We start from the raw sequence: 57,186 nt of genomic DNA, 5'->3' as shown, positions 1-57,186 counted from the left end.
GCTATGCGCAGGTGCGGTCGGGCCACGACAGCAATGAAGGGTCCGGCCACGGCATCATCGAACTGAAGGATTTCTATTTCTTCCTGGATGCCGTGCGCCTGATTGAGCGAACAGGAGTGCTCGGCGACGAGGAACGCGAGGCGTTCAGAGCCTGGCTTGGTTCCTACCGCGAATGGCTGGACACCGCACCGGCAGCTGCGACCGCCTTCTACAGCAGCAGCAACCAAGGGACGTTCTACGATTTGCAGCGGGCATCGATCGCCACGTTTCTTGGCGACAGCGCCACGCTGGCCAAGGTCAGCCTTTATGCTCGGGAGAGATTCGCGGCCCAGGTCGCGGCCGACGGTTCATTGCCCAGGGAACTGTTGCGCACCCGGCCCAGGCACTACGCCATGTTCACCCTGCAAGGCTGGACGTCACTGGCCCGTGTCCTGTCTTCGGTCGGCGACAATCTCTGGCAGCACCGGACCGCCGAGGGACTGGGGCTGGTTCAGGCGCTGCGCTGGCTTGTTGCCCACGAGAACAAGCCACACACCATGTCGGCCGAAACCATCGATCCGGATCGGCTTGGGCCGCTGCTTCTCGACCTGGCGGACCATGATCCCACGGGGATCCCACCTGCCGACCTGGAAAGGTCGACCAAGCCCATTTTCCATCCAGATGAGGCGATCGCGCCCTTTTGGCCGTGGCGAAGGCGCTAGAGCAATTCCAGAAAAAGTGTGAAACGGTTTTCCGTCCGGAATTGCGTTAAAACAAGGGGTTAGAGCGGCTCGCCGTTTCCGTGAAACGGTGAATTGCTCTAGAGACGGGACGTCCGGCCATCCTGGCCCGTCACCTCAGTGATGAGAACCAATTTCCCGAGATCAAACGCCCGCGACAGTGCAAAGACTCTTCATCCTGGCAACCGCCAGTTCCGGATCGGCCAGCAATCCGGCCTGATCGGCAAGCCGGAAGACATCGGCATAGTGACGGATGCCGCGCGCCGACTGCATGCCGCCGACCATCGCAAAATGGTCCTGATGGCCGTTCAGCCAGGCCATGAAGACGATGCCAGCCTTGTAGTATTCGGTCGGTGCCTCGAAGATTTTTCGCGATAGCGGCACGGTTGGCGCCATCAAGGCGTCATAGCCGGCGCGGTCCCCCTCGGCCAGTTTCGCCAGCGCTGCGTTGGCGACCGGCGCGGTGGCGTCGAAAATGCCGAGCAGTGCATGCGAATGTCTTTTCTCGTCGCCGGCGATCAGTTCGGGATAGTTGAAGTCGTCGCCGGTAAACATGACGATGCCGTCCGGCAACCGGTCTCTAAGTGCGACCTCCTTGCCGGCATCGAGCAGCGAGATTTTTATGCCCTCGACCTTGCCGGCGTGGCGTTCGATGATGGCAACCACTGTGTCAAGCGCGGCCTCGAAGTCGCTGCTGCCCCAATAGCCCCTGAGCGCCGGATCGAACATGTCGCCCAGCCAGTGCAGGATCACCTTGCCGGAGGCCTGGCTCAGAATACGGTCATAGACGCTGATATAGTCGTCCGGACCTTTGGCCACCGCTGCCAGCGCCCGGCTGGCCATCATGATCGTCTTGCCGCCGAGCCCTTCGATGAAAGCAAACTGCTCTTCATAGGCCTTGATGACGTCGTCGACTGTTCTGGCGGCGCTCGGCGCCAGATGGTCTGTCCCGGCGCCCGAAGCGAGATCGGCGCCATCGACGGTGCGCGCTTCCGCGATCGAGCGGCGGATCAATTCCTGTGCATTTGCCCAGTCGAAACCCATGCCGCGCTGGGAGGTGTCCATCGCCTCGGCGATGCGGAAGCCGAGTCGCCACAGATGGTGCCGGAACGCCATTGTCCTGTCCCAGTCGACCACCGGCCTGGACCACGGATCGGTCATCGCAAGCGGATCGGCAACGACGTGCGCGGCGGCATAGGCGATGCGCGAAAACCGCGCGCCGATCACCGGCCGCACCGGCTGGCCGGCAAGCGCGTAGCGGGCGCTGCGGCCATCCTCACTAGGCAAGGAAATGTCCATCGATCTCTCCCTTTGTCGCGCCTATAAATGGAACGTTCCAATAAATCAAGAACCTTTAAGATTCAGAGCTCATTCACGGGCAAATGCTGCATCGCAACAGGGAAAGCCTTGCATCTTATGCCATTTGAGTACGGGCAATCGATCTTTCAGGCCGAGGAAAAAATCCTGGTTGACTCGACGTCGAACCGGTGATTAGAACGTTCCAATAGATTTTGATCATGAAGTCGAGAGGATGCATAGGGATGGCCAGCCGGGCCAAGGCGACGATATTCGACATCGCCCGCGAAGCAGGCGTGTCCAAATCGACGGTATCGCTCGTGCTCCAGGGCAGCGGGCGGATCCGGCCTGAGACGACAAGCAAGGTTCGCAAGGCGATCGAGGATGTCGGTTACGTCTACAACCGCGGCGCCGCCAATCTGCGCAAGGCTCACTCCAACGTCATCGGCATGGTCATCAACGATCTCACCAATCCCTTTTTCGCGGAACTGGCGGTCGGCATGGAACGCGTCTTCCAGTCGGCCGGCATCGTGCCGTTCATCGCCAACACCGCGGAAAATCCGGTGCGCCAGGAAGAAGTGCTGAAATCGCTGATGGAGCAAGGCGTCGCCGGCCTCATCGTGTCGCCGGCACGCGGTACGACGCCGGGCGCCTTCCGGCGGATCGAGACGGCGGGCGTGCCGGTCGTCTTCGCCATGCGGCGGCTGCCGGAAAGCCGTATCCCGGTGATCGCGCCCGACAATCATCGCGGCGCCTATCTTGCCGCCGCCCATCTCATCGGCAAGGGGCATCGCCGGCTGGCCTTCTTCGGCGGCTCGTCCGATCTCGTCGTCTATCACGAGCGGCTGGGTGGCTTTCGTGAGGCCTGCGAGACGCTTGGCGTCGCCGCCCGCGACATACTGATCGTCGAGGGCGAGACCAGCCGCAAAGGCGGCATTTCGTGCCTGGAAACCGCTCTCGCGATGGCTGAACCGCCGACCGCGGCTCTGTGCTTCAACGACGCGGTCGCGTTTGGCGCCATGCTGGCGCTGCGCAAGCGCGGGCTTGAGCCGGGAGCTGATTTTGCCGTCGTCGGCTTCGACGATGTGGTGGAGGCCGAGCACTACATGCCGGCTCTGACCAGCGTCGCGGTGGACTCGGCGGGCCTCGGCGAACGCGCCGCGCATGTCATGCTGAAAATGATCCAGTCGCGCACCACGCGGGCCGAGGACCATATCGGCGCGGTCAATCTCGTGGTCAGGGAAAGCTGTGGCCCGGATCGCCGCACCCGAAACAGGCCCGCAGGTTCGGGGAACACGGCATGAGCATCAGATGGGGCTTGATCGGCGCCAGCACGATCGCCAGACAGTTCATGATCAGCGCCATCCGCGCGCATGGCGATGGCGAGATCGCGGCGGTGATGAGTTCCAGCCCGGAGCGCGCCATGGCCTATGCCGGGGAGAACGATATTCCGCTTGCCGTCTCGACGCTTGATGCCCTGCTCGGCGCCGACATCGACGCCGTCTACATCTCGACCACCAACGAATTGCATCTCGATCAGGCGCTCGCTGCCGCCAAGGCGGGAAAGCACGTGCTGTGCGAAAAGCCGCTGGCGCTGACCAGCGCCGATGCCCGCAAGATGGTCACCGCCGCCAGGGCAGCCGGCATCGTGCTCGGCACCAACCACCATCTGCGCAACGCCGGCGCCCATCGTTCCATGCGCGAGGCGATAGCCGCCGGCCGCATCGGCAAGCCGATCGCCGCGCGCGTCTTCCATTCCGTCTATCTGCCTGAAAACCTGCAGGGCTGGCGCATCACCAAGCCGGAAGCCGGCGGCGGTGTCGTGCTCGACATCACCGTGCACGATGTCGACACGCTGCGCTTCGTGCTCGACGACGACCCCGTAGAGGTGTCCTGCTTCACGCAGTCGGTCGGAATGGCCGGCAGCGGCCTGGAGGATGGCGCCATGTGCATCTGGCGCTTCAAATCGGGCATCATCGCCCAGTCGCATGAGGGCTTCACCACCAAGTTCGCCGGCACCGGCTTCGAGGTGCACGGTTCGGAAGGCTCGCTGATCGCCAGTAATGTGATGACCCAAAAGCCCGACGGTTCGGTGCTGTTGCGCACTGCCGAGGGCGAGGAGCAACTGAGCTTCGACCGCGATGATCTCTACACAAGATCCGTGCATCAGTTCCACGCCGCGATCGGCGGCGAGGGCCACCCTGCCGCCACCGGAGAGGACGGCGTCTGGTCGCTGGCATCAGCCGAGGCGGCGCTTCAATCGGGCAGCTCCGGCAAGGCCGTCAAGATCGACCCGAGACTCGGGAGCATGAATTGAGCAAGGTTGTTTCGGCAGCGCGGGCAGCGAGCCTGATCAAGGACGGCATGGTCGTATCCGTGTCGTCGTCGAGCGGCCTCGGCTGCCCGGACGCCGTGCTGGCCGCGATCGGCGAACGCTTCGACGCAGAAGGCCATCCGAAGAACATCACCACGCTGCATCCGATCGCCGCCGGCGACATGTATGGCATCAGGGGTATCGACCATCTGGCCAAGCCTGGCCTGCTGAGGCGCACTTTGTGCGGCTCCTATCCGTCCGGCCCCTCCTCTTCCGAACCGCCGCAGATCTGGAAGATGATCGGCGACAATTCGGTCGCGGCCTACAACGTGCCGTCCGGCATCCTGTTCGACATGCATCGCGAGGCCGCGGCCAAGCGGCCGGGCGTACTGACCAAGGTCGGCCTCGACACCTTCGCCGACCCACGCCACCAGGGCTGCGCCATGAACGCAGCCGCCAGCGAGCCGATCGTTTCGGTGCAGCAGTTCGACGGCGAGGAATGGCTCTATTTCCGCTCCATCGTGCCGCACGTCTCGATCATCCGCGCCACGTCGGCTGACGAGCGCGGCAACCTCACCTATGAGCATGAGGGCGCCTATCTCGGTGGCCTCGAACAGGCGCTCGCCGCCCGCAACAATGGCGGTGTCGTCATCGCTCAGGTCAAGCGCGTCGTCGAAAACGGCACGCTGAAACCGCATGACGTGCGCGTGCCCGGCGTCCTGGTCGACCACATCGTCGTTGCACCCGACCAGTTGCAGACGACGCTGACACCCTATGACCCGGCGATCTCCGGAGAAATCTTCCGGCCGCTGTCGAGCTTCCGCAACGCCGAGATGAACGTCCAGAAGGTGATCGCGCGCCGCGTCGCCATGGAGTTGCGCGACGGCATGGCCGTAAACATCGGCTTCGGCATCTCGGCCAATGTTCCGCGCATCCTTCTCGAGGAAGGCCAGCACGGCAAGGTCACCTGGGTGATCGAACAGGGCGCGGTCGGCGGCGTGCCGCTGCTCGACTTCAAGTTCGGCTGTTCGTCGAACGCCGACGCCTTCATGCCATCGCCGCACCAGTTCATCTATTTCCAGGCCGGCGGCTTCGACGCTTCGCTGTTGTCCTTCCTGCAGATCGACCGCCACGGCTCGGTCAACGTCTCGAAGCTTTCGGCGCGTCCGCATGTCACCGCTGGCGCCGGCGGCTTTGTCGACATCACCGCGCGGGCAAAGAAGATCGTCTTCTCCGGCTTCTTCAACGCCGGGGCAAAACTTTCATTGGCCGATGGCGGCATCCGCATCGACCAGGAGGGCAAGGTCAAGAAGGTGGTCGCGGAGGTCGAGCACATCTCGTTTTCGGGCAAGCGGGCGGTCGCGCAGGGACAGGACATCACCTATGTCACCGAGCGCTGCGTGATGAAGCTGACGCCGGAGGGCCTGGTCGTCACAGAACTCGCACCCGGCATTGACCTGCAGCGCGACGTGCTGGCGCAGTCGGAAATTCCGTTGGGCGTTGCCAAGGACCTCAAGACGACACCGGAAGCTCTCTATCTGGACCAGCCTATCGGCCTGTCGCTAAATGGCGGCGCCTCGCTCGGAGGCGCGCATGGTTGAGCCTCTCGTCACCTGCGAGCAGGATGGCGCCATCGGCATCGTCACGCTGCGCCGGCCGGAGAAATTCAACGCGCTCGACATCCCCATGCTGCGCGCGCTGGAGGCAGCGCTTGACGCGGCCGAAGACGCGGACGGCGTGCGCGTCGTGCTGCTGCGCGGCGAAGGTAAGGGCTTTTGCGCCGGCGGCGATGTCGAGGCCTGGGCGCAGATGAGTGCCGCCGATTTCCAGGTGCAGTGGGTGCGCTACGGCCACCGCGTCTTCGACCGGCTGGCGCGGCTCAAGCAGCCGACCATCGCCGTTTTGTCCGGCCACGCCTTGGGCGGCGGCCTGGAACTGGCCGTGGCTTGTGATTTCCGCGTGGCGGAAACACAAGTGAAATTGGGCTTCCCCGAGACCTCGATCGGCGTCGTTCCCGGCTGGTCCGGCACGCAGCGCGCCGTGCGCCGTTTCGGCGCGCAGACAGTGCGGCGCATGGCGCTGGGTGGCGAGATCTTTCTCGCGGCTGAAGCGCTAGCCTTGGGCGTGGTCGACCGGGTGGTCGAGACCGGCAAGGCACACGACGAAGCCAAGGCCTGGGCCGAAAAGATCTCCGAGCGCGGGCCGCTGGCAACGGAGGCCGCCAAGCTGATGATCGCTGTCGCCGAAGGCGAGGAAAGTGCCGCCGCTACTGAAGCGCTCGCCAGCGGCTTCATCGCCATGACCGGCGACCTCAAGGCCGGCGTCGGTGCTTTCAGGGCCAAGCAGAAGCCGGCCTTTTCGAGATTCTAGAGGATAAACATGAACGCACTACTCAAGATTTCCATGCCCGCCGAGGCGTCCGCTGCGCCAAAGGCGTACAAGCTGCTGATCGACGGCAAGCATGTCGATGCCCGTGACGGCCGCACGCTTGCGCGCAAGAGCCCCGGTCACGGCTTCACCGTCTCGCACTATGCACAGGCCGGCGAGGCCGAAGTGGAAGCGGCAATGCAGGCCGCCCACAGGGCTTTCGAGACGGGTCCATGGCCGCGCATGAAGGCGGCCGAGCGCGCCGCGCTCCTGCTCAAGGCGGCTGACCTGATCGAGGCGCGGCTGGAAGACATCGCTCGGCTCGACGCGCTGGAATCAGGCAAGCCGATCGCCCAGGCACGCGGCGAGATCGGCGGCGCGGTCGACATCTGGCGCTATGCCGCCTCGCTTGCCCGCACGCTGCATGGCGAATCCTACGCCAATCTCGGCGATGCCATGCTGGGTGTCGTGCTGCGCGAACCGATCGGCGTCGTCTCGATCATCACGCCGTGGAATTTCCCGTTCCTGATCGTCAGCCAGAAACTGCCCTTCGCGCTCGCCGCCGGCTGCACGGCCGTCGTCAAGCCGAGCGAAATGACTTCGGCCTCGACCTTCGTGCTCGGCGATATCCTGATGCAGGCCGGCCTGCCCGCCGGCGTCGTCAACATCCTTGCAGGTCTCGGCGCCGACGTCGGTGCGCCGATGGTCAGCCACCCCCTGGTCGAGATGGTGTCGTTCACAGGCTCCACCCGCGTCGGCAAGATGACGATGGCCTCGGCCGCGCAAACGCTGAAGAAAGTCTCGATGGAGCTCGGCGGCAAGAACGGCCAGATCGTCTTCCCCGACGCCGACCTCGAGGCGGCCGCCGACGCGGCGGTATTCGGCGGCTTCTTCAATGCCGGCGAGTGCTGCAACGCCGGCAGCCGGCTGATCGTGCACGAGGCGATCGCCGACGAGTTTCTCAGCGCCGTCAAGGCGCTCACCGCCAGGGTGACAGTCGGCGATCCGCTCGATGACCGTACCAAGGTTGGGGCGATGATCTCGTCAGACCACTTGGCCAAGGTGACAGGTTACGTTGCGGCGGCCGCGACCCAAGGCAGCAGCGTCTACAGCGGCGGCGAGCAGCTTGCCTCCAGTGCCGGCCAATACCTCGATCCCACCATCATCCGCGGCGTCACCGAGGATATGGCCATAGCGCGCGAGGAAGTATTCGGCCCTGTGCTCTCGGTGTTGACTTTTGAATCGATTGAAAAGGCGTTGCACATCGCCAACAACACGCCCTATGGTTTGTCGGCGGGCGTGTGGAGCGCCAGCATCGACACTTGCATGTCGGTGGCGCGTGGGGTGCGGTCGGGGACCGTCTGGGTGAACACATTCATGGAAGGTTATCCCGAGCTGCCTTTCGGAGGCTACAAGCAGTCCGGCCTCGGACGTGAGCTCGGCAAGCGTGCCGTCGAGGATTATACCGAGGAAAAGACAATCCAGTTTCATCGCGGCCAGCGCACCGGATGGTGGGTCGGCTGAGTTGGGAAGAACCCGGTGGGCTTCCACCGGTCGTGTAATGCAACAAGGGAGGAAGTACATGTTGCGCAAACTGCTTATCGGAACGGCGCTCGCATCGGGCCTGGCTTTCGCGGCCCATGCCGAGGACGTCAAGGAAGTCCAGATGCTGCATTGGTGGACGTCGGGCGGCGAAGCGGCTGCTCTGAACGTCCTCAAGGGTGACCTGGCCAAGGAAGGCTATGCCTGGAAGGACGTGCCGGTGGCCGGCGGCGGCGGCGATGCTGCCATGACCGCGCTGAAGGCAATGGTTGCCGCCGGCAACTATCCGACCGCCTCGCAGATGCTCGGCTATACCGTGCTCGACTATGCCGCTGCCGGCGTCATGGGCGACCTGACCGAAACGGCGAAGAAGGAAGGCTGGGACAAGTCCGTTCCGGCAGCCCTGCAGAAGTTCTCGGTCTATGAGGGCAAGTGGGTCGCGGCTCCGGTCAACGTCCACTCGGTCAACTGGCTGTGGATCAACAAGGCCGTCATGGACAAGATCGGCGGCACCGAGCCGAAGACCTTCGACGACTTCGTTGCCCTGCTCGACAAGGCCAAGGCGGCAGGCGTGATCCCGCTCGCTCTCGGTGGCCAGAACTGGCAGGAAGCCACCATGTTCGACTCGGTCGTGCTGTCGACCGGCGGACCTGAGTTCTACAAGAAGGCCTTCAACGACCTCGACGACGCTTCGCTCAAATCCGACACGATGAAGAAGTCGTTCGACAACCTGGCCAAGCTCGTCACCTATGTCGACCCGAACTTCTCGGGCCGCGACTGGAACCTTGCCACCGCCATGGTCATCAAGGGCGATGCGCTGGTTCAGGTCATGGGCGACTGGGCCAAGGGTGAGTTCCACGCCGCTAAGAAGACCCCGGGCACGGACTTCCTGTGCTATCGCTTCCCGGGCACCGACGGTTCGGTGATCTACAACTCCGACATGTTCGGCATGTTCAACGTTCCGGACGACCGCAAGGCAGCCCAGGTTGCGTTGGCCACCGCCACCCTGTCGAAGAGCTTCCAGTCGGCCTTTAACGTCGTCAAGGGTTCGGTTCCGGCCCGTACCGACGTTCCGGACACCGACTTCGACGCTTGCGGCAAGAAGGGCATCGCCGACCTGAAAGCAGCCAATGACGGCGGCACGCTGTTCGGCTCGCTGGCCCAGGGTTATGGTGCGCCTCCGGCGGTCGCCAATGCCTACAAGGATGTCGTCTCCAAGTTCGTCCATGGTCAGATCAAGACCTCGGACGAGGCCGTGACCGAGCTGGTCAAGGCCATCGACGACGCCAAGTAAGCGCCACACACCCAAAACGCCTTCCCCGCTCCGGCGGGGAAGGCCCAAATCCGCGAACTAAGATCCGCGAACCTGGTTGGCCTCGCGTCGACGGGAGGAGCCCCATGAGCACCGTAGCGACAAGCCAGATCAAGCTGACGCCGGAGCGGCACCGCGCCTCGGTGCGCTCGCGGCTGCAGGACGCCTTGCCGAAGATCGTTCTGGCGCCGAGCTTCGCCATCACCATCGTCTTCGTCTACGGCTTCATCCTGTGGACGATCTATCTGTCCTTCACCAATTCCAAGACCTTCCCGTCCTATGTCATCACCGGCTCGCGCGCCTATCAGCGGCTGTGGGGCTGGACCTTCGACACCGACCCGCCATCGAGCTGGTACACGTCGATCACCAATATGGGCATTTTCGGCTTTCTCTATATCGCCATCTGCCTGGCTCTCGGCCTGTTCCTGGCCATCCTGCTCGACCAGAAGATCCGCGGCGAAGGCGTGCTGCGGCCGATCTACCTCTACCCGATGGCGCTGTCCTTCATCGTCACCGGCGTCGCCTGGAAATGGTTCCTCGATCCCGGTCTCGGCCTCGAGCAGACCTTGCATCAATGGGGCTGGACGAGCTTCCATTTCGACTGGATCAAGAACAAGGATTTCGTCATCTACACGGTGGTCATTGCCGGCGTCTGGCAGGCCTCCGGCTTCATCATGGCGATGTTCCTGGCCGGCCTGCGCGGCATCGACGGCGAGATCATGAAGGCTGCGCAGATCGACGGCGCCACCACCTTCCAGCTCTACCGCCGCATCGTCATCCCGCTGCTGCGGCCGATCTTCCTGTCGGCCTTCATCGTGCTCGCGCATCTCGCCATCAAATCCTACGATCTGGTCGTGGCGCTGACCAGCGGCGGGCCCGGCGGCTCGGCCTGGCTGCCCTCCAATTTCATGTATGAGTACACGTTCAAGCGCAACGAAATGGCCGTCGGCTCGGCCAGCGCCGTGATCATGCTGATGACCATCGTCGCCATCATCGTGCCCTATCTCTATTCGGAACTGAGGGAGAAGCCGCGATGAGCGCTGTCACCACTCCCGCCCGCCAGGCTTCCGGCGGCGTCAACGTCAAGATCATCAACCGCATCGTCATCTACGGGCTGCTGGCGCTCTTTGCGCTGTTTTACCTGATGCCGCTGTTCGTCATGCTGGTGACCTCGTTCAAGACCATGGACGAGATCCAGAACGGCAACATGCTGGCACCGCCCAGGGTGCCGACCTTCGACCCATGGGTGAAGGCCTGGGGCGAAACCTGCGTCGGCCTGACCTGCGCCGGCATCAAGGGCTATTTCTGGAACTCCATCAAGATGGTGGTTCCGGCCGTGCTGATCTCGACGATGCTCGGGGCGCTGAACGGCTACGTGCTGACCAAATGGCGCTTCCGCGGCGCAACGCTGGTGTTCGGACTGATGCTGTTCGCCTGCTTCATTCCGTTCCAGTCGGTGCTGTTGCCGATGGCAACCATCCTCGGCAGCCTCGGTCGCTTCGGCGTCACGCTGCAGAACTCGGTCGGAACGAGCTTCGGCCTCGGCAACCCGACGGTCAACCTCGTCTTCGTCCACGTCGTCTACGGCATCGGCTTCACCACGCTGTTCTTCCGCAATTACTACGAGGCGTTCCCGACCGAACTGGTCAAGGCGGCACAGGTCGACGGCGCCTCCTTCTTCCAGATCTTCCGCCGCATCATGCTGCCGAATTCGATGCCGATCTTCGTCGTCACCGTGATCTATCAGTTCACCAACATCTGGAACGACTTCCTGTTCGCCTCGGCTTACGCCGGCACCGGCGACGCGATGCCGATGACGGTGGCGCTCAACAACGTCGTCAACACTTCGACCGGCGTCGTCGAATACAACGTCAACATGGCCGCCGCGATGATCGCGGCACTGCCTACCCTTCTCATCTATGTGCTCGCCGGCCGCTACTTCGTGCGCGGTCTCATGGCTGGCGCCGTCAAAGGATAATCTGATGGCTTTTCTGGAAATTGATGGTCTGAGAAAGCGCTTCGGCCAGGTCGAGATCCTCAAGGGGATCGATGTCGAGCTGGAGAAAGGCGGCTTCCTGGTGCTGGTCGGCCCATCGGGCTGCGGCAAGTCGACTTTGCTCAACACCATTGCCGGACTGGAGACGATCACCTCGGGCGAAATCCGCGTCGATGGACGCACCATCAACGATCTGCATCCCTCGAAGCGCGACATCGCGATGGTGTTCCAGAGCTATGCTCTGTATCCGAACATGACGGTGGCCGGAAACATCTCGTTCGGCATGGAGATGCGTGGCGTGCCGGCGGCGGAGCGCCAGAAGGCAATCGACAAGGTGGCCAAGGTGCTGCAGATCGGCCACCTGCTGCAGCGCAAGCCGGGCCAGCTTTCCGGCGGGCAGCGCCAGCGCGTCGCCATGGGCCGGGCGCTGGTGCGTGATCCCAAACTGTTCCTGTTCGACGAGCCCTTGTCCAACCTCGACGCCAAGCTGCGCGTCGACATGCGCATCGAGATCAAGCGCCTGCATGCCACCACCGGCACCACCATCGTCTACGTCACCCATGACCAGATCGAGGCTATGACGCTGGCGACCAAGATCGCCGTCATGCGCGATGGCGAGGTGCAGCAGTTCGGCACCCCGGCCGAGATCTACAACAACCCGACCAATCTCTTCGTCGCCGATTTCATGGGCTCGCCGGCGATGAACCTGATCCCGGCGACGATCGGCACGTCAGGCAACGCGCTGTCCGTTGTGCTGCAACGTGAGGCGCGCGAGCCGATCTCGCTACCGATGGCCAATGCGCCTGCCGGCCTGTCGGCATTCCAGGGCAAGCCGATCATCTTCGGCGTCCGCCCTGAAGCCCTGACTGATCCGGAAGGTGCCGAGCGCAACGCGTCGAACATCGCCACCGCCGACTGCCATATCGAGGTCGTCGAACCGGCCGGCTCGGACACCTTCGCCGTCACCAATCTCGGCGGCAAGGGCGTGGTGGCGCGGCTGCGCGCCGACGCCAACATCCAGCCGGGCACCAACACGCCGCTCGCCTTCAACCTGACCAAGGCGGTGTTCTTCGATCCGGCGACCGAGAACCGCATTCGCTGACGGCCATGACAAATCCGGACATCGTCATCATCGGCTCCGGCATAGGTGGCGCCACGATCGCCTCCGGCCTTGCCGGCAGCGGCGCCTCGATCCTGATGCTGGAGCGTGGCGAGCCGTTGCCGGCGACGCCGCACGCACGCGACACGCGCTCGATCTTCATCGATGGCCATTACCGGCCGAAGGAGATGTGGCGCGAGGCCGGCGGCGCCGCCTTCAACCCCGGCAATTACTACTATGTCGGCGGCAATTCGAAATTCTATGGCGCAGTGCTGATCCGCTACCGCAAAGAGGACTTTGCGGTCATGGAGCATTTCGGCGGCGTCTCGCCGGCATGGCCGTTTTCCTATGACGAGTTCGAGCCCTGGTATTCGAAGGCCGAACAGCTGTTTCGCGTGCGTGGCACGCTGGGCGAGGACCCGACCGAGCCGTTCCATTCGGTCCCCTACGCCTTCAGGCCGGTGTCCGACGAAGCCCCCATCGCCCGCGCCCGCGCCGAACTCAAGGGCCTTGGACTGCATCCCGCCTCGCTGCCGCTCGGCGTCGACATCGACACCTGGCTGAAAGAGGGCAAAACCGGCTGGGATGCTTTCCCGAACACCGGCCAGGGCAAGATCGACGCACAAACGGGACCGCTGACGGCAGCCCTGACTGACCAGAACATCACGCTCGAAACCAGCGCCTACGTCGAATATCTCGAGGCGTCGGCCGACGGCAAGACCATCGCCGCGATTCACTATCGTCAGAATGGCGAATTGAAGAAAGTGTCGCCGAAGCTGGTCATCCTCTCGGCTGGCGCGGTCAATTCCGCCGTCATACTGCTGCGCTCACCCTCGCCCAACAACGGCAAGGGAGGTGGCAAGGGCCTCGCCAACCGCTCCGACCAGGTCGGCCGCAATTTCATGAACCACAATTCCAGCGCCATGCTGGCGATCGACCCGCGCCGCAGGAACGATGCCGTCTACCAGAAGACGCTGATGCTGAACGACTATTATCTGTCCGACGGCAAGGGCGGCAAGCCGCTCGGCAATGTCCAGCTGCTCGGCAAGATCGACGGCAACATGCTGAAAGCCAATGTGAAGTACACGCCGAAATTCGCGCTTGATTTTATCGCCGGCCACGCCGTCGACTGGTATCTGATGTGCGAGGACCTGCCCGATCCGGAAAGCCGCATCATGGTCGACGGCAAGGACATCGTCATGCAGTGGCGGCGCTCCAACATGCAGTCGCTCGACGGACTGACCAAGGTGATGCGCGAGAACTTCCGCGCCTGCGGTTATCCCCTAGTGCTGTCGCGGCCCTTCGACAAACGCACACCGTCGCACCAGTGCGGCACGGTGAAGATGGGTGACGACCCGGCCACCGCGCCGCTTGATCCCTTCTGCCGCTCATTCGACCACCGGAACCTGTTCGTCGTCGATGGCAGCTTCCTGCCCAACTCGGCCGCCGTCAATCCGGCGCTGTCGATCGCCGCCCAGGCGCTGCGCGTCGCGGACCATATCCGCAAGACGGAGCTCGCTGCATGACCCGCCCGGCGGCCATCGTCACCGGCGGCGCGCGCGGCATTGGGCTGGCCTGCGCCGAAGCGCTGGCCGATGCAGGCTTCGACATTCTGATCGCCGATCTTGCTGACCAACCTCCGGACGAACTTGCCGCCGACATCACCGCGCGCGGCTCAAAGTTCGCCTATGTGCGTTGTGACATCGCCAACCTCGACGACCATCCGGCCCTCGTCGCCGCCGCCACGCGCGCCTTCGGCCGCATCGACTGTCTCGTCAACAATGCCGGCGTTGGCGCCGTGGTGCGCGGTGATCTGCTGGACCTCCAGCCGGAACATTTCGACCGCACGCTCAGCATCAATCTGCGCGGCACCGTTTTCCTCAGCCAGGCCGTCGCCAGGGCGATGCTGGCCGTACCCGGGGGCCATCCGAAATCGATCATCACCATCACCTCGGTCAGCGCCGAAATGGCGTCGCCCGAACGGCCGGACTACTGCATCTCGAAAGCCGGGCTTTCGATGTGGGTGAAGAACCTGGCGCTGCGGCTTGCGCCTGAGAACATCGGCGTTTTCGAGGTGCGGCCAGGCATCATCCGCACCGACATGACGGCAGGCGTGACCGCCAAATACGACGCCCTCATCGACGATGGACTGGTGCCGGCAAAGCGCTGGGGCGAAGCGTCGGATATCGGTGCAGTGGTGGCGACGCTCGCCGGCGGCAAGCTCGGCTTTTCGACCGGCTCGATCATCAATGTCGACGGCGCGCTCTCCGTGCCGCGACTGTAAGTGGACAGTGTCATGACCGACTACATCATCGTGGGCGCCGGTCCGGCCGGCTGCGTTCTGGCCAACCGGTTGAGCGAGGATCCGGCAAATTCGGTCCTGCTGCTGGAGGCCGGCGGCAAGGACTGGCATCCCTACATCCACATGCCGGCGGGCTTTGCCAAGATGACCAAGGGTATCGCCTCGTGGGGTTGGTCGACTGTGCCGCAGAAGCACATGAAGGACCGCATCTTCTGGTACACGCAGGCCAAGGTGGTCGGCGGCGGCTCCTCCATCAACGCCCAGATCTACACGCGCGGCAATGCCCGCGACTACGACGCCTGGGAGAAGGAAGAAGGCCTTGCCGGCTGGGGCTATCGCGACGTGCTGCCTTACTTCAAACGCGCCGAGAACAACCAGCGCTACGCCAACGATTTCCACGGCGACCAGGGCCCCCTCGGCGTGTCGAACCCGATTTCGCCGCTGCCGATCTGCGAGGCCTATTTTCGTGCCGGCCAGGAGATGGGCATCCCCTTCAATCCGGACTTCAACGGCGCCAGCCAGGAAGGCGTCGGCTATTACCAGTTGACCCAGAGGGACGCCCGCCGTTCCTCCGCTTCGGTGGCCTATCTCAGGCCGATCCGCGCCCGCAAGAACCTGACCGTCCGAACCGATGTGCTGGTCACCCGCATCGTCGTCGAGAAGGGCCGCGCCATCGGCGTCGAGGTGGTCGACAGGCCAGGCGGCAAGAAGAAAATCCTGCGTGCCGAGCGCGAGGTGATCGTCTCGTCAGGCGCCATCGGCTCCCCGAAGCTCTTGATGCAGTCGGGCATCGGCCCGGCCGATCACCTGAAGGCGGTCGGCGTCACACCGGTGCATGATCTGCCCGGCGTCGGCTCCAACATGCAGGACCATCTCGACCTGTTCGTCATCGCCGAATGCACAGGCGATCACACCTACGACAACTACGCCAAGCTGCACCGCACGGCCTGGGCCGGCCTGCAATATATGCTGCTGAAGAAAGGGCCGGTGGCCTCCAGCCTGTTCGAGACCGGCGGCTTCTGGTACGCCGACCCGACCGCCGCCTCGCCCGACATCCAGTTCCATCTCGGTCTGGGCTCCGGCATCGAGGCCGGCGTCGAGAAGCTGAAGAACCCTGGCGTCACCCTGAACTCGGCCTTCCTGCGGCCGCGCTCGCGCGGCACGGTGCGGCTGAAGAGTGCCGACCCGGCCGACCACCCGCTGATCGATCCGAACTACTGGTCCGATCCCTATGACCGCGCCATGTCGATCAAGGGGCTGCGGCTGGCGCGCGAGATCATGCGGCAGAAGGCGCTTGCCCCTTACGTGCTGCGCGAGGTGCTGCCCGGCCCGTCACTCGCCAGCGACGACGAACTGTTCGACTATGCCTGCCGCAGTTCCAAGACCGACCACCACCCGGTCGGCACTTGCCGCATGGGCCATGACGACATGGCTGTCGTGACGCCGGACCTGCGGCTGCGCGGCATTGAGGGCCTGCGGGTCTGCGACGCCTCGGTGATGCCGCGCGTGCCCTCCTCCAACACCAATGCGCCGACCATCATGGTCGGTGAAAAGGGCGCCGACCTGGTGCTCGGCCGCGAGCCGCTGCCACCGGCGGTGTTTTCCGGAAACCGGGCGGCTTAGGCATTCAGGAGCAAGAAATGATCAGGCACTGTGTTTTCGTCAAATTCCGCAATGATGTCGGCGACGGCGAACGCAAGGCGATCCACGCCGACCTCGAGGCGCTGCGACAGGTAGTCGACGGCATGGACACGGTCCAGTTCAGCGCCAATGTCAGTCCGGAGCCGTTCGCACGCGGCTTCAGCCACGGCTTCACCATCGATTTCCGCGATGCCGCCGCGCGCGACGCCTATCTGGTGCACGAGGCGCATCAGCGTGCTGGCGCGCGGCTGGTTGCGGCTCTCGAAGGCGGCACGGACGGACTGATGGTGTTCGATCTCGACCTTACGAAAAAGTGACCGCTGGAGCCGGCTGAGAGCTGTTCTCTTTAGCCAACCGGGCGACATATCGTTGCCCGGGGGATGGCAAAGGAGGAAGGTCTTGAACCTCAATTCGCAGCAGAAGAAGACCGTCCTGGCCTCGTTCCTGGGCTGGACGCTGGACGCATTTGATTTCTTCCTTCTGACATTCCTGCTCACCGATATCGCGACCGAATTCCACGCTGACGTGCCCGCAGTCTCCAAGGCACTGTTCCTGACCTTGGCTACACGCTTCATCGGCGCGTTCTTCTTCGGCATGCTTGCCGACAAATATGGGCGCAAGCCCATCCTGATGCTCAACATCGTCAGCTACTCGGTGATCGGCGCGCTGGCCGCCTTCTCACCCAATCTCGGTATCTTTCTTGCGCTGCGCGCTCTGTTCGGCATCGCCATGGGCGGCGAATGGGGGCTTGGCAGTTCGCTGGCCATGGAATCCATCCCGCCCAGCGCGCGCGGTGTGGTTTCGGGTATCCTGCAGTGCGGCTATCCGGCCGGTTATCTGCTGGCGGCGGTGGTCTACGGCCTGCTCTATCAGCAGACGATCGGCGGCTACACGATCGGCTGGCGTGCAATGTTCCTGCTCAGCTTCGTGCCTGCCCTGATTGTCCTGTTCATCCGCTCGCACGTGCCGGAATCGCCGGCCTTCGTCGAAGCGCAGAAACAGGCCCGACCCGGCATGTGGGAAACGCTGCAGAAACACTGGGGCGTCGCACTCTATGCCGTCGTGCTGATGATGTTCTTCAATTTCTTCAGCCATGGCACGCAGGACCTCTACCCGACCTTCCTGAAGAAGCAACACGGCTTCGATCCGCATACGGTGAGCTGGATCACGATCGTTGCCAACATCGGCGCCATCGTCGGTGGCCTGGCATTCGGCGCGCTGTCCGAGAAGATCGGCCGCGTCAACGCCATCACACTGGCGTGCCTGATCGCCCTGCCGTCTATTCCGCTGTGGGCCTACTCGACCACGCCGTTCATGCTCGCCGTCGGCGCCTTCATCATGCAGGTCGCGGTCCAGGGCGCATGGGGTGTCATCCCGGTGCACCTCAACGAGCTTTCGCCCGGCGCGGTGCGGGCAACCTTGCCCGGCTTCATCTATCAGGCCGGCAATCTCGCGGCATCCTATGGCGGCCCCTATCAGGCAGGAATCGCAGAAAGCGCCGGAGGCAGCTATAGCTATGCGCTGGCGCTGTTTGCCGGCGTGGTCGCCGTCTGCATCATCGTCGTCATCCGCTTCAGTCCGGAACGACGTGGCCAACTGATGACGGTGCTCAATTAGAGCAATTCCAGGAAAAGTGTGAAACGGTTTTCCCGGGAAAAGCGCATAGCGCTTTCCCTTGGGAATTGCGTCAAAACAAAGAGTTAGGCCCAGGTCAGCCGAGTCTGAGCGCGACGACACCCGCAACGATGCTGAGCGCGGCGGCACCGCGCCAGCCCGTCATCTTCTCGCCGAGCGCGAACACCGAGATCATCATGGCAAACAGGATCGAGGTTTCGCGCAGCGACGCCACCGAGGCGATCGGCGCCTTGGTCATCGCCCACATCACGATCCAGTAGGCCGCACCGCTGAGCACGCCGGTGAACAGCCCGGCCTTCCAGTCGCGCGCCAGAACGGGAAGCGCCTTGGGTCCGCGGAAGATGAGGCACAGCGCCAGCGCGCCAAAGGCGTCGCAGATGAACAGCCAGGCAGCATAGCTCTGCGCCGTTGCCGCCAGCCGCGCACCGCTGCCGTCGGACAGCGTGTAGCTGGCGATGAAGATCGAGGTGCCCAGCGCAAAGCCGACCGCACGCAGATTGAGTTTCTCCAGATGCGCGCCACCGCGAAATGACATCACCAGTGTCCCGGCCGACAACAAAAAGATGCCGAGAATGGCGAATGGGCCGGGAATCTCGGCAACGACGAACATGCCGCCAAAGGCCGCCAGCAGCGGTGCGGTGCCGCGCGCCAGCGGATAGGTCTGGGCGAAATCGCCGGCCTTGTAGGCGCCTATGAGGAAGGTCCGGTAGCCCATGTGGAAAAAGACGGAGGCGATAATGTAGGGCCACACCTCCGCCCTCGGCACTTCGACGAAGGGCAGCACCACGAGTGCTGCGGCACCCATGCCGAGCGTCATCAGCGTGATCGACAGGAAGCGGTCGAGATGGACCTTGACCAGCGCGTTCCAGATCGCGTGCATGGCGGCGGCGGCAAGCACTGCGAAGAAGACGAAAAGTGTCATGCGCGGCTCATGGGGCGATGCCGGGCGTTTCGAGATCGATATCGACCCGCAGCGGGAAATGATCCGACGCAATCTCGCCGATGTCGGCACTGATCGAGCGCACGCGCCCGGCAAACACGCCACCGACGAAGCAATGATCGAGCCGGCGTTTTGCCACCTTGCCGTCGATGGTCTTCACATGGGTGTGGAAATCCTGAGCCGGCTCGCTGGCGACAGCGGCGGCGTCGACAAAGCCGTCGAGATAAGCAGCCCCGCGATGGTAGGGTGTGTTGCCGACGATGCGGCGATATTCGGCGCTGCCCGGCTCCATGTTGAAATCACCCATCCAGATCGCCGCCAGCGGGTTTTCCGGCTCGGCTTCGCCGCTGGTCCAGTTGCGCGTGGGCTCGTCGTCGACGCCGCTCCACGGTCCGCCATCGGATGGCGCCCGGCGATGCTCGGCCATGAGATAGTCGATCTGCTCCAGCCGCTCCTCGGCCGCGATATGAGCGAGATGCAGCGACAACACGCGCACCGAGCCGGACGGCGTGCGGATCATGCATTCGAGTGCCGCATTGCGCGTATTGAGCGGCCGCAGCGTACGGCGCATCGGCAGCGCATGCAGCCGCGACCAGACGATCGGCAGTTTCGACAGCACCATGGTTCCGAACTGGCGACGCCGGTTGAACAGACGGCCGTCGCGCCGCTCGCTGGCATCCATGTCGAAGGCCGGGCCATAGACCCAGTGATAGTCCGGCAGCAGGCGAGAAAGCAGCTCCGGCTGGTCGTCGTGATTGCTGCGCTGCCAGTGCCGCTCGACCTCCTGCAAGGCGATGATATCGGCGCCGGCAACGATGCGCGCGGCGCGCGAAAGATCATAGCGGCCGTCGCCGCCGAACCCGTACTGGATGTTGTAGCTGACCAGCTTCATTGCTTATCCGGCTCAATTTCGTGATGGCAGTAGCCGTTCGGCAGTAGCGTTGCAATGTGCCGAGCGAGCGACGGGGCTGGGCCAGCGGTCAGGTGGTCGTCAGTGGCTGGAAACTTCCCGCCGGCGATGCCGCCAGTTCCGACCAGTCGATTTCCTCTTCAAGCCGGTGGTAGGCTTCGTCACCGATCGTACCGTTGCGGCGCAGTTCCTCCAGCGTGTCGCGCTGGCGGTTGATGGCATAAAGGCGCAGCCGGTCGTATTCGGTCGCCGCCTGTGCGTTCTCCGGGTTTTCCGCGACCAGGCGCTGAGCCTCATACTGCTCGCGCACAACGTCTGCCGCGGCTGACGTTTTGCGGCTCAGTACGTCGAGCGCGGCCTGCATGATGGCGACACGCGCATGCGCTACTTCGCGGTCGACTGTCGTGTCCGGGTCAACGTTGAGGATCCGCAGCAGAGGTTTCAGGCTCATGCCTTGCAGCACCAGGGTGCCCAGAACCACCGCGAAGGCGGCAAGCACAATCGGATCGCGGCCGGGAAAATTGGCTGGCAGGGCAATGGCGACCACCAGCGTCACCAGCCCCCGCATGCCGCACCAACCGACCAGTACGGCGCCGCCGAACGTCGGCACATCTCGCCTTCTGTCTTCGCTGCCGAAGCGGGCAAACCATCTTATGATCGCAACGTAACTCGCCACCCAGACGAGGCGCGCCACGATGACGACGGCCAGCACCGTTGCCGCGAAGAGAAAGGCTTCGCCTTGCCCTTCTCCGGAGAGCCGGCCGATGATCGAGCGCGCCTGCAGGCCCATCAGCACGAAAGCCAGCACATTGAGCACGAAGACGGCCGTCTCCCAGACCGAATAGGTGCTGACGCGGCGTCTCGCCGACATGCGGCGCGGCGCCCTGCGCGCGAGGGTCATGGCGTAGACGACAATGGTGATGATGGCCGAAAGGCCGAGCCTGTCGGCCAGGATCCAGACCCCGAAAGTTCCGGCGAATTGCACCACCGTGCTGCTCGCCGCATCCTCGATCCGGGTGAGCGTCATGAGCGAGAAGCGGCCAAGCAGATAACCCGCAACCAAGCTACCTATGGTTGACAACAAGATCGTCGGAATGGCGTTGCTGAGCATGATCGAGCCGAGCGCCGCCGAAACCGCCAGCCGATAGATCAGCAGTGCCGTGCCATCGTTGAGCAGGCTCTCGCCTTGCAGGATGGCGGTGATGCGGTGCGGCACCTTGAATTGTCCGAGTACAGCAGATGCCGCCACCGCATCCGGAGGTGCCACGATGGCGCCGAGCGCGATCGCCGCCGCAATCGGCAGGCCGGCCATCTTCCAGCCGACGAACGCAACCACCAGGGTGGTGAAGACAACGGCGCCAAGCGCCAGCAGTGCCAGCGACAGTCGGTAGCGCTTCAGGTCGCGCAACGAGGTGTCATAGGCGGCGTCGAGAAGCACAGGCGCGATGAACAGCGCAAGCGCCAGTTCCGGATCGATCTCGATCATTGGCGCACCAGGCACGAAGGCAATCCCGACCCCGGCCAAAGCCAGCAGCGACGGATAGGGAATCTCCAGCCGTCGCGACAGCGCCGTCAGCGCGACGGCAGTCAAAAGCAGGACAAGGGTGAGTTCGAAAAGAGCCATGGGGCTTTAGATCCGTGAGACGGGATTGCCGGCGCGAATATACCTGCAGGATGCGGTCGATTGGCCATCAAACTCAAGCCCTCTGGCAGAACGCCTCAAACCGCCACCTGCCGTACAAGACTGGTATGATCCTGATTGGCCAATATGATTCGCCCTTCGTTCGTCGCGTCGGCATTGGACTGACCTCGTACGGCATCTCCTTCGAGCACCGGCCGTGGTCTGCCTTCGGCGATGCCGACAAGATTCGGCCCTACAATCCATTGACGCGGGTGCCGACGCGGTGCTCGACAATGGCGAAGTGCTGATCGAGAGCCATTTGATGCTCGACTATCTGGACGGTCTCGTTCCGGCCGAGCGAAGGATGTTTCCGACGACCGAACCGACTCGCCATCAGGCGCTGAAGATCTCGGGCCTGGCGACCGGGCTCGGCGACAAGGCGGTCAGCCTGTTTTATGAATTGAGATTGCACGAGAAAGTCTCGGACGTCTGGATCAGGCGCTTCCGTGCGCAAATCGAAGCCGTTCTGACTGCGCTGGAGGCAGATCGTCAGGAGAGGCCGACACCATACTGGGTCGGTGACCGCCTCGGTCACGCAGACATCGCGGTTACCGCGGTGCTCCGCTTCATCGGCGAGGCGCATCCCGGGCTGGTTTCGCTGAAGGACTTCCCGGCGCTTTGCGCGCATGCTGAGCGGATGGAAGCACTGCCTGTCTTTCAAACGGTCTCGCAGCCGTTCATCGCGCCCGCCTAGGCAAGCGCTGTCGCAGCCTAGTGCAGCACCAGCATGTCGCTCGACGAGAACGATATCTCGGCCTTTTCACCGACCGCGGGGGGCGGGGTCGCCGGGCTGTTGAAGGTGTCGAGCGAGACCGTGTTGCCGCCGATGCCGACGCGAACCCGGATGACCGAGCCGAGGAAATGCACTTCGGAGATTTCGCCGGAAAGGCTGGAGTCGCGGCCGGGCTGGCGGCCGAGCGAAATCGCTTCCGGACGCAACGCCAGTGACAGCGTGTCGCCCGACTTGGAGCCGTTGAGCTTGCCCTTGAGCGAGACTTGTTCTGAATTGACCCGCACCGTGCCTGCCGCGGCATCGGTGACGGTGCCTTCGAGCACGTTCAGCGTGCCGACGAAATTGGCGACGAACTTGGTTGCCGGGCGGTTGTAGATCTCGAACGGCGTGCCGACCTGCTCGGCCTTACCGCCATACATGACGGCGATACGGTCCGAGATCGACAGCGCCTCTTCCTGGTCGTGCGTGACAAAGATCGTGGTGATGCCGAGCTTCTTCTGGATAGAGCGGATTTCCTCGCGCAGTGACACGCGCACCTTGGCGTCGAGCGCCGACAGCGGCTCGTCCAGCAGCAGCAGCTTCGGCTTCGGCGCGATCGCGCGGGCCAACGCGATGCGCTGCTGCTGGCCGCCCGAGAGCTGATAGGGATAGCGATCCGCCATCTGCGGCAGCTTGATGATGCCAAGCATCTCGGCGACACGAGCATCGATATCCGCCCTGGACATGCCAGCGACCTTCAGGCCGAAGCCGATGTTCTGCGCCACGGTCAGGTTCGGAAACAGCGCATAGGCCTGGAACACCATGCCGACATTGCGCTGGTTGGGCTTCAGCCTCGTAATGTCCTTGCCACCGACGACGATCGTGCCCGCGCTCGGCTCCTCGAAGCCCGCCACCATGCGCAGCACGGTGGTCTTGCCGCAACCGGACGGGCCGAGGAAGGAGACGAATTCGCCGCGCTCGACGTCGAGATTGAAATCCTCCACGACCGTGGTGGCGCCGAAGGATTTTCGAACGTGCTGGATGGAGAGGAACGGGTCGGCCATGGTGTTGTTCTTTCGCTCAGTTCGGGCGGTTCGCCGATTTCGGCGCGAAACGGGACAGGATCTGGATCAGCGACATGCAGCCCCAGGTGATGGCGAAGGCAATGACGGCAAGGGCCGCTGGCTCATAGGCACGATTAGCGCCGATGTTTTGCAGATAGGGGCCGAAGGCCGGCCGGTTGAGGAGGCTCGCCATAGTGAATTCGCCGATGACAATGGCAAAGGTGAGGAAGGCGCCAGACAGCACCGCGATCAGCACATTTGGCAGGATGACTCGGCCAATGATGGTACCCCAGCCGGCACCCAGAATCTGCGCCGCCTCCGTCAAGGTGCGCACATCGATGGTGCGCAGACCGGTATCGACGGCGCGATACATGTAAGGCAGCGCCAGCGTTGCATAACCGATCACCAGCAAGGCATTCGCACCCATGTTGCTGCCCAGGAACGGCAACGGGGAGTTCGAGCCGTACATCCTGATGTAGCCAAAGACGATGACGATGGCTGGAATGACCAGCGGCAGCAGCGTGATGAACTCAACGATCGGTCGCAACTGCGGCAGGCGCAGCCGGATCCAGTAGGCGGTGGGCACCACGACCAGAACGCCGAGAATGATGGTGAAGACGGCTGCAATCACCGAATACAGGAAGGTCGCCTGGAAGCGCGGATCGCCCAGCACAATCTGATAGGCGTCGAAGGAATGGACGCCACGCCGCATGCGCAGCGAGAACTCGACCGTCGCGAGCAGCGGAATGAAGAAATAGGCCGCGCCTAGAATGAAGACGACCCAGGCCCAGAACCTTCCCGACTTCATTTGAGCCACCTTTCGGAACGCGTCCGGAACCAGATGTAGAAAACATTGGCAAGCCCGGTGATGACGATCATGCCGAAAGCGATGGCATAGCCGAGTTGCGGGTTGTGCAGCACATCGCCATTGATCTGCGAGTAGAGCTTGATGGGGACGATGTTGAGCGCCGGACCGGCAAACGCATAAGCGGTCGCGATGGCGCCGAAGGCATTGGCGAACAGAAGGATGACCGTGCCGAGGAAGCTCGGCCATATCACGGGAATGACCACCATGCGCCAATACTGCCATTGAGTGGCGCCGAGCGTGGCGGCGGCCTCACCCCATTCCTTCTTCAATCCGTCGATGGCCGGCACGATGATGACCACCATCAGCGGAATCTGGAAAAACAGATAGACCGCGATCAGGCCCGATGTGGTGAGGAAATTGAAGCCCATCGCATAGATGTTGATGTTGAGCACGTCACGCAGAAGCGTTGTGACGATGCCGACCCGACCGAGCGTTGCTATAAACGCAAAGGCCAGTGGCAAGCCGGCGAAGTTCGAGGCGACGCCCGAGAACGTCAGGGTCGCGGAGCGCGTCCAGCCTGGAAGTCCGCCGCGCACGATCGCGATCGCTATTGCGAGCCCGGCAAACGCCCCGAGAATGGCCGACCAGAAGCTGATCTTGATCGAAACCCAATAGGAATTGCTGATCGAAGGATCGCTGACCAGTTGCAGGATGTTATCCAGCGTAAACTGGCCTTCCCTGCCCTGGAAAGCGCCCACCACGAGATAGAGCGTGGGCAGGATCAGAAACATCAGGGCAAAGATGAAGAAGGGTGCCACGCCGATCCATTGTGTCGGCAAACGGAACGCGGCCGCCGCGTTGGGCGGCGCGGGCTTGGCAGCCATTGTCTGATTTGAAAGCGAGAGGTCGGTCATGCGCCGGCTACCGTCTTCGAGGAAAGACCGGGCGGCCTCGCGGCCGCCCGGCGGATCTCAAGTCTTACTTGACGTTGGCGCCGACAACGGCATCCCAGTTCTTGCTGATGGCTTCCTTGGCCTTGCCCTGCTCGTCGAGCGTCGGGAACACGGCCGAGGCATAGGACTCAGCCGGTGGCAGCTTGGCCAGCACGTCCGCCGGGATCTTGCCGTTCTTGGCGAGATCATTGAAGCGGATCGGGTGGCAATAGCCCTTCAGCCAGGCGACCTGGCCTTCGTCGGAATAGAGATACTCCATCCAGAGCTTGGCTGCGTTCGGATGCGGCGCATAGGCGCTGATCGCCTGCACGTAGACGCCAGCGACAACGCCGGTCTTCGGCACGACGACGTCGACGGGCGGGTTGCCCTTCAGCGTGTCGCGACCTGCAAGCGCATTGTAGTCCCAATTGATCAGGATCGGGGTCTGGCCCTGGGCGAGCGTTGCGGGCTTGCCGACGACCGGAACGAAGTTGCCAGCGGCGTTGAGCTTCTTGAAGAAGTCGAGGCCAGCGGTGCCGGCAGCTTCGCCAGCGGCAGCGCCCGACGACAGACCGGCGGCATACACCGCTTGGATGGCCTGGTTCGAGGCGCGCGGATCACCGGCAAGGGCGACCGAGTTGGCAAATTCCGGCTTCAGCAGGTCGGCCCAGTCGGTCGGCGATTCCTTGACCAGATCCTTGTTCACCATCATCGACAGAACGCCGTAGTAGTCACCGTACCAGGCGCCATCGGCATCCTTGGCGCTGTCCGGGATCGAGTCCCAGGTCGACACCTTGTAAGGCATCAACAGGCCATCGGCCTTGGCGGTCGGGCCGAAGGACAGACCGACGTCGATAACGTCGGGCGCTTGCGGACCCTTGTTGTCCTTGTTGGCCTTGATCGCCTCGACCTCGTCGCCGGAACCGGCATCGGGGTTGAGTTCGTTGACCGTGATTTCCGGATACTTCGCCTTGAAACCTGCGATGACGTCGCCGTAACCGCACCAGTCATGCGGCAGCGCGATGGTGGTAAGCTGGCCTTCGGCCTTGGCGGCCTTGACGAGATCGTCCATCGAATCCGCGGACGAAATCACCGTCGACGCGAAAAGCGCCGCGGCCGAAAGGGAAAGCACTTTCCCCGTGAATTTGAACATGTGTTCTCTCCGTTGAACTGACGCCGTTGGACGCCTGCGATCCGGTATCGTTTTCATGTGACAGCCAGATGAAAGCTTTGTGAAACCGGCTGCTCGCAGTGCGAAAAAGTAAACTCTTTTTAACCTGATGTAGCAATCGCTTCGCGATTCTTTTTCCGGCTAACTAGTTTCTGCCTTGCCCGTCATCCTCCCCCTTGTTTTTGCAGCCCCTTTTCAAATCACTTTCCTGTGCCGAAAACGCCTCAGATCGTTCCGGCGATGGCGTTTTCGAGGAGGGTCAGCGCCGCCTTCTTGGTCAGCTTGACCGGGTTGCCACCGGCGGTCGGATCGACCACCGCCATGTCGGCGATCAGCGCCTTGCGCTTCTTGTCCATATCGAGCCCCTTGATCAGGCCCGGCAGCGCGTGCGGCACCTTCAATTCCTTGCGCAGCTTGATGATCGCCTTGGCGAAGCCGTCGAAACCACCCTTGATGCCGCAATAGGCGGCGAGCCGGGCAATACGCTCCTCGATGGAGTCGCGGTTGAAGGCCAGCACATAGGGCATGAACACTGCATTGGTCATGCCGTGATGGGTGTCGTAAAGCGCACCGACCGGATGCGACAGCGAGTGGATGGCGCCGAGCCCCTTCTGGAAGGCGGTGGCGCCCATCGCTGCGGCGCTCATCATATGGGCGCGCGCCACGAGATCCTTGCCATTGGCATAGGCCTTCGGCAAGTTCTCGAAGACCAGCCTCACACCTTCGACAGCGATGCCGTCGGCCATCGGATGATAGCCCGGCGCGCAATAGGCTTCGAGACAGTGGGCGAGTGCATCCATGCCGGTGCCGGCAGTGATGAAGCCCGGCATGCCGACCGACAGTTCCGGATCGGCGATGACGATTGCCGGCAAAAGCTTCGGATGGAAGATGACCTTCTTGGTGTGCGTCGCCTCATTGGTGATGACGCCGGCGCGGCCCACCTCCGATCCGGTTCCGGCGGTGGTCGGCACGGCGATGATCGGCGCGATGGCATCTGAATTGGCACGCGTCCACCAATCGTCGACATCCTCGAAATCCCACACCGGCCGCGTCTGTCCGGCCTGAAAGGCAATCAGCTTGCCAAGATCGAGCGCCGAGCCACCGCCGAAGGCAATGACGCCGTCATGCTTGCCCTTCTTGAACACGGCGATGCCGGCGGTGAGATTGGATTCGACGGGGTTCGGCCTGACCTCGGAGAACACGCCATAGGGAACCTTGGCGTCATCGAGGATCTTCAGCGTCGAGGCGACTACCGGCAGTTTCGCCAGGCCCGGATCTGTGACGAACAGCGGCCGCTTGATACCGGTGGCCGCCAGCACTTCAGGCAATTCCTTGATGCGCCCGGCGCCGAAGCGGACGGTGGTCGGGTAGTTCCATTTGGAGATGAGCTTGGACATTTTTGTCTTTCAATGATTCAGATGGCTTCGCGCAGATGGAATGATTTCGGCCTGGTCAGATTGTCGTAGCCGATGGCCGACAAGCCCGCGCCCTTGCCGGTGTCCTTGACACCGGTCCAGACCAAGGCAGGGTCTAGATAGTCACAGCGGTTCATGAACACCGTGCCGGTCTCGACGCGGTTGCCGATCGCCACCGCATGCTCGGTATCGCGCGTCCAGATCGAGGCGGTCAGTCCGTAGGGGCTGTCGTTCATCAGCGCGATCGCCTCTTCGTCGTTGCGCACCTTCATGATGCCGACGATCGGGCCAAAGCTTTCCTCGCGCATCACGCTCATCTGATGATCGACATTGGTCAGCACTTCCGGTGCCAGATAGGGTGAACCGGCCTTGTCGTTAGCCACCTTCATGTTGATGTGCGCCTTGGCACCCTTGCGCAGTGCCTCGGCCTTCTGTTCGCGGATCAGGTCGGCGAAACGCGCCTGCGCCATCGGCCCCATCGTCGTCGCCTGATCGAGCGGATTGCCGACGACATAGTTCTTCGTCTCGGCGATGAAGCCTTCGACGAATTCGTCATAGACCTTCTCGTGCACATAGACGCGTTCGATGCCGCAGCAGCACTGGCCGGAATTGTAGAAGGCGCCGTCGACCAGATTGGCGACCGCATGGTCCATCTTGGCGTCGGGCAGCACATAGGCCGGATCCTTGCCGCCAAGCTCGAGGCCGAGCGTCATGAAGGTGCCCGCCGCTGCCTTTTCGATGGCACGGCCGCCGGCGACCGAACCGGTGAAATTGACATGGTCGATCTTGCCCGAGCCGAGCAGCCTTTCGGTCTGGGCGTGATTCAGCACGATATTCTGGAAGACGCCCTTGGGCAGACCCACTCTGTCGAAGGCCTGCTGAAAGCGCTCGCCGACCAGCAGCGTCTGCGCCGCATGCTTGAGGATGACGGTGTTGCCGGCCATGAGCGCCGGCACGATGGTGTTGACGGCGGTAAGGTAAGGATAATTCCACGGCGCGATCACCATGACCACGCCGAGCGGGTCTTTCTTCACATAGCGGCGGAACCCGTCCTTCGGGTTGGAGGCCGGCACCGACTTGAGCGCCGCCTCGGCGATCTCGACCATGTAGTTGGTGCGTTCCTTGACGCCGCCGAACTCGCCGCCGTAGCGCACGGGCCGCCCCATCTGCCAGGCGATCTCCGGCACGATCTCGTCGGTCATCGAGACCAGCGCTTCCAGCATGGCCAACATGTACTTGCCGCGCTCGACGATCGGCGTCTCAGCCCACTTCTCCTGCGCCGCCTTGGCGCGTTCCACCGCAGCGTTGATCGCCTGGTCCGTTGCCACGGGCCGCTCGGCATAGATCGAGCCATCAATGGGGGATATGAGTTTGACCGTTTCGGTCATTTTTTAAGTCCTTTGTCTGCCAGTTTCTTGGCTCGACGCCAATCTTTTTCGCTCATCGACCCTCATTTCGAGAAGGCCGAAATTTCAAGGCACTTTACCCTCCCCCTTGAGGGAAGGGGCTTCGGGGTGGGGTAAGGCGCGCTAGAGCTTCTCAGCCTCACCCCGATCCGCTTCGCGGATCGGCCCTCGCCACTCGCTACAAGGAGGAGGGCAAGCTTTAATACCGCTCGAACCCCCTGTGCAGCTCCCAATCCGTGATGCGGCGGTCGTATTCGAACTGCTCCCACTTGGCGGTGTGGACATAGTGTTCGAGCACATCGTCGCCGAGGGCCTGCTTGAGCATCTTCGACTTCGCCAGCGTCTCGGTGGCATCGCGCAGTGTCTTTGGAATCTCCGGCAAACGCGATGCCTGATAGGCATCGCCGACGAAAGGTTTCTGCAATTCCAGCTTCTCGTCGATGCCGGCAAGACCGGCGGCGATCAGCGCCGCGAAAGCAAGATACGGGTTCAAGTCGGCGCCGCCGATGCGGCATTCCATGCGGATGCCCTTGGTGCCCTCGCCGCACAGGCGGAAGCCGGCGGTGCGGTTGTCCTCGCTCCACATGATCTTGGTCGGCGCAAAGGTGCCGGCCTGGAAGCGCTTGTAGGAATTGATGTAAGGCGCCAGGAACCAGGTGAATTCCTTAGCGTATTTGAGCTGGCCGGCGGCCCATTGCTGGCCGAGCGTCGACAGCGTCCAGTCGGCCTTTTTGTCGAAGAACAGCGGCGTCTTGCCGTCGGCGCTCCACAGCGAATTGTGGATGTGGCTGGAATTGCCAGCGAACCCGTAATTGTACTTGGACATGAACGAAATCGCCTTGCCCTCGGACTCGGCGATTTCCTTGGCGCCGTTCTTCAGGATGACGTGGCGGTCGGCCATGTCGAGAGCCTCGGCATAGCGCACATTGATCTCTTCCTGGCCCGGACCCCACTCGCCCTTGGAATTCTCAATCGGAATGCCGGCCGCTTCCATCTCGTTGCGAAGCCGGCGCATGACGCCTTCTTCCTTGGTGGTGATGCCGATCTGGTAATCGCCGATATAGGGCGATGCCGTATCGAGACCCTGCCAGTGCTTCTTGCGGGCGGAATCGTAGGTCTCGTTGAACAGATAGAATTCGAGCTCGGAAGCGAAATAGCCGATATAGCCGCGCTCGGTCAGCCGCTTGACCTGCTTCTTGAGGATGGCGCGCGGTGAGTGCGGCAGGTCGTCATGAGTATGGTGGTCGAGCACGTCGCAGATCACAAGCGCGGTCTTTTCCAGCCAGGGAATGCGCCTCAGCGTGGCGAGATCCGGCTTCATGACGAAGTCGCCATAGCCCTTCGACCAACTCGCCGCCTTGTAGCCGGGCACCGGCTCCATATCGATGTCGGCGGCCAGCAGATAGTTGCAGCCATGTGTTTCGTCATGCGCGGAATCGACGAAGTACTGCGCCAGGAACCGTTTTCCCGCCAGCCGGCCCTGCATGTCGACGATGCAGGCAAGCACGGTGTCGATCTCGCCGCTGGAGACCGCTTTCTTCAACTGATCGAATGAGAAATTTCCGGCCATTCCTTTGGCACTCCAGCGCTTGGGCTTTGAATGAGTTGAACGAAACCATGGCCGGCACGATGCCGGCCATGGCCATGATGGTTGATGTCAGTGGCCGGTTTCGCCGACGGCCTGTTCGGCCGCCTTGATGGCCGCCTGACGCGCCGCGATGATGTCGCCAAGCGGCGGACCCTGGAAACGGTTCCGCTCGAAGCCGAACCAGACGAGCGCGGTTAGCACCAGGAAACCTAGCGTAATGTAGAGCGCCCAGTCATTCGGCGGCTGAATACCGACTACGAAGATCAGGATCATCGACAGGATGGAGAGCAGACCGAATAGCATGAAGATACCGCGCCCCATGTTCCAAGGCCCCATCTTGTCCCATTTTGGCGTGCCCCAGGCTAGCATGCCGAGCACGATCGGCACGGTGAAGGACAGGAACAGGAAGATGACGGTGCAGGATACCACGATGGTGTAGGCCGAGGTGCCGGCGACGGAAACCAGCGTCGAGCCCCAGACGAACAGCACCGACAGGATCGAGGCCGTCCAGATCGCCGCCACCGGCGTGCGGTAGGTCGGGCTGACCTTGGCGAGTGCTGTTGAAGCCGGCAGGCCGCCGTCACGCGAGAAGGCGAAGATCATGCGCGAAGCCGAGGTCACGGTTGCGAGACCGCACAGCAGCTGTGCGACGAACACGACGAGGTAGACGAACTCCTTGATCCCGGGGCTGACGCGCTGGTCGAAGGCCCAGAAGAACACGTTCCAGCCCTGCTTGGCGGCGTCGTCCATGTTCGGGATCATCAGCACGAAGGCAGCCAGGAACAGGTAGCCGAAGACGGCCGACCAGATCACCGACATGACCATGGCGCGCGGCACGGAACTGGCCGCCTTGATGGTTTCCTCCGAGGTATGCGCCGAAGCGTCATAGCCGGTGATCGTATAGATCGGCAGCAACAGGCCGAGCGCGAACACCCAGGCATTCGACACCGCCGGCCAGACACCGCCGCCAGCATCGCCGGAGTAATTGTGGAAGGTGAAAAGACGGCTGAAATCCCAGGTTTCCGCGGAGATCAGGCAGACGACCGCAATCAGGATCGCGCCAAAAAAGATCAGGTAACCCGAGAAATCGGTCAGCTTGGCCGTCAGCTTGATGCCCAGATGGTTGATCAGCGCCTGAGCGCCGGTGATGATGACCAGGAAGATCATCTGGTTGGTCAGCGTGCCTTCAATGCCGAGCGTCGGCCCAAAGGCACCTATGAAGAACGTCCAGGTGCCGACATTGATGGCGCCGAGCACGGTGATCAGACCGAGCAGGTTGAGCCAGGCGGTCACCCAGCCGGTGCCGCGGTTGCCGAGGATCGAACCCCAGTGATAGAGGCCGCCGGCGGTCGGATAGGCCGAGCTGATCTGCGACATGGCGACCGCGAAGGTCAGCGAAACGAAGCAGCCCACCAGCCAGCCGATGCCGATGCCGATGCCGCCGGCGCCGGAAGTGCCTTGCGCCAGCGAATTGATGCCGCCCGACAGGATGCAGATGATCGAGAAGGAAACGGCGAAATTCGAAAAGCGGCTGAGGCGCCGCTCCAGTTCCTGGGCATAGCCCATGCTGTGGAGGGCCTTTACGTCCTCCGCCTTGTCTACGTCTGTATAACCCGGTGCTGCCATTTTGGTGTCCCCTGTGGTTCTTAGCTGGCCGATTGAACTGACTTTCCGACTGAATGCGATCTGGTTTGTCCGGCCTCCTCTGGCTCCAGATCCGAAAAAATGCCCGTGAGCAGATCCGCCCATTTCCGCTGCCCGGTCTCGCCGGCGATTTCGTCGTTGCGGATTTCGATCATCGCGCAGGGCAAGCCGCGCGAGCGCGCGTGGCGTTCCAGCGTGAAGTAGACACGGTCGGCCGGCGAATAGGGCTCGTTGACGCCGACAGTGACGCCGGCAAGCCGCTTCAGCGCCGATATCAGCGGCGATGCCAGCCGGCGATCCTCGTCATGGATGATGCCGATGTGCCACGGCCGGTTTTTGGACTTGTAGACCGGTGTGAAGGAATGGACCGAAACCAGCCGCGTTTCCTGACCGTGTGACAACCTGTCTTCGATGATGTCTGCAATCGTGTCGTGGAAAGGCTGCCATGACAGCGCGACGCGGGCCGCGCGCTGCTTTTCCGACAAGCCGGTATTGCCCGGTATTGCCGTTATCTCACTGACCGGCGGCACCAGGTCGGGCGCATCGAGCGGACGGTTGCAGTCGACGACGAGGCGCGAAATGCGGGTCTCGACCAGCGTCGCATCGAGCGCCTCGGCCATGCGGCGGGCGACCGGCAGCGCGCCGGGATCCCAGGCGATGTGACGGGACAGGTCCTCGGCGGCAAGGCCGAGCGTGCCGAATTCGGCGGGCAGGAAGTTCGAGGCGTGATCGCAGGTCAGCACGAAAGGGCTCGATCCGCCTGGGTTCGTCACCCTCACGGTATCAGACGATGCAAGACTGGCGGGCCGTGCTTTCTCCATAGTCTGCCGTCCCCGGGGAGCGCTGTACCGTATGTTACGTATTTTGCCTCATTGCGTCCCTGTGGATGATTTCATACAGTTTGGCCGGCTTTGTCAAATGCGATTTCGGAAAAGACCGTCAGCTAGGTCAGGAGTGGGGAAAACATGATTTCCAACATTGCCGAACTGATCGCCGACCGCATCGGCACGATGCCGGCCAGCGAACGGCGCGCGGCCCAGACGCTGATCGCCAACTATCCGATGATCGGCCTTAAGACGGTTGCCGAATTCTCGGCAGCGGCCGGCGTTTCCTCGCCAACGATCCTGCGTTTCGTCTCCCGGCTCGGCTTTCAGAACTACCCGGAATTCCAGTCGAGCCTGCAGGACGAACTGGCGGCGCAACTGCAATCGCCGGCGACAAGGACGCTCAACCCGCCCTCGCCCGGCGGCGGTACCGTGTCACCAATGCTGGAAGCGACGCTCGACAATATGCGTGAGACGTTCCGGCATCTGTCCGACAAGCAGCTTGCCGACATCGCCGCACGGCTCGCCGACCGGCGCGGCAAGACCTTCCTGATCGGCGGCCGCTTCACCGATCCGCTGGCGCGCTACATGGCAGCCCACCTCGCCGTCATCCAGCCAAATGTCTTTCACCTCGCCGGCCAAGAAAGCATGTGGCGCGACCGGCTGATCGACATGGGCAAACGCGATGTGCTGGTGATCTTCGACATCAGGCGCTACCAGAACAGCCTCGTGCGCTTCGCCGAGAAGGCGCATCAGCGCGGCGTTCAGATCGTGCTGTTCACCGACCAGTGGTTGTCCCCGATCGCCCGCTTTGCTCGCCATGTCATCGCCGGGCGAACGGCCGTGCCGTCGGCGTGGGATTCGTCGGCTGCCCTTTTCGTCGTCGCCGAAACGCTGATCGGCGCCGTTACCAGGCAACTGGAAGCAGAGGGCGCCAAACGCATCCGCGAAATGGAAAGTCTGCGTTAGTGCATGTAGCGACGATCCCGAACGTTACGCATATTTTCTCAAACGTTACATATATTTAACGTGCGCAGGCACTGGCGAGTTGTCATAAAGGCGCGATATCGGGGTGCTGGCTTCTTCGCCTTACAATAGCCGCGCTGCGTCTGCTTCATTTCGGGAAACCGGCAGACGGCAGGATTATTTTGCCAACCGGAGTGCCGATGGCCGCCTGGAAACAGATACTTGTCGCGCTTGTGGTGCTGGTGGTGGCGGCAGGCGCATGGCTGCGCTTTTATCCGGGTGCTCACGACGTGCTGGCACGCTGGGGTATCGAGTGGGCTTATGTGGCAGCGCCCCCTGCTGGAACCGGTGACGCCAACGCGAAGCAGGCAAACGGCCGCAATGGCGTCAACCAGCGGGTGAACGTGGTCGCCCTGGCAGCCACTTCGGATGTTATCAACGACCGCCTGCAGGCGATCGGCACCGGCCGTGCCAATGCCTCGGTGACCGTCAATCCCTACAGTTCCGGCCGCCTCGCCGAACTGCTGGTCGAATCCGGCAGCCATGTCGACAAGGGACAGATCATCGCGACCCTCGATTCCGAGACCGAAGTGATCTCTCAGGACCGGGCCAAGCTCGCCTTGCAGGATGCGCAATCCAAGCTCGACCGCGTCAAGTCGCTGCGCGCCTCCAACGCCGCGACCCCGGTCGCGGTCGCCGACGCCGAAGTGGTGTTGGCGGGCGCCAAGCTGGCGCTTCAAGATGCGGAACTTGCGCTGCAGCGCCGGTCGATCCTGGCGCCGATCGCCGGCACCGTCGGTATCCTGCCGATCTCCGCCGGCAACTATGTCACCAACCAGTCGGCGATTGCCACGCTCGACGATCGCTCAAGCATTCTGGTCGATTTCCTGGTGCCGGAGCGTTTCGCCGCCGCCGTCAAGGTCGGCGCGCAATTGACGGCGACGCCGATCGCCAATCCCAGCAATGCTTATACCGGCACGGTTTCGGCCATCGACAACCACATTGACGAGAAGAGCCGCACCTTGCTGGTCAAGGCCAAGATCGCCAACCCGGCCGATTCCCTGCGCGCCGGCATGTCGTTCGGCATCACCATGAAATTTCCGGGGCAGACCTATCCGGCCGTCAGCCCGCTGGCGATCCTGTGGGGGTCGGACGGCGCCTATGTCTGGCAGATCGAGGACGGCAAGGCCAGGCGGGTTCCGGTGCGCATCATCCAGCGCAACACCGAGACCGTGCTGATCGACGCCGAGATCGACCGCGGCGACATGGTGGTCACCGAAGGCACTCAGAGCCTCAGCGAGGGCGGCGCGGTCCGCCTCGCCGGCGAGGAGCAGCGCGCCGCGGACGCGGCCGAAGGCTCATGACCGGAACCATCAACGCCGCCAGCGATACCGGCTTCACCGCGCTGTTCATCCGCAGGCCGGTCATGGCCTTCGTGCTGAACACCCTCATTGCCGTTGCCGGCCTCGCCGCCTTCTACGGTGTCGAGATCCGCGAACTGCCGGACGTCGATCGTGCGGTCGTCACTGTTTCCACCGCCTTCGAAGGGGCGGCTGCCGAAACCGTGGACCGCGAACTGACCGACACGATCGAAGGCGCTGTCGCCCGGGTCTCCGGCGTCAAGTCGATCTCGTCTTCTTCCTCATTCGGTTCGAGCCGCGTCACCATCGAGTTCAACGACGGTGTCGACCTCAATGTCGCCGCCTCGGACGTGCGTGATGCCGTCGGCCGCGTCGCCAACCAGATGCCGGACACCGCCGATCCGCCGCGCATCGTCAAGGCCGATGCCAATTCCGACCCGGTGATGCGACTGGCGGTGACCTCGGACAACATGTCGATCCAGGACATGACCGTTGTGGTCCAGGACCAGATCGAGGACGAGCTGGCCGCCGTGCCTGGCGTTGCCGACGTCCAGGTCTATGGCGACCGCGACAAGATCTTCCGCATCGACGTCGACCAGAACAAGCTCGCCAGCCTCGGCTTCACCGTTGCCGACCTCAGGGCGGCACTTGCCTCCGTCGCCTTCGATTCACCGGCCGGTTCGATCACCACGACCAACCAGGACCTGATCGTTCGCACGACCGCCGACGTGACCACGCCGGAAGAGTTCGAAAACATCATCATCGGCGGCACGACGCGCATCCGCGACGTAGCCACCGTCACGCTCGGCCCCGATGTCGGCCAGACCACGCTGCGTTCGGATGGTAAGACCGGTATTGGCATCGGCATCATCCGCCAGGCGGAATCGAACACGCTGGACATCTCGACCGGCGTCCAGGCCGCCGTCGCCAAACTGCAGGAAAATCTGCCCAAAGGCATGTCGATCAAGATCACCAGCGACGACGCGGTCTTCGTCAAGGGCGCGGTGCACGAGGTCGAGATCGCGCTTGGCCTGTCCGTGACCATGGTGCTGATCGTCATCTATGTGTTTCTGCTCGACTGGCGTGCGACGCTGATCCCCGGCCTGTCGATGCCGGTCGCCATGATCGGCACCATCGCCGCCATCTATCTGGCCGGCTTTTCGATCAACATCCTGACCCTGCTCGCTCTGGTGCTGGCGACGGGACTGGTCGTCGATGACGCCATCGTCGTGCTCGAAAACATCGTGCGACGACGCAACGAAGGCATGGGACCCCGCGCGGCGGCCGTGCTCGGCGCCCAGGAGGTGTTTTTCGCCGTCATTGCCACGACGCTGACGCTGGTCGCCGTCTTCGTGCCGATCTCGTTCCTGCCCGGCCAGACGGGCGGGCTGTTCCGCGAATTCGGCTTCGTGCTCGCCATGTCGGTTCTATTGTCCTGCGTGGTGGCGCTCACACTTTGCCCGATGCTCGCCTCGCGTATGCTGTCCAGCGCGTCGCATCGCCACGAAGACGGTCACGGCATCGGCGCCCGCATTGGCGGCGCGCTGAGCGCAGCCTACAGGCGCGGCCTGCACGCCTGCCTCGATGCGCCTTGGATCGTGCTTCTGGTCGCGGTGCTGTTTGCCGGCACCGCCTTCACGCTGTTCGGCACCATCCGCCAGGAACTGACGCCGACCGAGGACCGCGCCGTCGTGCTGCTGCGCATTAGCGCACCGCAAGGCGTCAGCCTCGACTACACGACCCAGCAGATGCAGAAGATCGAGAAACTGATCCAGCCGATGCGCGATTCCGGCGAGATCCGCAGCACTTTCGAGAATGCCGGCCAGAACGGCTCCTACAACTCCGGCTTCATGGTGATGACGCTGGCGCCGTGGAACGAGCGCAGCCGCAGCCAGCAGGAGATCATGGCCGAGATCAGCCGGCTGACCAAACAGGTGCCGAGCGTGCGCATCTTCCCGGTGCAGCCCAACAGCCTCGGCATCCGCGGCGCCGGCAACGGCCTGCAGTTCGCGCTGGTCGGCAACAACCGCAAGGCGCTCGGCGACGCGGCCGTCAAGATCATCGCCGAGATGCAGAAGGACCCGCGCTTCCAGACCCCGCGCTTGTCCATCGACCCGACGCAGCCGCAGTTGGCGGTGGCCGTCGATCGCGAACGCGCCTCCGACCTCGGCATCGACATCACCGGGCTGGCCAACACCTTGCAGGCCATGCTCGATGGCAACGACGTCGTCGACGTCTACATCGCCGATCGCAGTTATGGCGTGAAGCTGGTCTCGACCACCAATCCGATCAACGATCCGACCGATCTGGAAAACATCTTCCTGAAAACGGCCGATGGCCGGTTCGTGCCGATGTCGACCATCGCCAAGCTGACCGAACGTGCCGTGCCGCCATCGCTGTCGCGTGAACAGCAGCAGCCGTCGGTAGCCATCACCTCCAACCTTGCCGGCGACTTCGCGCTTGGCGATGCGCTCACCCGCGCCGAGGAAATCGCCACGCCGCTGCTGCCTGCGGGCAGCCGCGTCCTGCCGCTGGCCGAAGCGGCGACATTGGGCGAGACCAACAGCGCCATGATCACCATCTTCGGCTTCGCCCTGGTCATCATCCTTTTGGTGCTGGCCGCCCAGTTCGAGAGCTTCGTCAGCGCCGTCATCATCATGGCGACGGTGCCGCTCGGCCTCGCCTGCGCGATCTTTGCCTTGCTGCTCTCGGGCACCAGTCTCAACGCCTACAGCCAGATCGGCCTGGTGCTGCTGGTCGGCGTCATGGCCAAGAACGGCATCCTGATCGTCGAATTCGCCAACCAGTTGCGCGATCGCGGGCTTGGCGTGCGCGAGGCGATCGAGCAGGCTTCGATCATCCGCGTGCGGCCGGTGATGATGACGATGATCTGCACCGTGCTCGGCGGCTTGCCGCTGGTGCTGGCGAGCGGCGCCGGTGCCGAGGCACGCGTGGCACTTGGCTGGGTCATCGTCGGCGGACTGGGGCTGGCTACCGTCTCGACGCTGTTCCTGACGCCGGTCGCCTATCTCCTGCTTGGCCGCTTCGTCACGCCGAAAACGCATGAGGAGGCGCGGCTGAAGCGCGAACTCGAGGAAGCCGCCTACACCAATGTGGAGCCGGCGGAGTAAACTCCCGCCTATCTCAAGAGACGGCCCTCGATCGACCAGCGCGCGGCGAGGAAATTCAGCACCGCCGCCACCACCACACCGCCGATCTTTGCCGGCCACACCCCGGCGATCCCGGCGAACAGCGCGATCGAAAGGCTGGAGACGCCGAGCGAAATCAGCGCCCCAAGCGAGGCGAATCGAAGGAACGCATCGCGCAGCCGGATGGCTCGATTGCGCTCGAACGACCAGAAGCCATTCGCCGCAAACGAGAAGGTGACGGCGATGAACCATGCAACGATGTTGGCGGGCAGCGGCGAAACCCCGAGCTTAAGCAGCAGGAAGAAGCTGGCAAGGTCGATGGCTGTGTTGGCAAGTCCGACAATGGCAAAGCGGACGATCTTGTTGCCGGTCGAACGCGGGGGCCGCTCGGCGTCGCTCATCCCTTGCCATCCATGATTGCGACGCCGGCGCGGGCTAGGCTGGCGCCGAACGCGTCCGATGCCAGCACCGTGAATTCGACCTCGCGTACGCCTTGCATCGTGTCGCGCGCGCGCAGCGTCTCGTCGACATGGCCAGGGTGGCACATGAACAGCCCGCGTTCCGGCAATGCCTCAACGGCGGCCTGCAGCACGGAAGCGAATTTTTCGGGTTGCCGCCAGTCATAGATGCCGGTGAGCGGCTCGAAAAGGGTGAAGCCGGCCCGCTGCATCGACCGGTTGAAGCCGGCGGCGAGCGCGGCAATCGCGGCGACTTTCGGCACCGAGGCGAATTGGCCCGCCAGTGCCGGGGCGCCGCGTAGCGCTGGCTTGTCGCTTCCCTGGCCAAGGCGCGCGCGCAGCCATGTTCGCACGACGGGAAGGAAATGCACATGCTGATGCCCGTCGACGAAATCGGGGCGGCGCCCCAGCGCCTCGACGAAGCGGCTATACTGGACGTCGAGCTCGGCATGGACATCGTGATCGTCGACGCGGCCGCGCAAGACAGGCAATGCCAGTGAGCGGAGCGGCGGCAGCCGGCCTTCCGGCGCCAGGCTCGACCGGCTGGCGACGGCCGGCTGGTCGGTCAAGGTGAGATGCAGCCCGACCGCGACACGGCCGCACAGAGGTTTTATGCGCGCCGCCTCATCAGCCCATTCTGGAAAGCCGGTCATGCAACTGGTGCCGGTCAGGCGCCCGCGATCGAGCAGGTCGAGGATAGCGGTTGAGACGCCGGGCGCCAGGCCATAGTCGTCGGCGATCAGGCGGATGCGCCGCGTCATCTGTCGGAAGCGCCCGGCTCCGGCCTATCGGCGGAGACCTCGCTGCGCACGACATCGCGCACGAGATAGACCGGTCGATCCTTGCTCTCGCTGAGCGTGACCCAGACATATTCACCGATCAGGCCAAGCAGGGTCAGGTTGAGGCCGCCGAGCAGGACGACGGCGACCAGCAGGCTGGGGTAGCCCGGAACGGCAATGCCGTAGAAGATCACCTCGACGAACACCTTGGCGCCGTAGATCGCGCCGGCCAACGCCGCGAGCAGCCCGCTAAGGCTGATCAGGCGCAGCGGAATGACGGAGAACGAGGTGAACCCCTCCAGCGAGAAGGCGATCAGGTTGAGCCGGCTCCATTTCGACGTGCCGCTGGCGCGGCTCTCCGGCGAATAGGGCAACGCCTTCTGGCGAAAGCCCGCCCAGGCAAACAGGCCCTTGTTGAAGCGACGCTTGTCGCGCAGGCTGGTCAGCGCGCGCGCGACAGCGCCGCGCATGACGCGAAAGTCGCCGGCATTTTCGGGAATGTCGAAACGCTGGCTGCTGTTGATCAGGCTGTAGAAAAGCCGAGCCAGCTGGCTGCGGCGCCAGCTCGCCTCACGGCGGTCGTTCTGCGCATAGACGACGTCGATGTCCGGATGGTCCACCAGCTCTGCGATCAGCTTCAGGCTGATGTCCAAGGAATGCTGGAGGTCGGCGTCCATGATCAGCACCATGTCGCCGCGCGAATGATCGAGGCCGGCGAGCACAGCGACTTCCTTGCCGAAATTGCGGCTGAGGCGGACGATCTCCCACGACCCTATCAGCGCCTGGGAAAACCGCCCGGCGCCATCGTCACGGCTGCCGTCATCGACGAGGATCTTGTGCACGGTCATGCCGAAGCGCTGTGCCACGGCCGTTTCGAGCTCGGCGAGCAGTTGGGCAAATGCTGATGCCGATGGCGCCTCGTTGAAGAACGGCGCGACGATATCGAGTGTCGGCCGCAGCTCAGCCATTTGCGATCCCCGCATTCATCACCTTGTCGCGTGCCTTGGCCCAGAACCACCAGATCAGCGAACCGGCAATGAACGTGACCGCGATCGGCCGGAACCAGGGGTATAGGAAATCGTGCACATGGCGCTCGACGCCGCTCAGTCCGATCGCGAACAGCGCCGTCGACAGCACCGAGGCCAGGACGCCGCCTCGTTCTTCGCGCCACAACAGGGCTATGGCGAGACCGGCGGGCACGGCGATCATGGCATAGGTGTTGGGCTCGACGCGGGGGTTGAAGACGCACATGTAGAAAGTGGCCGTCAGGAAGATCGCCAGCCCCGCAGGTCCGCGTTCAAGCTTGCGGTCGAACCAGATGACCGCGGTAAGCGTGAACAGGGCCATGATGATGCGCACGATCGTGGCACCGAATTCCGGAATGGGCAGTCCCACTCTGGTGAACGGCGCCGTGAAATCGGTGGGCACGAAATGGCTGGTGTTGTCGACCGCCATAGAGGTCAGCATCTGGGCGAAGACACGATACTGATCGTTGAGGTAGCCGGCGGGAGCGAAGGCGTAAGGCAGCGCGAGCACGAACAGCACCGCCAGTAGCAGCACCGGTATCAACCGGAGCCGAAGGGCTCCTACCAACAGCAGCATGATGATCGCGGTCGGCTTGGCGATGACGGCAAGCGAGGCCCAGAAAAAGGTCTCGGCGCGCCGCCCTTCAAGGGCCGACAGGGTGAGAAGCCAGCAGGCGCCGGTCAAAAGGATTGTCGCCTGGCCGTTGCGGATCGCCCCCGCTGCCATAGGCAAAGCGAGGAAGAGACCGAAAGAGAGCAGCCAGGTCAATTCATCGCCGCCGAGCTTGCGCACCTGCCGCATCGCGGCGTAGGTGAGCACCGCAAAGCCAAGCGTGTGCCACACCACGCCGCCCAGATGCGAGCCGAGTTTGACGATTGGAATATAGAGCGCGGCAAAGGCCGGCGCGTAGAGATACCCCATCTCGGATTGGGTGTCGTAGAGCGGCAGACCGGCCATAAGCGCCTCGCTGCCGTCTATATAGGCCTGCCATACCGTGCGCGTGTGGGGCGACCACAGGACCATGGCAAGAACGATCAGGAACGCTCCGATCCACAGGCCGAACCCCAAACGGTCGAAAATCGGCTTGGAAATCATCATTAAGGCATCCCACACCACCCCGGAACTGGCTCAGTCCAGCATTGTCCCGACATTCGATCGCGGCGGCATATCACGGACAAAGCGGCGTGGCATAGGGGTCTGAGAGACAGGACTGCCGCCTGACGATCCGGACAGCTGCCGGATCCGGCATTCTCGGTCCGTCGAAAGTCCTCTGAAGCCTGGTATCCAAGCTTCCGTGTCTTTCGAATTGGGCTAAGGTCGAATGAACACCTTGCCGTTGGGCTTGGCCAGTTCCCCCGGCAGCCGCGCCATGGCTTCGGCGAGCGGCACCACCGCCGTCACGTCGGTCGACCAGCGCCCGTCGGAAAACCGCTTCTGCGCTTCCAGGATCGCCGGGCCGCGGCGGTCGCGGAACTGGCGCATCCATTCGCTCAGCCAGAAACCTTCGATATGCTTGTGCTGGAAGATCAGCTGGCCGGGCTCGCGGATAACAGTGGCTTCGGGATCGAGCCGCCCGTAGATGATCCAGCGCGAACGCTTCGGCATGGCGTCGAAGATGGCGGAGGCCAGCGGCCCGGTTACCGCGTCAAGGAAGATGCGCGGCTGTTCGGCCTTCATCACCTCGCGTAGCGCCGCCTTGAAATCCGGTGCCTTTTCGTTGAGCACGTGCGCCGCGCCAAGCGCTTTCAGCGCCGCGATCTGATCGTCTCGGCGCACGGTGACGATCGGCCGGAAACCCTCTTCCATGGCCAGGCCGATGATCAGCTTGCACAGCTGGCTGGCGCCGGCGGTCATGACGAAGGCCTTTTCGCCTTCCTGTTTGACGATGTCGAACATCGCGAGCGCGGTGAGCGGGTTGACGATCATCGCCGCGCCGTCCTCGTCGCGGACGGTGTCGAGCAGCGGGATGCAGACCGCCGCCTCGGCGACGGCATATTCGGCCCATGAGCCCCAGTTGCTTACACCGGTGGCAAAGGCGACGCGCTGGCCGATCAGGCTTTTTGGATAGGGCTCGTCACCGCTGGCGACGACGGTGCCGACTCCCTCGAAGCCTGCTGGCTGGCCCATGGCGCGCGGCTGGCCGTACTGGCCCTTGATGAAGGCGACATCGGACGGATTGATCGAGGCGAGGCTGACCTTGATCAGCACCTGCGTCGGCGCGGGTGTCGGCACCGCGATGCTGCCCGGCTCAAGATAGGGCTCCATCGCTTCCAGCACACTGCCGCTCGGCGTCCTGGTGTAGCCATCGCCGACCAGCAACAACGCCTTCATTTCGGAGGGGATCGTCATCGGATCACTCCTTGCTTGGACCTGTCGGCATCGCCAGGGGCGGATGCCAGCGCTCAGACCTTTTCCTGCGTGTATTTTTTCAGCTCGGTGCGCGCCACCTGCCGGCGATGCACGGCGTCCGGACCGTCGGCGAGGCGCAATGTCCGCAGATGCGTCCACGACCGCGCCAGCGGTGTGTCCTGGCTGATGCCTTGCGCGCCGAACATTTGCACCGCCTCGTCGGTGACCTTGAGCGCAACGCGGGGTGCGACCACCTTGATCTGGCTGATCCAGGGGGCCGCGGCCCGCGCATCGCCCTGGTCGATCATCCACGCCGCCTTGAGGCAGAGCAGGCGGGCCATCTCGATCTCCATGCGGCATTCGGCGATGATGTCGAAATTGGCGCCGAGCTTGGCCAGGGGCTGACCGAAGGCCTCGCGGCGCACGGAACGCTGGCACAGCATCTCCAGCGCCATCTCGGCCTGGCCGATGGCGCGCATGCAGTGATGGATGCGGCCGGGGCCAAGCCGCCCTTGCGCGATCTCGAACCCCCTGCCCTCGCCGAGGATCAGGTTCGACGCCGGTACCCGCACATTGTCGAAGCGAAGATGCATATGGCCATGCGGCGCGTCATCGTCGCCATAGACCTGCATGGCTCGGACCTTGGTCACACCCTTTGTGGCTGACGGCACCAGGATCATCGAATGGCGGCGGTGCTGCGGCTCGCTGTCGCCGCCGGTCCGGACCATGACGATATAGATGGCGCAGCGCGGATCGCCGGCACCCGATGCCCACCATTTCTCGCCGTTGAGCACATAGTCGTCGCCCTGTCGCTCGCAACGCATGGCAATGTTGGTGGCGTCGGACGAGGCGACATCCGGCTCCGTCATCAGATAGGCCGAGCGGATCTCGCCGTCGAGCAGCGGCTCCAGCCACGCCTTCTTGTGGTCGGTCGAGCCGTACCGCTCCAGCACCTCCATGTTGCCGGTGTCGGGCGCCGAACAGTTGAAGGTCTCGGCGCCGAGATGCGCCTTGCCCATCTCCTCGGCCAGATAGGCATATTCGACGGTGGAAAGGCCGTAGCCGCGTTCCGATCCGGTCAGCCAGAAATTCCACAGGCCGCGCTCCCTTGCGGTCTTCTTCAGCCCTTCGAGGATTTCGCGCTGGCGCGCACTGTAGACCCAGCGGTCGCCTTCCTTGCCCACCTCGCTCAGGAATTCCCTGTCGAGCGGCATGATCTCGTCGCGCACCATGGCCGCGACGCGCGCGTGGATCGGCTTCAGCCGCTCGGTCATGCCGAGATTCATCTCCGTCATCGGTCGCTAACCCTTCATACACGCCAGGCATTTTGTCAGTGGCAAGGATGACCGTACTTCAGATAGCCTTGTCAACGCGAACTGTTTGCCCGCATGCCGAGCACGGAGGATTGTGATGAGCTATCTCGACGAGCTGTTTTCGGTGGCCGGCAAGACCGCGCTGGTGACGGGTGCCGCGACCGGCATCGGCCGCATGGCGGCGACCGCGCTGGTGCAGGCCGGCGCCAACGTGATGATAGCGTCGCGCAAGGGCGAAGATTGTGTCAAGGTCGCTGTTGAATTGAACGAGCTAGGTTCACCGGGCCGGGCGGAAGGCTTTGCCGGCGATGTCTCCAGCGAAGCCGGCATTGCCGTACTCGTCGCCGAGGTCAAAGCGCGGACCGGGAAACTGCATATTCTGGTCAACAATGCCGGCGTTTCCTGGGGCGCGCCGCTGGAGAGCTTTCCGTATTCGGCATGGGCGAAAGTGTTCGGCGTCAATGTCACCGCGGTCTTCCATCTGACGCGCGAATTGCTGCCGCTGCTCGACGCCGCCGCCAGCGACGCCGATCCAGCCAGGGTGATCAACCTCGGTTCGGTGATGGGCACGCAGCCGCTGGCCGACGATGCCTATTCCTACACCGCCTCGAAGGCCGCGGTTCATCATCTGACGCGCACACTGGCGCTCGAGTTCGCCGCCCGCCGCATCACCGTCAACGCTTTCGCCCCCGGCCCCTTCCAGAGCCGCATGACGGCGTTTGCCACCGGCACGCAAGAACAGGCCAGACATGTCGGCAGCCATGTTCCGATCGGCCGTATCGGGGCACCGGATGACATTGCCGGCGCAACGCTCTATTTGTGCAGCCGTGCAGGCAGCTATGTCACCGGCGCCATCCTGCCAATCGACGGCGGACAGTCGGTGCAGCATGGGCTGACGCTGTTCAAGGAATGACATTTTCCGGCCACAGAAGCCGGAGGTGAACTGGAGGACATGAGCGTGGAACCGATCAGTCTCGATGTGCTTCTGGCCAATGTTGGCAAGGAGGTTGGCGTGTCGCCGTGGCGGGTGGTCACGCAACGCATGATCGACCAGTTCGCCGACGCCACCGACGACCACCAGTTCATCCACTGCGACCCGGAGCGGGCCATGCGCGAGACGCCGTTCGGCGGCACCATCGCGCACGGCTTCCTGTCGTTGTCGCTGTTGTCCGCCATGACCTTCGAGACCATGCCGCCGCTGGAAAACAGCAAGATGGGCGTCAATCACGGCTTCGATTCGCTGCGCTTCCTGGCGCCGGTGAAGACCGGCGCGCGCATCCGCACCCGTTTCGTGCTGGCCGACGTCAAGGTCCGGCCGTCGGGTTGGGTGCAGACGGCGCATGACGTGACGATCGAGATCGAGGGTTCGAAGAAACCGGCGCTGACCGCGCGCTGGCTGACGCTGACCTTGATCGAGCGCCTGCCCGAGACGGCATGAGCGATCCGAACGTTCTCGACCAGGGAGCGCTTGCGCCTTACCTCGAGGCGAACATACCGGGCTTTTCCGGGCTTGCTGCAATCGAAAAATTCCAATCCGGCCAATCGAACCCGACCTATCTCATGACGGCGGCAAGCGGCCGTTACGTGCTGCGCGCCAAACCGCCGGGGCAGTTGTTGAAATCGGCGCATCAGGTCGACCGCGAATTCAAAGTGATGGGCGCACTTGCCGGCACCTCCGTACCTGTGCCGCAGATGCTGCATCTTTCCGACGAAGCCTCGCCGATCGGCCGCATGTTCTACGTGATGGATTTCCTCGACGGCCGCATCTTCTGGGATCCGGCGCTGCCGGAGGCAGACGGCAACGAAGAACGCGCCGCCATCTACGATGCCATGAACGAAACCCTAGCGGCGCTGCACGAGGTCGATGTCGAGGCCGTGGGGCTAGGCGATTTCGGCCGGCCGGGCAATTATTTCGAGCGCCAGCTGGCGCGCTGGACCAGCCAGTACCGCGCCTCGGAGACCGGCACCGTCGCCGACATGGACCGGCTGATCGCCTGGCTGGAAACACATATGCCCGCAGATGACGGCCGCGTCTCGCTGGTGCATGGCGACTACCGGCTGGACAATCTGATCTTCGCGCCGGACCGGCCAAAGGTTCTGGCGGTGCTCGACTGGGAACTGTCGACGCTTGGCCACCCCTTCGCCGATATCGCCTATCAGTGCATGCAATGGCGGTTGCCGCACGTGTCGGGTTTTCGCGGCCTGGGCGGTGTCGACCGTTCCGCACTCGGCCTGCCTTCCGAGGAGGACTACGTCGCCAGCTACTGCCGGCGGCGCGGACTCACCGGTATCGGCAACTGGACGTTCTTCCTCGCCTTTTCCTTCTTCCGGCTGGCTGCAATCTGCCAGGGCGTCTTCAAGCGGGCGCTGGACGGAAACGCCTCCAATCCGGAAAAAGCCAGGACCTATGGCGAAGCGGTAAAGCTGCTTTCGCGTCTTGCCGCGAAACTGATCGACAAGGAGGCGTGATGGGCCGCTTTGACGGCGCAACGGTGCTGATCACGGGTGCTGCCGGCGGACTTGGCTGGGGTGCGGCGAAAGGCTTTGCCGCCGAAGGCGCAAAGCTGGTGCTGTCGGACATCGACGAAAAGGCACTCGTCGATCTTGCAGGCACGATGCCGGTCGAAACGGCGATCCTCGCCGGCAACATAGCGGACGAAAGCCTGTCCGAGGATCTGGTCAGGCTGGCGGTCGAGAAATTCGGCCGGCTGGATATCGCCGTCAACAATGCCGGCATCGTCCAGAGCTTCGTGCGTCTGCCGCAGGTCGAGTCGGGCGAGGCCCGCCGCGTCCCGGAGGTCGATCTGCTCGGCCTGTTCTATGCCATGAAGCACCAGATCCCGCAGATGGAACGGCAGTTCAAGGCGAACGGCAAGGGCGGCGCCATCGTCAACATCGCCTCGGTCGCCGGGCTGGTCGGTGCGCCAAAACTTTCGGTCTATGCGGCCGCCAAGCATGGCGTCGTCGGGCTGACAAAATCGGCGGCGGCCGAATACACACCAAGGGTGTGCGGATCAACGCGATCTGCCCCGCCCACACAAGGACGGCGATGGTGGACGGCTTCGTGCGCGTTTCCGGCGTGCCGGAAGAGGAGGCCTTGGCCGAGTTGACGCGCGGCGTGCCGATGAAGCGGGTGGCCGAAGTCGACGAAATCGCCACCGCGATCCTGTTTGCCGCCGACCCCGCCAATTCCTTCATGACCGGCCATGCGCTGGCCGTCGACGGCGGCGTCGGCGCGATCTGACACCTGCCGTTTGGGAACTTCCCGCGCCCTTGTCCGTTTTCGTACGGCGTATATAATTTAGCCGCGCACCAACCCAACGAAGGCATGAGATCTTGCCGCCGAGCGTCCAGACACGCCGCGAGAAACAAAAGGCAGAACAGCGCTCCGAGCTGGTCGCGGCCGCCCATAAGCTCGTCCAGGAAGAAGGCTATGAGGGCCTGACCATCCGCAAACTGGCCAAGCGGGTCGGCTATGCCCCGATGTCGGTCTATTCCTACTTCGCCGACAAGCAGGACATCCTGTTCGCGCTCGCCGAGGATGCGTTCGAGACGCTTGCCCGACGCATCGAGGAGCATTCGTCCGACGATCCGATCGAGGCCTTGCAGGCAGTGATGACGGAATATGCCGCGTTCGGGCTTGGCAATCCCAACGAATACCGGACTGTCTTCATGACTGAAAAGACCACGCTGCCGGAAGGCAGAAGCTACGAGGACATGGAGGAGGGCAACCCGGCTATGAAAGCGCTGATCAGCCGGGTCGAGGCCTGCGTCGCCGCCGGCAAGTTGCAAGGCGATCCGCGCGCCATCGCCACCATGCTTTGGGCGGTCGGCCACGGCACGATCTCGCTGCTCATCACCTTTCCGTTCTACCCCTTCGGCGATCCGCAGGCCTTCGTGAAGCGGATGTGCGATTTCACGCTTGCCACGCTCAGCACGCAAAACGTGCCGCCGCTGACCGAGACCCCGGTCAACTGCTGAACGCCGGTCCCTTCGTTTCCATGTTTTCTCTCTACCCCAGCCAAAGCGGGGCGAATTTCTTGGTTAACAAAGAATTTACCGTACGCGTACGGCTTTGACTTGAACTTAGCGCTCGACGGACGTATCTGTACGGCGTATCGTACATGTACGAGAGAAATTCACCCGTCGAAAACGGAGACTGACAATGAAAAAGACCCTTCTCACCGCCGCCGCAGTGCTGGCGCTTTCGGGCTCGGCCTTCGCAGCCAACACCACGCACCCGGTCAAGCATGCGACGGTCGCGGCCTGCGTCGACACCAAGACCAACGTGAAGCTCGATTGCGCGTCGACCGGTTCGGTTGAGAAGAAGGGCGCCACGGAAAACACCGCTCAAGGCAAGGGGCCGCGCCTCGGCATCAGCATCGACCCGTGGATGGTGCCAAGCTCGTTCTGATATCTGCAGAATCACGTCAGGCCGGCACAAGCCGGCCAGTTTTAGCCGACCGAGATCGGCAGCTTCGCCGCTGAACTCTCAAAGGCGGCGTCGATCAGCTTCTGCGTGTCGGCGGCGCGCCGGAACGAGGGATCGCCGTTCCGGCCTGAATCCAACGCATCGGCAAAGCACCGGGCATTGCGCTTGACACTGGGCAGCGGCAGCGTCTGCCAGCGCTGAAGATCGACATCCCCACCAAGGCAGGCGGACAGGTTCGATACCTTGCCGTCGGTCTCGACCTTGATGGCGCCTTGGTGCCGTGCAGGGCCAGCGACAGTTCGTTGGCGTGGCCGATCATGTAGCGGCTCGCCACGATCGTGGCGAGCCGCCGGAATTGAGCCGCGCCGTCATTGCAACGCTGTCATTGGCATCCAGCACATAGTCGCCGATGCGATCGCCTTCGGCCTTCGGAAACGTCACCAGGTCGGCATGCAGGTTGACGATATCCTGATCGGCGCCATAGGTGGCGAAGTCCAGGATATGAATGCCGACATCGCCAAGCACGCCGGTCGAGCCATGCCGGCTCGACAAGCGCCATAACCATTTGTCCTCGACCCGCCAGTCGCCCCATGATTTGCTGACCAGCCAGCTCTGCCGGTAGCTCGCCTCGACGTGGCGCAGTTCGCCGATCTCGTCGGCCTGAACCATGCGCCGTGCCTCGTGGATCGCCGGTGAGTTGCGATAGGTCAGGTTGACCATGTTGACCACCCCGGCTGCCTCGGCCGCTTGCGTCATGGCAAGCGCGTCGGCGTGGTTCGGCGCCAACGGCTTTTCGCAAAACACATGCTTTCCCTGGGCAAGCAGCGCCAGCGTTGTCATATGCGCACCATCCGGCGTCGCGTTGATGGCGGCATCGAACTCATCCCAGGCGATCGCCGCTTCCAGGCTCTCGAAGAAACCGCCGATCTTGCTGGCGGCGGCGAACGCCGCCGCACGGCCGGGCACCTAATCGACACAGGCGACGATGCTGCATTCTGGAATCTTGGCAAACTCCTCGACATGATGCCCGGCGATACCGCCGGTGCCGAGCAGAAGAATGCGATGCATCAACTCAAGCCCCCAATCAACTTAGCCCCCAAATCGACTCAAGTTCCGATCAACTCGGGCCCCGATTTAACTCAGGCCCTTATCGCCATCAGCATGCAGGCGCAGCCCCTTCTGGACGATCTTCTCCCTGGCTGCATCCGTCGGCACATTCGGCGCGTTGGTGATACCGGACCAGGCCGGTGCCGGGTTGTGCGCCCAGTGCACGGCGTTGCGCAGCACCTGCTGCACGTCCTCATTGTGATAGATCGGATAGGTCTCGTGGCCGGGTGAGAAGTAGAAGATCCTGCCGGCCCCGCGCTGATAGGTTAGCCCTGACCGGAACACCTCACCGCCCTCGTACCAGGAGACGAACACCGTCTCGAGCGGCTCCGGCACGGCGAAGGGCTCGCCATACATTTCGGTCTCGCCGATCTCCAGGCACTCGCCGATGCCTTGCGCGATCGGGTGGCCGCGGTTGATCGCCCAGACGCGCTCGCGCTCCCCCGCCTCGCGCCATTTCAGCGAACAAGGCGTGCCCATCAGCCGCTTGAAAATCTTCGAATAGTGGCCGGAATGGAGCACGATCAGGCCCATGCCTTCCCACACCCGCTTCTGCACCCGTTCGACGATCTCGTCCTTGACCTCGCCATGTGCCGCGTGGCCCCACCACAAAAGCACGTCGGTGGCCGCCAGGCGCTTCTCGCTCAAGCCGTGCTCAGGCTCCTGCAAGGTGGCGGTGGTCGCCTCGATGCCCTTGTCCTGGTTGAGCGCAGCGGCAATGGTGCCATGCATGCCCAAAGGATAGAGGTCGCGCACGGCGGCATTGGTCTGCTCGTGGACATTCTCGCCCCAAACGATCGCTTTTGTCGGCATTTTCATCTCCCAAAGCGCTTTAAATAGCATGTCCAATGGGATTGAGAAGGTCCGATGCCGTCTGGCCCGATGGAAACTACGTCTTGCGCTTCTTGCGCCCCGGCACGGTCTTGGCCTTGCCCGGTTTCGCGGGCGCGCCGGAAATGGACGTGCCGGTGATGGATATCGGATCGCTGGCCGGGAACGTATCTTCCAGCCCCTCCTCGAGTTCCTCTTCGGCGCTCGGCGCTCCGTGCCGCTCATGTTCGAGCGAACGGACGGCCGATGTCTTTTTGACCGGCGACTTGGGCGCGGAATTCGACGGCATCGGCATTCTCCCTCGGCGTGCGGATGCAGAACGAGCGTGCCCTGCAGAACGTTCCGAGTTCAGACCGCCGCGTCCCGCGATCCCTCGGACAGGAAAGTAAAAACATAGTCCGAGAAGGAACGCCAGCATTCAACCCGGAAGGCGTCCACTGCCGTGCGCAACACCACGATCTCCGCCTTGCCCAGGATGGTGCGCGACGCTGCTCCCACCGGAAAGGCGTCGAGCGACAGGTCCTGCGGGCAGCCCGCATTGATCGTCGCCGCTGCGCCCGCGCCCGTCACGGCAATCGCGATGTTGCGATGCGAGATGCCGACCGCCGAATGCAACGCGGCAACCCCGGCACAATCGGCGAGCGGATCATTACCGGCCTCGTCGATAACAAGCCATTCGTCGGGGCCGAGCCACAAAGCGGTACGTTTGCCCTTCGAGGCGGATGTCTTCGGCTTTTTTGGCAACGTCACGCCGAGCGCCTTCGAAAGCGCCGCGACCGAAGCCTCCGGCGCACGTAATGAAATGCGCTCGGCCGACGGCAATACCTCGACCTTCACGCCGGTCGCGGCGGTGCTGCGTCCAGCCAGCGCCGGACGGCGCTCGACCGAAGGCGATGCAGCCGGAGCCGTCTTGCTTGCAGCGGCCTTAGCCATTGAGGCGCCCTCCCCTTTCGTCGAAGAACACCATGCCGGTAACCTCCACCTCGATCACTCCATTCGGCATCGGCACGTAGAGCGTGTCGCCCATGCGGTCGCGGCCGCCGGCGACCAGCGCCAGAGCGATCGAGCGGCCGCAATTTTCCGACCAGTAGCTCGAGGTGACATGGCCGATCATCTTCATCGGGATCGCCTGCTTCGGGTCCTCGACGATCTGCGCGCCTTCTTCCAGCACCACCTTGGGGTCCCTGGTCTTGAGGCCGACCAGTTGCTTGCGGCCCTTGGCGACCAGATCCGGCCGGGCCATGCCACGGATGCCTACGAAATCGGGTTTCTTCTTGCCGACCGCCCAGTCGAGCCCAGCATCGTTCGGCGTCACCGTGCCGTCCGTGTCCTGGCCGACGATGATGTAGCCCTTTTCGGCGCGCAGCACGTGCATGGCCTCGGTGCCGTAGGCGGCCGCACCGTGCTTCTGCCCTTCAGCCCACAGCGCTTCCCAGACGGCCTGGCCATAGTCGACCGGCACATTGACCTCGAAGCCGCGCTCGCCGGTGAACGACATGCGGAACAGCCGCGTCGGCACGCCGCAGATCCTGCCTTCGCGCACCGACATATGCGGCAGCGCCTCGTCGGACATGTCGATGCCTTCGACCAGCGGCGCGATGATGTCGCGCGACTTCGGCCCCTGCACTGCAATGACCGCCCACTGCTCGGTGATCGAGGTCAGCCAGACATTGAGATGCGGGAACTCGGTCTGAAGATAATCCTCCATATGGTTCATGACGCGCGGCGCGCCCCCGGTCGTCGTCGTCACATGGAAACGGTCCGGCGCCAGCCTGCCGACGACGCCGTCATCATAGATGAAACCATCTTCGCGCAGCATGATGCCGTAGCGGCAGCGGCCGGGCTCCAGCTTCTCCCACGGATTGGTGTAGAGCAGCTCCATGAATTTTGCCGCGTCCGGCCCGACCACCTCGATCTTGCCCAGCGTCGAGGCATCGAACAGACCCGCCGTCTTGCGCACCGCGACGCATTCGCGGTCTACCGCGGCATGCATATCCTCGCCAGCCTTTGGGAAATACCAGGCGCGCTTCCACTGGCCGACATCCTCGAAAACAGCCCCTTGCGCCTCGGCCCAGGGATGGATCGCGGTGCTGCGTGTCGGGTCGAACAGCGGACCGCGCGCATGGCTGACGATCGCGCCGAAGGTCACCGGCGTATAGGGCGCCCGGAACGTGGTCAGGCCAACTTCCGGGATCGGTTTGCCCAGCGTCTCGGCGGCAATTGCCAGGCCGTGCATGTTGGAGGTCTTGCCCTGGTCGGTCGCCATGCCGTTGGTGGTGAAGCGCTTGACGTGCTCGATCGAGCGCATGCCCTCGTGCACCGCCTGGCGGATGTCCTTGGCGGTGACGTCGTTCTGGAAGTCGACGAAAGCTTTCACCGTCGTGTCCGGCCCGGCGCCGGGAGCCGCACCCAGCATGCCGCGCGACCAACTCTCCGACGCATCGACCTTCGGCTTTGTGCCCTTGGCGATTTTGGCACCCGCATCCTTGGCCGCCTTGGCGCCCGCGGCATAGGCCTCGTCCACCGTCGCAGACAGCCCGTCGGTGCCGTTGCAGGCGCCGACCGAGACGCAGTCTTGCGCATAAGTGCCCGGCACGAAGCGCTTGGTCTCGTCGTTGAAGGCGACCTTGCCGCGCGACTGCGAGAACAGATGCACCGACGGCGTCCAGCCGGCCGACATCAGGATCGCATCGACCGGGATGGTGCGTTCGCCGCCGCCATTCTTCGGCTGTACCGTCATCGAGGAAACGCGCAATTTGCCGCCGGCGCGGATCACCGCGCGGCCGAAATTGACCTCAATGCCAAGCGCCCTCGCCTCGTCGATCACCGGGCCCGTCGGATTGTCGCGCAAATCGATGATCGCCGCCACATTGACGCCGGCCTTCTTGAGGTCGATCGCCGCCGCGTAAGCGGAATCATTGGCGGTGTAGACGCCGACATTTTTGCCGACCGCGACGCCATAGTGGTTGAGATAGGTGCGCGCCGCACCCGCCAGCATGATGCCCGGCCGGTCGTTGTCGGCGAACACCATGTGCCTCTCGATGGCGCCGGAAGCCAGCACCACGCGCTTGGCCCTGATCTGCCAAAGCCGCTCGCGCGCCAGATCGTGGCCGGGGGTCTTCAAATGATCGCTGACACGCTCGACCAGCCCGACGAAATTCTGCGCGTAGTAGCCGAACGCCGTCGTGCGCGAGAGCACGCGGACATTGTCCATCGCGCTCAGCTTCGCAATCGTACCTTGAGCCCAGGCAAAACCGTCCTGGCCGTCGATCTTCGCACCGGTCTCGAAACGCAGGCTGCCGCCGAACTCGGCCTGCTCGTCGGCGAGGATGACGCGCATGCCCGTTTCCGCCGCCGCCAATGCTGCCGCGATGCCCGCCGCACCGCCACCCAGCACCAGCACGTCACAATGCGCATAGCGCGATGAATAATGATCGGGATCCGGCTGGTCAGGGGAAACGCCAAGGCCGGCCGCGGCGCGGATCTTCGGCTCATAAAGGCTCTTCCACGCCGCTTTCGGCCACATGAAGGTCTTGTAGTAGAAGCCGGCCGAAAACAGCGGCGAGGCGATGTCGTTGACCGCACCGACGTCGAAGGACAGCGACGGCCAGCGGTTCTGCGACTGCGCGTCAAGCCCGTCATAGAGTTCCTGCACAGTGGCCCGCACGTTCGGCGTCTTGCGCGCCGCGTCGCGCTTGATCTCGACCAGCGCGTTCGGCTCCTCGGCGCCCGCCGACAGGATGCCGCGCGGACGGTGGTATTTGAACGAGCGGCCGACGAGATGGACGCCATTGGCAAGCAGCGCCGAGGCCAGTGTGTCGCCCTCGATACCGGCATAGGACTGGCCATCGAAGCTAAACCGGGCGGTCTTTGCCTGCTTGAAGCGGCCAGCGCCGGGAATGCGGAACGCGCCGCTCATTTGGCAACTCCCGGGAGCTTCGACGGCTTCGGCTCGCCGGCCTTGTAGGTCATGACGAACTTGTCGGTGACGGTGTCGCGCACGGCGTTGAAGAAGCGCGCGCAACCATGCATGTGCCGCCAGCGCTCATAAATGATGCCCTTGGGATTCGAGCGGATGAAGAAGAACTTCTCGAAATCGTCGTCGGTCTCGCCAGCGATGTTGACCGAGCGCGCGATATGCGCCTCGCCGGCGTTGCGGAACTCGAGCTCCGGGCGCTCTTCCTCGCAATAGGGGCAGCGGATGAGAAGCATTTTGGTTCGTTCCTACAATTCGCCGTGGCCGACGCGGGCGCCGGCAGGTTGGTCGCAAAGCTTCTGTCCCAGCGTCGCGAACGGCGCGACGAGCCGGATGCGCTCTTCCACGCTTGCGGCGGGACGAAACAGATCGCGGGACGCCATGTTGCCGAGGGTGAGCTGCATCGGATCGGTCGTGACGATGACTTGACGCGGCTGGAATGTCTCGTCTTCGTCGAGCCCTTCGGGTCGTCCCTCGAAGAACATTACCACCCTCTGACCGCCGCTCCACACGCAAGCCAGCGTGCCCTCGTCGACCGAAAACGGCCAGCCCGCCTCGTTGCCCGCGCGGCTGATCGGCTGCGTGCGCACTTCGTCCGCCGACGGAAAATGGAACAACTGTTCCCCCGCCAGCATCAGCGGCATCGCGACAGCCATCTGCGCCATCATCAGTGCGCCACCGCCGCCGCCGCCGCCTCGTCGATGAGCCGGCCGGTGCGGAAGCGCTCGATGGTGAAAGGCGCGTTGATCGGATGCGGATCGTCTTTGGCGATCGTGTGGGCAAAGACATGGCCCGAGCCCGGAGTCGCCTTGAAACCGCCCGTGCCCCAGCCGCAATTGACATAGAGGCCGGGCACCGGCGTCTTGGCCAGGATCGGCGAGCGGTCGGGCGTGACATCAACGATGCCGCCCCACGAGCGCAGCATCTTCATGCGCGTGAAGATCGGAAACATCTCGCAGATGGCGTCAAGCGTATGCTGCAATATGTGCAGGCCGCCGGTCTGCGAATAGGAAACATACTGGTCGGTGCCGGCGCCGATCACCAACTCGCCCTTGTCGGACTGCGAGATATAGGCGTGCACCGTGTTCGACATCACCACGCAGGGAACCACCGGCTTGACCGGCTCCGACACCAGCGCCTGCAGCGGATAGCTCTCCAGCGGCATCCGCACGCCGGCCATGTTCATGATGACTGAGGAATGGCCGGCGGCAACAACACCGACCTTCTTCGCACCGATGAAGCCGCGCGTCGTGTCGACGCCCATGACGGCACCATTGGCGGCCCGCTTGACGCCGGTGACCTCGCAATTCTGGACGATGTGGACGCCGCGCGCCGAGGCGCCGCGCGCATAGCCCCAGGCGACCGCATCGTGGCGCGCCGTGCCGCCGCGACGCTGCAACGCCGCACCGACGACCGGATAGCGCGCGTCTTTGGATGTGTTGAGCGGCGGGCAGAATTCCTTTGCCTGCTCCGGCGACAGCCATTCATTGTCGATGCCGTTCAGCCGGTTGGCGTGGACGTGGCGCTTCAGCACCTGCACGTCGTGCACATTGTGGGCGAGCATCATGACGCCGCGCGCCGAATACATGACGTTGTAGTTGAGCTCCTGGCTCAGCCCATCCCACAGCTTCAGCGCGTGGTCGTAGATGCCGGCACTCTCGTCATAGAGGTAGTTGGAGCGGATGATGGTGGTGTTGCGGCCGGTGTTGCCACCGCCAAGCCAGCCCTTTTCCAGCACCGCGACATTGGTGATGCCGTGCACCGTGGCGAGATAGTATGCGGTGGCCAGGCCATGGCCGCCGGCGCCGACGATGATGACGTCGTATTCTTTCCTGGGCTCCGGCGAGGACCATTGTTCCTCCCAGCCCTTATGGCCGCGCATGGCCTCGCGGGCGATGGCGAATACCGAATATTTCTTCAACGTCTCGAGCCTCGCGAATAGCGGCCGGGCATTCATTCGGTCCCGGCGCGCGAGGTGTATCACTAGCGAAACCGGGCTTCCACCCTTGCGCTGTTTGCGACGGCGCTTGCCGTTTTGCGCCGCGACGAAAAAGACGCATCCGGCGCCTCGGTGCTTTCCAGCATCTTGGCGGGTATCGGGTGGCTCGTCTTGCCTCGATC

General features: G+C 63.4%; 51 protein-coding genes and 2 pseudogenes (1 of these 53 running past the window's edge). 26 read left to right on the top strand and 27 right to left on the bottom strand.

Annotated features, from left to right (window positions below):
- Positions 1-701: the 3' portion of an alginate lyase family protein gene (locus ASD12_RS29630; RefSeq protein ID WP_056595195.1), read on the top strand. The gene continues 1,576 nt to the left of window position 1, outside the view; 701 of the gene's 2,277 nt are visible here — the last part of the coding sequence; its start codon lies beyond the left edge, outside the window; the stop codon is at positions 699-701.
- A 162-nt stretch (positions 702-863) separates the two neighbouring features.
- Here ASD12_RS29630 and ASD12_RS29625 read toward each other — a convergent pair whose 3' ends face one another.
- Positions 864-2,018: a dihydrodipicolinate synthase family protein gene (locus tag ASD12_RS29625; protein ID WP_056595192.1), complete on the bottom strand. Its 1,155-nt coding sequence runs from the start codon at positions 2,016-2,018 to the stop codon at positions 864-866.
- Positions 2,019-2,260: 242 nt separating this feature from the next.
- Here ASD12_RS29625 and ASD12_RS29620 point away from each other — a divergent pair, with 242 nt between their 5' ends.
- The 14 genes from ASD12_RS29620 to ASD12_RS29555 all read left to right on the top strand — a co-directional run bounded on the left by ASD12_RS29620 (position 2,261) and on the right by ASD12_RS29555 (position 18,205).
- Positions 2,261-3,319, top strand: coding sequence for a LacI family DNA-binding transcriptional regulator (locus ASD12_RS29620; protein ID WP_056595190.1), 1,059 nt, complete (start codon positions 2,261-2,263; stop codon positions 3,317-3,319).
- Entirely contained in the window at positions 3,316-4,332 is a 1,017-nt protein-coding gene (locus ASD12_RS29615; RefSeq protein WP_056595188.1) for a Gfo/Idh/MocA family oxidoreductase, read from the top strand. The genes ASD12_RS29620 and ASD12_RS29615 overlap by 4 nt, the downstream gene beginning before the upstream one ends.
- Entirely contained in the window at positions 4,329-5,930 is a 1,602-nt protein-coding gene (locus ASD12_RS29610) for an acyl CoA:acetate/3-ketoacid CoA transferase (RefSeq protein ID WP_056595185.1), read from the top strand. Before ASD12_RS29615 ends, ASD12_RS29610 begins: the two co-directional genes overlap by 4 nt.
- Complete coding sequence (locus ASD12_RS29605; RefSeq protein WP_056595183.1) at positions 5,923-6,699, top strand: enoyl-CoA hydratase/isomerase family protein; 777 nt, start codon at positions 5,923-5,925, stop codon at positions 6,697-6,699. Before ASD12_RS29610 ends, ASD12_RS29605 begins: the two co-directional genes overlap by 8 nt.
- A 9-nt stretch (positions 6,700-6,708) precedes the next feature.
- Positions 6,709-8,220 carry an aldehyde dehydrogenase family protein gene (locus tag ASD12_RS29600; protein ID WP_056595181.1) on the top strand — a complete coding sequence of 504 codons (1,512 nt, stop codon included), beginning with the start codon at positions 6,709-6,711 and terminating at the stop codon, positions 8,218-8,220.
- A 58-nt stretch (positions 8,221-8,278) separates the two neighbouring features.
- Positions 8,279-9,532 carry an ABC transporter substrate-binding protein gene (locus ASD12_RS29595; protein WP_056595179.1) on the top strand — a complete coding sequence of 418 codons (1,254 nt, stop codon included), beginning with the start codon at positions 8,279-8,281 and terminating at the stop codon, positions 9,530-9,532.
- 104 nt (positions 9,533-9,636) lie between these two features.
- Entirely contained in the window at positions 9,637-10,587 is a 951-nt protein-coding gene (locus ASD12_RS29590; RefSeq protein WP_056595177.1) for a sugar ABC transporter permease, read from the top strand.
- Positions 10,584-11,528: a carbohydrate ABC transporter permease gene (locus ASD12_RS29585; RefSeq protein ID WP_056595175.1), complete on the top strand. Its 945-nt coding sequence runs from the start codon at positions 10,584-10,586 to the stop codon at positions 11,526-11,528. Before ASD12_RS29590 ends, ASD12_RS29585 begins: the two co-directional genes overlap by 4 nt.
- Positions 11,529-11,532: 4 nt before the next feature.
- Entirely contained in the window at positions 11,533-12,648 is a 1,116-nt protein-coding gene (locus ASD12_RS29580; RefSeq protein ID WP_056595173.1) for an ABC transporter ATP-binding protein, read from the top strand.
- A 5-nt stretch (positions 12,649-12,653) separates the two neighbouring features.
- Entirely contained in the window at positions 12,654-14,171 is a 1,518-nt protein-coding gene (locus ASD12_RS29575) for a GMC family oxidoreductase (protein ID WP_056595171.1), read from the top strand.
- Entirely contained in the window at positions 14,168-14,929 is a 762-nt protein-coding gene (locus ASD12_RS29570; RefSeq protein WP_056595169.1) for a 3-ketoacyl-ACP reductase, read from the top strand. The genes ASD12_RS29575 and ASD12_RS29570 overlap by 4 nt, the downstream gene beginning before the upstream one ends.
- Before the next feature lie 12 nt (positions 14,930-14,941).
- Positions 14,942-16,570, top strand: a complete 1,629-nt coding sequence (locus tag ASD12_RS29565) for a choline dehydrogenase (protein ID WP_056595166.1) — start codon at positions 14,942-14,944, stop codon at positions 16,568-16,570.
- 17 nt (positions 16,571-16,587) lie between these two features.
- On the top strand, positions 16,588-16,905 hold the full coding sequence (locus ASD12_RS29560; protein WP_056595164.1) for a Dabb family protein: 318 nt from the start codon (positions 16,588-16,590) through the stop codon (positions 16,903-16,905).
- Positions 16,906-16,987: 82 nt separating this feature from the next.
- Positions 16,988-18,205, top strand: a complete 1,218-nt coding sequence (locus tag ASD12_RS29555) for an MFS transporter (RefSeq protein ID WP_056595162.1) — start codon at positions 16,988-16,990, stop codon at positions 18,203-18,205.
- Between the two features lie 94 nt (positions 18,206-18,299).
- Here ASD12_RS29555 and ASD12_RS29550 read toward each other — a convergent pair whose 3' ends face one another.
- The 3 genes from ASD12_RS29550 to ASD12_RS29540 form a co-directional block, all read right to left on the bottom strand.
- A complete protein-coding gene (locus ASD12_RS29550; RefSeq protein ID WP_056595160.1) occupies positions 18,300-19,145 on the bottom strand; it encodes an EamA family transporter in 846 nt (281 codons plus the stop codon).
- 7 nt (positions 19,146-19,152) lie between these two features.
- The gene (locus ASD12_RS29545) at positions 19,153-20,055 is read right to left on the bottom strand and encodes an endonuclease/exonuclease/phosphatase family protein (RefSeq protein ID WP_056595158.1); all 903 of its coding nucleotides are present in this window, start codon (positions 20,053-20,055) and stop codon (positions 19,153-19,155) included.
- Between the two features lie 88 nt (positions 20,056-20,143).
- Positions 20,144-21,697 carry a sodium:proton antiporter gene (locus ASD12_RS29540; protein WP_056595156.1) on the bottom strand — a complete coding sequence of 518 codons (1,554 nt, stop codon included), beginning with the start codon at positions 21,695-21,697 and terminating at the stop codon, positions 20,144-20,146.
- Between the two features lie 125 nt (positions 21,698-21,822).
- On the opposite strand from ASD12_RS29540, the pseudogene ASD12_RS29535 reads away from it, so the two are divergent.
- A pseudogene (locus ASD12_RS29535) lies at positions 21,823-22,448 on the top strand (glutathione S-transferase family protein).
- Between the two features lie 17 nt (positions 22,449-22,465).
- Here the strand turns inward: ASD12_RS29535 and ASD12_RS29530 are convergent.
- From ASD12_RS29530 to ASD12_RS29490, 9 genes are all read right to left on the bottom strand, one after another.
- Positions 22,466-23,530 (bottom strand): ABC transporter ATP-binding protein, encoded by a 1,065-nt coding sequence (locus tag ASD12_RS29530; RefSeq protein ID WP_056595154.1) that lies wholly within the window; start codon positions 23,528-23,530, stop codon positions 22,466-22,468.
- Positions 23,531-23,546: 16 nt separating this feature from the next.
- A complete protein-coding gene (locus tag ASD12_RS29525) occupies positions 23,547-24,338 on the bottom strand; it encodes an ABC transporter permease (RefSeq protein WP_056595153.1) in 792 nt (263 codons plus the stop codon).
- Positions 24,335-25,222 carry an ABC transporter permease subunit gene (locus ASD12_RS29520; RefSeq protein ID WP_200951018.1) on the bottom strand — a complete coding sequence of 296 codons (888 nt, stop codon included), beginning with the start codon at positions 25,220-25,222 and terminating at the stop codon, positions 24,335-24,337. The genes ASD12_RS29525 and ASD12_RS29520 overlap by 4 nt, the downstream gene beginning before the upstream one ends.
- A gap of 94 nt (positions 25,223-25,316) precedes the next feature.
- Entirely contained in the window at positions 25,317-26,423 is a 1,107-nt protein-coding gene (locus ASD12_RS29515) for an ABC transporter substrate-binding protein (RefSeq protein WP_056595149.1), read from the bottom strand.
- Between the two features lie 242 nt (positions 26,424-26,665).
- The gene (locus ASD12_RS29510) at positions 26,666-27,838 is read right to left on the bottom strand and encodes an iron-containing alcohol dehydrogenase (RefSeq protein WP_056595147.1); all 1,173 of its coding nucleotides are present in this window, start codon (positions 27,836-27,838) and stop codon (positions 26,666-26,668) included.
- A 17-nt stretch (positions 27,839-27,855) separates the two neighbouring features.
- Positions 27,856-29,244, bottom strand: coding sequence for an aldehyde dehydrogenase family protein (locus tag ASD12_RS29505; RefSeq protein ID WP_056595144.1), 1,389 nt, complete (start codon positions 29,242-29,244; stop codon positions 27,856-27,858).
- A gap of 217 nt (positions 29,245-29,461) precedes the next feature.
- A complete protein-coding gene (locus ASD12_RS29500; RefSeq protein ID WP_056595142.1) occupies positions 29,462-30,832 on the bottom strand; it encodes a glutamine synthetase family protein in 1,371 nt (456 codons plus the stop codon).
- 87 nt (positions 30,833-30,919) lie between these two features.
- Positions 30,920-32,476: an amino acid permease gene (locus ASD12_RS29495; RefSeq protein ID WP_056595141.1), complete on the bottom strand. Its 1,557-nt coding sequence runs from the start codon at positions 32,474-32,476 to the stop codon at positions 30,920-30,922.
- A 20-nt stretch (positions 32,477-32,496) separates the two neighbouring features.
- Entirely contained in the window at positions 32,497-33,315 is an 819-nt protein-coding gene (locus tag ASD12_RS29490) for an N-formylglutamate amidohydrolase (RefSeq protein ID WP_056595138.1), read from the bottom strand.
- A gap of 144 nt (positions 33,316-33,459) precedes the next feature.
- On the opposite strand from ASD12_RS29490, the gene ASD12_RS29485 reads away from it, so the two are divergent.
- The 3 genes from ASD12_RS29485 to ASD12_RS29475 all read left to right on the top strand — a co-directional run bounded on the left by ASD12_RS29485 (position 33,460) and on the right by ASD12_RS29475 (position 38,776).
- Positions 33,460-34,287 (top strand): MurR/RpiR family transcriptional regulator, encoded by an 828-nt coding sequence (locus tag ASD12_RS29485; RefSeq protein WP_056595136.1) that lies wholly within the window; start codon positions 33,460-33,462, stop codon positions 34,285-34,287.
- 197 nt (positions 34,288-34,484) lie between these two features.
- Positions 34,485-35,648, top strand: coding sequence for an efflux RND transporter periplasmic adaptor subunit (locus ASD12_RS29480; protein WP_056595129.1), 1,164 nt, complete (start codon positions 34,485-34,487; stop codon positions 35,646-35,648).
- Entirely contained in the window at positions 35,645-38,776 is a 3,132-nt protein-coding gene (locus tag ASD12_RS29475; RefSeq protein ID WP_056595127.1) for an efflux RND transporter permease subunit, read from the top strand. The genes ASD12_RS29480 and ASD12_RS29475 overlap by 4 nt, the downstream gene beginning before the upstream one ends.
- Before the next feature lie 8 nt (positions 38,777-38,784).
- On the opposite strand, the gene ASD12_RS29470 is transcribed toward ASD12_RS29475, so the two are convergent.
- The 6 genes from ASD12_RS29470 to ASD12_RS29445 all read right to left on the bottom strand — a co-directional run bounded on the left by ASD12_RS29470 (position 38,785) and on the right by ASD12_RS29445 (position 44,701).
- Positions 38,785-39,195: a GtrA family protein gene (locus ASD12_RS29470; protein ID WP_056595125.1), complete on the bottom strand. Its 411-nt coding sequence runs from the start codon at positions 39,193-39,195 to the stop codon at positions 38,785-38,787.
- A complete protein-coding gene (locus ASD12_RS29465; RefSeq protein ID WP_056595123.1) occupies positions 39,192-40,013 on the bottom strand; it encodes a ChbG/HpnK family deacetylase in 822 nt (273 codons plus the stop codon). Before ASD12_RS29465 ends, ASD12_RS29470 begins: the two co-directional genes overlap by 4 nt.
- Positions 40,010-40,999, bottom strand: a complete 990-nt coding sequence (locus ASD12_RS29460; RefSeq protein ID WP_056595122.1) for a glycosyltransferase family 2 protein — start codon at positions 40,997-40,999, stop codon at positions 40,010-40,012. The genes ASD12_RS29465 and ASD12_RS29460 overlap by 4 nt, the downstream gene beginning before the upstream one ends.
- A complete protein-coding gene (locus ASD12_RS29455) occupies positions 40,992-42,155 on the bottom strand; it encodes a glycosyltransferase 87 family protein (RefSeq protein ID WP_056595120.1) in 1,164 nt (387 codons plus the stop codon). Before ASD12_RS29455 ends, ASD12_RS29460 begins: the two co-directional genes overlap by 8 nt.
- A 213-nt stretch (positions 42,156-42,368) precedes the next feature.
- On the bottom strand, positions 42,369-43,406 hold the full coding sequence (locus tag ASD12_RS29450; RefSeq protein WP_056595118.1) for a zinc-binding dehydrogenase: 1,038 nt from the start codon (positions 43,404-43,406) through the stop codon (positions 42,369-42,371).
- Positions 43,407-43,459: 53 nt separating this feature from the next.
- Positions 43,460-44,701, bottom strand: coding sequence for an acyl-CoA dehydrogenase family protein (locus ASD12_RS29445; RefSeq protein ID WP_056595116.1), 1,242 nt, complete (start codon positions 44,699-44,701; stop codon positions 43,460-43,462).
- A gap of 115 nt (positions 44,702-44,816) precedes the next feature.
- On the opposite strand from ASD12_RS29445, the gene ASD12_RS29440 reads away from it, so the two are divergent.
- From ASD12_RS29440 to ASD12_RS29415, 7 genes are all read left to right on the top strand, one after another.
- Positions 44,817-45,632: an SDR family oxidoreductase gene (locus tag ASD12_RS29440; protein WP_056595114.1), complete on the top strand. Its 816-nt coding sequence runs from the start codon at positions 44,817-44,819 to the stop codon at positions 45,630-45,632.
- A 39-nt stretch (positions 45,633-45,671) separates the two neighbouring features.
- Positions 45,672-46,157: a MaoC family dehydratase gene (locus tag ASD12_RS29435; RefSeq protein ID WP_274533713.1), complete on the top strand. Its 486-nt coding sequence runs from the start codon at positions 45,672-45,674 to the stop codon at positions 46,155-46,157.
- Positions 46,154-47,188, top strand: a complete 1,035-nt coding sequence (locus ASD12_RS29430) for a phosphotransferase (RefSeq protein WP_056595112.1) — start codon at positions 46,154-46,156, stop codon at positions 47,186-47,188. The genes ASD12_RS29435 and ASD12_RS29430 overlap by 4 nt, the downstream gene beginning before the upstream one ends.
- Positions 47,188-47,829, top strand: coding sequence for an SDR family NAD(P)-dependent oxidoreductase (locus ASD12_RS29425; protein ID WP_244483015.1), 642 nt, complete (start codon positions 47,188-47,190; stop codon positions 47,827-47,829). Before ASD12_RS29430 ends, ASD12_RS29425 begins: the two co-directional genes overlap by 1 nt.
- Positions 47,769-47,963, top strand: coding sequence for an SDR family oxidoreductase (locus ASD12_RS35660; RefSeq protein ID WP_244483014.1), 195 nt, complete (start codon positions 47,769-47,771; stop codon positions 47,961-47,963). Before ASD12_RS29425 ends, ASD12_RS35660 begins: the two co-directional genes overlap by 61 nt.
- 92 nt (positions 47,964-48,055) lie before the next feature.
- Positions 48,056-48,700 (top strand): TetR/AcrR family transcriptional regulator, encoded by a 645-nt coding sequence (locus ASD12_RS29420; RefSeq protein ID WP_056595110.1) that lies wholly within the window; start codon positions 48,056-48,058, stop codon positions 48,698-48,700.
- Positions 48,701-48,884: 184 nt separating this feature from the next.
- On the top strand, positions 48,885-49,133 hold the full coding sequence (locus ASD12_RS29415; RefSeq protein WP_056595108.1) for a DUF680 domain-containing protein: 249 nt from the start codon (positions 48,885-48,887) through the stop codon (positions 49,131-49,133).
- A gap of 41 nt (positions 49,134-49,174) precedes the next feature.
- Here the strand turns inward: ASD12_RS29415 and ASD12_RS29410 are convergent.
- From ASD12_RS29410 to ASD12_RS29375, 8 genes and pseudogenes are all read right to left on the bottom strand, one after another.
- A pseudogene (locus tag ASD12_RS29410) lies at positions 49,175-50,219 on the bottom strand (Gfo/Idh/MocA family oxidoreductase).
- A gap of 66 nt (positions 50,220-50,285) precedes the next feature.
- Positions 50,286-51,071 (bottom strand): ThuA domain-containing protein, encoded by a 786-nt coding sequence (locus ASD12_RS29405; protein ID WP_056595106.1) that lies wholly within the window; start codon positions 51,069-51,071, stop codon positions 50,286-50,288.
- A gap of 76 nt (positions 51,072-51,147) precedes the next feature.
- Positions 51,148-51,378 (bottom strand): hypothetical protein, encoded by a 231-nt coding sequence (locus ASD12_RS29400; protein WP_056595104.1) that lies wholly within the window; start codon positions 51,376-51,378, stop codon positions 51,148-51,150.
- A gap of 59 nt (positions 51,379-51,437) precedes the next feature.
- A complete protein-coding gene (locus ASD12_RS29395) occupies positions 51,438-52,022 on the bottom strand; it encodes a sarcosine oxidase subunit gamma (RefSeq protein ID WP_056595101.1) in 585 nt (194 codons plus the stop codon).
- Positions 52,015-55,008, bottom strand: coding sequence for a sarcosine oxidase subunit alpha (locus ASD12_RS29390; protein ID WP_056595099.1), 2,994 nt, complete (start codon positions 55,006-55,008; stop codon positions 52,015-52,017). The genes ASD12_RS29395 and ASD12_RS29390 overlap by 8 nt, the downstream gene beginning before the upstream one ends.
- Positions 55,005-55,301 carry a sarcosine oxidase subunit delta gene (locus ASD12_RS29385; RefSeq protein ID WP_056595097.1) on the bottom strand — a complete coding sequence of 99 codons (297 nt, stop codon included), beginning with the start codon at positions 55,299-55,301 and terminating at the stop codon, positions 55,005-55,007. The genes ASD12_RS29390 and ASD12_RS29385 overlap by 4 nt, the downstream gene beginning before the upstream one ends.
- Positions 55,302-55,313: 12 nt before the next feature.
- A complete protein-coding gene (locus ASD12_RS29380) occupies positions 55,314-55,733 on the bottom strand; it encodes a hypothetical protein (protein ID WP_056595095.1) in 420 nt (139 codons plus the stop codon).
- Positions 55,733-56,986 (bottom strand): sarcosine oxidase subunit beta, encoded by a 1,254-nt coding sequence (locus tag ASD12_RS29375; RefSeq protein ID WP_056595252.1) that lies wholly within the window; start codon positions 56,984-56,986, stop codon positions 55,733-55,735. Before ASD12_RS29375 ends, ASD12_RS29380 begins: the two co-directional genes overlap by 1 nt.
- Between the last annotated feature and the right edge of the window lie 200 nt (positions 56,987-57,186).

The organism is Mesorhizobium sp. Root102, from assembly GCF_001425625.1.
GTDB lineage: Bacteria > Pseudomonadota > Alphaproteobacteria > Rhizobiales > Rhizobiaceae > Mesorhizobium.
Note: the sequence above shows the minus strand (reverse complement) of the source record. Positions and strands in the feature narration are given on the sequence as shown.

Coding starts and splice junctions, on each gene's coding strand:
- ASD12_RS29405 (WP_056595106.1), bottom strand. CDS start 51,071: ATGCCGACAAAAGCGATCGTTTGGGGCGAGAATGTCCACGAGCAGACC.
- ASD12_RS29430 (WP_056595112.1), top strand. CDS start 46,154: ATGAGCGATCCGAACGTTCTCGACCAGGGAGCGCTTGCGCCTTACCTC.
- ASD12_RS29585 (WP_056595175.1), top strand. CDS start 10,584: ATGAGCGCTGTCACCACTCCCGCCCGCCAGGCTTCCGGCGGCGTCAAC.
- ASD12_RS29600 (WP_056595181.1), top strand. CDS start 6,709: ATGAACGCACTACTCAAGATTTCCATGCCCGCCGAGGCGTCCGCTGCG.
- ASD12_RS29620 (WP_056595190.1), top strand. CDS start 2,261: ATGGCCAGCCGGGCCAAGGCGACGATATTCGACATCGCCCGCGAAGCA.
- ASD12_RS29440 (WP_056595114.1), top strand. CDS start 44,817: ATGAGCTATCTCGACGAGCTGTTTTCGGTGGCCGGCAAGACCGCGCTG.
- ASD12_RS29525 (WP_056595153.1), bottom strand. CDS start 24,338: ATGAAGTCGGGAAGGTTCTGGGCCTGGGTCGTCTTCATTCTAGGCGCG.
- ASD12_RS29480 (WP_056595129.1), top strand. CDS start 34,485: ATGGCCGCCTGGAAACAGATACTTGTCGCGCTTGTGGTGCTGGTGGTG.
- ASD12_RS29550 (WP_056595160.1), bottom strand. CDS start 19,145: ATGACACTTTTCGTCTTCTTCGCAGTGCTTGCCGCCGCCGCCATGCAC.
- ASD12_RS29625 (WP_056595192.1), bottom strand. CDS start 2,018: ATGGACATTTCCTTGCCTAGTGAGGATGGCCGCAGCGCCCGCTACGCG.
- ASD12_RS29450 (WP_056595118.1), bottom strand. CDS start 43,406: ATGACGATCCCCTCCGAAATGAAGGCGTTGTTGCTGGTCGGCGATGGC.
- ASD12_RS29575 (WP_056595171.1), top strand. CDS start 12,654: ATGACAAATCCGGACATCGTCATCATCGGCTCCGGCATAGGTGGCGCC.
- ASD12_RS29580 (WP_056595173.1), top strand. CDS start 11,533: ATGGCTTTTCTGGAAATTGATGGTCTGAGAAAGCGCTTCGGCCAGGTC.
- ASD12_RS29400 (WP_056595104.1), bottom strand. CDS start 51,378: ATGCCGTCGAATTCCGCGCCCAAGTCGCCGGTCAAAAAGACATCGGCC.
- ASD12_RS29485 (WP_056595136.1), top strand. CDS start 33,460: ATGATTTCCAACATTGCCGAACTGATCGCCGACCGCATCGGCACGATG.
- ASD12_RS29615 (WP_056595188.1), top strand. CDS start 3,316: ATGAGCATCAGATGGGGCTTGATCGGCGCCAGCACGATCGCCAGACAG.
- ASD12_RS29465 (WP_056595123.1), bottom strand. CDS start 40,013: ATGACGCGGCGCATCCGCCTGATCGCCGACGACTATGGCCTGGCGCCC.
- ASD12_RS29520 (WP_200951018.1), bottom strand. CDS start 25,222: ATGGCTGCCAAGCCCGCGCCGCCCAACGCGGCGGCCGCGTTCCGTTTG.
- ASD12_RS29390 (WP_056595099.1), bottom strand. CDS start 55,008: ATGAGCGGCGCGTTCCGCATTCCCGGCGCTGGCCGCTTCAAGCAGGCA.
- ASD12_RS29445 (WP_056595116.1), bottom strand. CDS start 44,701: ATGACGGAGATGAATCTCGGCATGACCGAGCGGCTGAAGCCGATCCAC.
- ASD12_RS29545 (WP_056595158.1), bottom strand. CDS start 20,055: ATGAAGCTGGTCAGCTACAACATCCAGTACGGGTTCGGCGGCGACGGC.
- ASD12_RS29490 (WP_056595138.1), bottom strand. CDS start 33,315: ATGGAGAAAGCACGGCCCGCCAGTCTTGCATCGTCTGATACCGTGAGG.
- ASD12_RS29570 (WP_056595169.1), top strand. CDS start 14,168: ATGACCCGCCCGGCGGCCATCGTCACCGGCGGCGCGCGCGGCATTGGG.
- ASD12_RS29425 (WP_244483015.1), top strand. CDS start 47,188: ATGGGCCGCTTTGACGGCGCAACGGTGCTGATCACGGGTGCTGCCGGC.
- ASD12_RS29560 (WP_056595164.1), top strand. CDS start 16,588: ATGATCAGGCACTGTGTTTTCGTCAAATTCCGCAATGATGTCGGCGAC.
- ASD12_RS29540 (WP_056595156.1), bottom strand. CDS start 21,697: ATGGCTCTTTTCGAACTCACCCTTGTCCTGCTTTTGACTGCCGTCGCG.
- ASD12_RS29595 (WP_056595179.1), top strand. CDS start 8,279: ATGTTGCGCAAACTGCTTATCGGAACGGCGCTCGCATCGGGCCTGGCT.
- ASD12_RS29495 (WP_056595141.1), bottom strand. CDS start 32,476: ATGGCAGCACCGGGTTATACAGACGTAGACAAGGCGGAGGACGTAAAG.
- ASD12_RS29385 (WP_056595097.1), bottom strand. CDS start 55,301: ATGCTTCTCATCCGCTGCCCCTATTGCGAGGAAGAGCGCCCGGAGCTC.
- ASD12_RS29500 (WP_056595142.1), bottom strand. CDS start 30,832: ATGGCCGGAAATTTCTCATTCGATCAGTTGAAGAAAGCGGTCTCCAGC.
- ASD12_RS29510 (WP_056595147.1), bottom strand. CDS start 27,838: ATGTCCAAGCTCATCTCCAAATGGAACTACCCGACCACCGTCCGCTTC.
- ASD12_RS29475 (WP_056595127.1), top strand. CDS start 35,645: ATGACCGGAACCATCAACGCCGCCAGCGATACCGGCTTCACCGCGCTG.
- ASD12_RS29435 (WP_274533713.1), top strand. CDS start 45,672: ATGAGCGTGGAACCGATCAGTCTCGATGTGCTTCTGGCCAATGTTGGC.
- ASD12_RS29605 (WP_056595183.1), top strand. CDS start 5,923: ATGGTTGAGCCTCTCGTCACCTGCGAGCAGGATGGCGCCATCGGCATC.
- ASD12_RS29565 (WP_056595166.1), top strand. CDS start 14,942: ATGACCGACTACATCATCGTGGGCGCCGGTCCGGCCGGCTGCGTTCTG.
- ASD12_RS35660 (WP_244483014.1), top strand. CDS start 47,769: ATGGTGGACGGCTTCGTGCGCGTTTCCGGCGTGCCGGAAGAGGAGGCC.
- ASD12_RS29380 (WP_056595095.1), bottom strand. CDS start 55,733: ATGATGGCGCAGATGGCTGTCGCGATGCCGCTGATGCTGGCGGGGGAA.
- ASD12_RS29590 (WP_056595177.1), top strand. CDS start 9,637: ATGAGCACCGTAGCGACAAGCCAGATCAAGCTGACGCCGGAGCGGCAC.
- ASD12_RS29460 (WP_056595122.1), bottom strand. CDS start 40,999: ATGGCTGAGCTGCGGCCGACACTCGATATCGTCGCGCCGTTCTTCAAC.
- ASD12_RS29505 (WP_056595144.1), bottom strand. CDS start 29,244: ATGACCGAAACGGTCAAACTCATATCCCCCATTGATGGCTCGATCTAT.
- ASD12_RS29470 (WP_056595125.1), bottom strand. CDS start 39,195: ATGAGCGACGCCGAGCGGCCCCCGCGTTCGACCGGCAACAAGATCGTC.
- ASD12_RS29530 (WP_056595154.1), bottom strand. CDS start 23,530: ATGGCCGACCCGTTCCTCTCCATCCAGCACGTTCGAAAATCCTTCGGC.
- ASD12_RS29455 (WP_056595120.1), bottom strand. CDS start 42,155: ATGATGATTTCCAAGCCGATTTTCGACCGTTTGGGGTTCGGCCTGTGG.
- ASD12_RS29515 (WP_056595149.1), bottom strand. CDS start 26,423: ATGTTCAAATTCACGGGGAAAGTGCTTTCCCTTTCGGCCGCGGCGCTT.
- ASD12_RS29395 (WP_056595101.1), bottom strand. CDS start 52,022: ATGGCTAAGGCCGCTGCAAGCAAGACGGCTCCGGCTGCATCGCCTTCG.
- ASD12_RS29415 (WP_056595108.1), top strand. CDS start 48,885: ATGAAAAAGACCCTTCTCACCGCCGCCGCAGTGCTGGCGCTTTCGGGC.